At 73.5% G+C, this 57,404-nt stretch carries 48 protein-coding genes and 1 tRNA gene (1 of these 49 cut by a window edge); 28 read left to right on the top strand and 21 right to left on the bottom strand.

Going from position 1 to position 57,404, the window contains the following annotated elements; genetic code table 11:
* Positions 1-363: 363 nt before the first annotated feature.
* A complete protein-coding gene (locus tag EDD28_RS05185) occupies positions 364-1,518 on the bottom strand; it encodes a Gfo/Idh/MocA family protein (RefSeq protein WP_123738635.1) in 1,155 nt (384 codons plus the stop codon).
* Positions 1,519-1,856: 338 nt separating this feature from the next.
* On the opposite strand from EDD28_RS05185, the gene EDD28_RS05180 reads away from it, so the two are divergent.
* Positions 1,857-2,507, top strand: a complete 651-nt coding sequence (locus tag EDD28_RS05180; protein WP_123738634.1) for a transaldolase family protein — start codon at positions 1,857-1,859, stop codon at positions 2,505-2,507.
* Between the two features lie 116 nt (positions 2,508-2,623).
* Here the strand turns inward: EDD28_RS05180 and EDD28_RS05175 are convergent, their stop codons facing one another.
* Positions 2,624-5,086 (bottom strand): hypothetical protein, encoded by a 2,463-nt coding sequence (locus EDD28_RS05175; RefSeq protein ID WP_148059551.1) that lies wholly within the window; start codon positions 5,084-5,086, stop codon positions 2,624-2,626.
* A gap of 78 nt (positions 5,087-5,164) precedes the next feature.
* On the opposite strand from EDD28_RS05175, the gene pheA reads away from it, so the two are divergent.
* Together pheA and EDD28_RS05165 are read left to right on the top strand one after the other, a co-directional pair.
* Positions 5,165-6,124, top strand: a complete 960-nt coding sequence (gene pheA / locus EDD28_RS05170) for a prephenate dehydratase (protein WP_123738632.1) — start codon at positions 5,165-5,167, stop codon at positions 6,122-6,124.
* Positions 6,125-6,336: 212 nt separating this feature from the next.
* A complete protein-coding gene (locus EDD28_RS05165; RefSeq protein ID WP_123738631.1) occupies positions 6,337-7,182 on the top strand; it encodes a hypothetical protein in 846 nt (281 codons plus the stop codon).
* A gap of 63 nt (positions 7,183-7,245) precedes the next feature.
* Here EDD28_RS05165 and EDD28_RS05160 read toward each other — a convergent pair whose 3' ends face one another.
* Positions 7,246-8,451 (bottom strand): diacylglycerol/lipid kinase family protein, encoded by a 1,206-nt coding sequence (locus tag EDD28_RS05160; protein ID WP_123739946.1) that lies wholly within the window; start codon positions 8,449-8,451, stop codon positions 7,246-7,248.
* A 224-nt stretch (positions 8,452-8,675) separates the two neighbouring features.
* Between EDD28_RS05160 and serS the strand changes: the two genes are divergently transcribed.
* Complete coding sequence (gene serS, locus EDD28_RS05150) at positions 8,676-9,944, top strand: serine--tRNA ligase (RefSeq protein ID WP_123738629.1); 1,269 nt, start codon at positions 8,676-8,678, stop codon at positions 9,942-9,944.
* Positions 9,941-10,945, top strand: coding sequence for an HAD family hydrolase (locus EDD28_RS05145; RefSeq protein ID WP_342769921.1), 1,005 nt, complete (start codon positions 9,941-9,943; stop codon positions 10,943-10,945). Before serS ends, EDD28_RS05145 begins: the two co-directional genes overlap by 4 nt.
* A 21-nt stretch (positions 10,946-10,966) precedes the next feature.
* Here EDD28_RS05145 and EDD28_RS05140 read toward each other — a convergent pair whose 3' ends face one another.
* Both EDD28_RS05140 and EDD28_RS05135 read right to left on the bottom strand, forming a co-directional pair.
* Positions 10,967-12,187, bottom strand: coding sequence for a substrate-binding domain-containing protein (locus tag EDD28_RS05140; protein ID WP_245967928.1), 1,221 nt, complete (start codon positions 12,185-12,187; stop codon positions 10,967-10,969).
* The gene (locus EDD28_RS05135) at positions 12,184-14,376 is read right to left on the bottom strand and encodes a heparinase II/III family protein (protein WP_123738628.1); all 2,193 of its coding nucleotides are present in this window, start codon (positions 14,374-14,376) and stop codon (positions 12,184-12,186) included. Before EDD28_RS05135 ends, EDD28_RS05140 begins: the two co-directional genes overlap by 4 nt.
* 251 nt (positions 14,377-14,627) lie before the next feature.
* Between EDD28_RS05135 and EDD28_RS05130 the strand changes: the two genes are divergently transcribed.
* The 9 genes from EDD28_RS05130 to kduD all read left to right on the top strand — a co-directional run bounded on the left by EDD28_RS05130 (position 14,628) and on the right by kduD (position 24,710).
* Entirely contained in the window at positions 14,628-16,694 is a 2,067-nt protein-coding gene (locus tag EDD28_RS05130; RefSeq protein WP_245967927.1) for a DUF2264 domain-containing protein, read from the top strand.
* Positions 16,695-16,773: 79 nt separating this feature from the next.
* The gene (locus EDD28_RS05125) at positions 16,774-18,138 is read left to right on the top strand and encodes an ABC transporter substrate-binding protein (RefSeq protein WP_123738627.1); all 1,365 of its coding nucleotides are present in this window, start codon (positions 16,774-16,776) and stop codon (positions 18,136-18,138) included.
* A 60-nt stretch (positions 18,139-18,198) separates the two neighbouring features.
* Complete coding sequence (locus tag EDD28_RS05120) at positions 18,199-19,176, top strand: carbohydrate ABC transporter permease (protein ID WP_245967926.1); 978 nt, start codon at positions 18,199-18,201, stop codon at positions 19,174-19,176.
* Positions 19,176-20,063, top strand: a complete 888-nt coding sequence (locus tag EDD28_RS05115) for a carbohydrate ABC transporter permease (RefSeq protein ID WP_123738626.1) — start codon at positions 19,176-19,178, stop codon at positions 20,061-20,063. The genes EDD28_RS05120 and EDD28_RS05115 overlap by 1 nt, the downstream gene beginning before the upstream one ends.
* A gap of 3 nt (positions 20,064-20,066) precedes the next feature.
* Positions 20,067-20,837 (top strand): ferredoxin-NADPH reductase, encoded by a 771-nt coding sequence (locus tag EDD28_RS05110; protein ID WP_123738625.1) that lies wholly within the window; start codon positions 20,067-20,069, stop codon positions 20,835-20,837.
* Positions 20,838-20,897: 60 nt separating this feature from the next.
* Entirely contained in the window at positions 20,898-22,148 is a 1,251-nt protein-coding gene (locus tag EDD28_RS05105) for a glycoside hydrolase family 88 protein (RefSeq protein WP_123738624.1), read from the top strand.
* A gap of 10 nt (positions 22,149-22,158) precedes the next feature.
* Positions 22,159-23,058: a fumarylacetoacetate hydrolase family protein gene (locus tag EDD28_RS05100; protein WP_245967925.1), complete on the top strand. Its 900-nt coding sequence runs from the start codon at positions 22,159-22,161 to the stop codon at positions 23,056-23,058.
* Positions 23,059-23,072: 14 nt separating this feature from the next.
* Complete coding sequence (kduI, locus tag EDD28_RS05095; protein ID WP_123738623.1) at positions 23,073-23,894, top strand: 5-dehydro-4-deoxy-D-glucuronate isomerase; 822 nt, start codon at positions 23,073-23,075, stop codon at positions 23,892-23,894.
* Positions 23,895-23,927: 33 nt separating this feature from the next.
* Positions 23,928-24,710 carry a 2-dehydro-3-deoxy-D-gluconate 5-dehydrogenase KduD gene (kduD, locus tag EDD28_RS05090; protein WP_281272543.1) on the top strand — a complete coding sequence of 261 codons (783 nt, stop codon included), beginning with the start codon at positions 23,928-23,930 and terminating at the stop codon, positions 24,708-24,710.
* A 235-nt stretch (positions 24,711-24,945) separates the two neighbouring features.
* Here the strand turns inward: kduD and EDD28_RS05085 are convergent, their stop codons facing one another.
* Positions 24,946-27,501, bottom strand: coding sequence for a glycoside hydrolase family 2 protein (locus EDD28_RS05085; protein WP_123738622.1), 2,556 nt, complete (start codon positions 27,499-27,501; stop codon positions 24,946-24,948).
* A 95-nt stretch (positions 27,502-27,596) separates the two neighbouring features.
* Between EDD28_RS05085 and EDD28_RS05080 the strand changes: the two genes are divergently transcribed.
* On the top strand, positions 27,597-28,898 hold the full coding sequence (locus EDD28_RS05080; RefSeq protein WP_123738621.1) for an AGE family epimerase/isomerase: 1,302 nt from the start codon (positions 27,597-27,599) through the stop codon (positions 28,896-28,898).
* 25 nt (positions 28,899-28,923) lie between these two features.
* On the opposite strand, the gene EDD28_RS05075 is transcribed toward EDD28_RS05080, so the two are convergent.
* Both EDD28_RS05075 and EDD28_RS05070 read right to left on the bottom strand, forming a co-directional pair.
* Complete coding sequence (locus EDD28_RS05075) at positions 28,924-29,682, bottom strand: LLM class flavin-dependent oxidoreductase (protein ID WP_123738620.1); 759 nt, start codon at positions 29,680-29,682, stop codon at positions 28,924-28,926.
* Entirely contained in the window at positions 29,676-30,692 is a 1,017-nt protein-coding gene (locus EDD28_RS05070) for an NAD(P)H-quinone oxidoreductase (protein ID WP_123738619.1), read from the bottom strand. The genes EDD28_RS05075 and EDD28_RS05070 overlap by 7 nt, the downstream gene beginning before the upstream one ends.
* Before the next feature lie 33 nt (positions 30,693-30,725).
* On the opposite strand from EDD28_RS05070, the gene EDD28_RS05065 reads away from it, so the two are divergent.
* Both EDD28_RS05065 and EDD28_RS05060 read left to right on the top strand, forming a co-directional pair.
* Positions 30,726-31,166: a nitroreductase family deazaflavin-dependent oxidoreductase gene (locus tag EDD28_RS05065; RefSeq protein WP_123738618.1), complete on the top strand. Its 441-nt coding sequence runs from the start codon at positions 30,726-30,728 to the stop codon at positions 31,164-31,166.
* 101 nt (positions 31,167-31,267) lie between these two features.
* Positions 31,268-31,352 (top strand) — tRNA-Ser (locus EDD28_RS05060).
* Between the two features lie 49 nt (positions 31,353-31,401).
* Here EDD28_RS05060 and EDD28_RS05055 read toward each other — a convergent pair.
* Together EDD28_RS05055 and EDD28_RS05050 are read right to left on the bottom strand one after the other, a co-directional pair.
* Complete coding sequence (locus EDD28_RS05055; protein WP_123738617.1) at positions 31,402-31,791, bottom strand: DUF1304 domain-containing protein; 390 nt, start codon at positions 31,789-31,791, stop codon at positions 31,402-31,404.
* Positions 31,792-31,882: 91 nt separating this feature from the next.
* Positions 31,883-32,320 carry a carboxymuconolactone decarboxylase family protein gene (locus EDD28_RS05050; protein WP_123738616.1) on the bottom strand — a complete coding sequence of 146 codons (438 nt, stop codon included), beginning with the start codon at positions 32,318-32,320 and terminating at the stop codon, positions 31,883-31,885.
* A 224-nt stretch (positions 32,321-32,544) separates the two neighbouring features.
* On the opposite strand from EDD28_RS05050, the gene EDD28_RS05045 reads away from it, so the two are divergent.
* On the top strand, positions 32,545-32,754 hold the full coding sequence (locus EDD28_RS05045) for a CsbD family protein (protein WP_123738615.1): 210 nt from the start codon (positions 32,545-32,547) through the stop codon (positions 32,752-32,754).
* Positions 32,755-32,833: 79 nt separating this feature from the next.
* On the opposite strand, the gene EDD28_RS05040 is transcribed toward EDD28_RS05045, so the two are convergent.
* From EDD28_RS05040 to EDD28_RS05010, 7 genes are read right to left on the bottom strand one after another with little or no spacing between them, the layout of a single operon-like run.
* Positions 32,834-33,847 (bottom strand): glutathione S-transferase family protein, encoded by a 1,014-nt coding sequence (locus EDD28_RS05040; RefSeq protein ID WP_123738614.1) that lies wholly within the window; start codon positions 33,845-33,847, stop codon positions 32,834-32,836.
* Positions 33,848-33,878: 31 nt separating this feature from the next.
* Positions 33,879-34,733, bottom strand: a complete 855-nt coding sequence (locus EDD28_RS05035) for a polyphosphate polymerase domain-containing protein (RefSeq protein WP_245967924.1) — start codon at positions 34,731-34,733, stop codon at positions 33,879-33,881.
* Positions 34,718-35,419: a DUF4956 domain-containing protein gene (locus EDD28_RS05030; RefSeq protein ID WP_123738613.1), complete on the bottom strand. Its 702-nt coding sequence runs from the start codon at positions 35,417-35,419 to the stop codon at positions 34,718-34,720. The genes EDD28_RS05035 and EDD28_RS05030 overlap by 16 nt, the downstream gene beginning before the upstream one ends.
* A gap of 46 nt (positions 35,420-35,465) precedes the next feature.
* Positions 35,466-37,076: an acyltransferase gene (locus EDD28_RS05025; protein WP_123738612.1), complete on the bottom strand. Its 1,611-nt coding sequence runs from the start codon at positions 37,074-37,076 to the stop codon at positions 35,466-35,468.
* 47 nt (positions 37,077-37,123) lie between these two features.
* Positions 37,124-37,396, bottom strand: coding sequence for a hypothetical protein (locus tag EDD28_RS05020; RefSeq protein ID WP_123738611.1), 273 nt, complete (start codon positions 37,394-37,396; stop codon positions 37,124-37,126).
* Complete coding sequence (gene feoB / locus EDD28_RS05015) at positions 37,393-39,306, bottom strand: ferrous iron transporter B (RefSeq protein ID WP_123738610.1); 1,914 nt, start codon at positions 39,304-39,306, stop codon at positions 37,393-37,395. Before feoB ends, EDD28_RS05020 begins: the two co-directional genes overlap by 4 nt.
* Entirely contained in the window at positions 39,303-39,563 is a 261-nt protein-coding gene (locus EDD28_RS05010; RefSeq protein ID WP_245967923.1) for a FeoA family protein, read from the bottom strand. Before EDD28_RS05010 ends, feoB begins: the two co-directional genes overlap by 4 nt.
* Positions 39,564-39,989: 426 nt before the next feature.
* On the opposite strand from EDD28_RS05010, the gene EDD28_RS05005 reads away from it, so the two are divergent.
* The 3 genes from EDD28_RS05005 to EDD28_RS04995 all read left to right on the top strand — a co-directional run bounded on the left by EDD28_RS05005 (position 39,990) and on the right by EDD28_RS04995 (position 42,551).
* Positions 39,990-41,009 (top strand): AfsA-related hotdog domain-containing protein, encoded by a 1,020-nt coding sequence (locus tag EDD28_RS05005; protein WP_123738608.1) that lies wholly within the window; start codon positions 39,990-39,992, stop codon positions 41,007-41,009.
* A gap of 94 nt (positions 41,010-41,103) precedes the next feature.
* Positions 41,104-41,724, top strand: a complete 621-nt coding sequence (locus EDD28_RS05000) for a TetR/AcrR family transcriptional regulator (RefSeq protein ID WP_123738607.1) — start codon at positions 41,104-41,106, stop codon at positions 41,722-41,724.
* Positions 41,721-42,551, top strand: a complete 831-nt coding sequence (locus EDD28_RS04995) for an SDR family NAD(P)-dependent oxidoreductase (RefSeq protein WP_170169359.1) — start codon at positions 41,721-41,723, stop codon at positions 42,549-42,551. Before EDD28_RS05000 ends, EDD28_RS04995 begins: the two co-directional genes overlap by 4 nt.
* Before the next feature lie 45 nt (positions 42,552-42,596).
* Here the strand turns inward: EDD28_RS04995 and EDD28_RS04990 are convergent, their stop codons facing one another.
* Positions 42,597-43,769 (bottom strand): NAD(P)-dependent oxidoreductase, encoded by a 1,173-nt coding sequence (locus tag EDD28_RS04990; RefSeq protein WP_211339114.1) that lies wholly within the window; start codon positions 43,767-43,769, stop codon positions 42,597-42,599.
* Entirely contained in the window at positions 43,766-44,449 is a 684-nt protein-coding gene (locus EDD28_RS04985; protein ID WP_123738605.1) for a VOC family protein, read from the bottom strand. Before EDD28_RS04985 ends, EDD28_RS04990 begins: the two co-directional genes overlap by 4 nt.
* A 373-nt stretch (positions 44,450-44,822) precedes the next feature.
* Between EDD28_RS04985 and EDD28_RS04980 the strand changes: the two genes are divergently transcribed.
* The 5 genes from EDD28_RS04980 to EDD28_RS04960 all read left to right on the top strand — a co-directional run bounded on the left by EDD28_RS04980 (position 44,823) and on the right by EDD28_RS04960 (position 51,643).
* Positions 44,823-46,490, top strand: coding sequence for an ABC transporter substrate-binding protein (locus tag EDD28_RS04980; RefSeq protein ID WP_245967922.1), 1,668 nt, complete (start codon positions 44,823-44,825; stop codon positions 46,488-46,490).
* A gap of 70 nt (positions 46,491-46,560) precedes the next feature.
* Positions 46,561-47,613 (top strand): ABC transporter permease, encoded by a 1,053-nt coding sequence (locus EDD28_RS04975; RefSeq protein WP_123738603.1) that lies wholly within the window; start codon positions 46,561-46,563, stop codon positions 47,611-47,613.
* Between the two features lie 11 nt (positions 47,614-47,624).
* Positions 47,625-48,545, top strand: a complete 921-nt coding sequence (locus EDD28_RS04970) for a carbohydrate ABC transporter permease (protein ID WP_123738602.1) — start codon at positions 47,625-47,627, stop codon at positions 48,543-48,545.
* A 48-nt stretch (positions 48,546-48,593) separates the two neighbouring features.
* A complete protein-coding gene (locus EDD28_RS04965) occupies positions 48,594-50,921 on the top strand; it encodes a beta-xylosidase/alpha-l-arabinosidase (protein WP_123738601.1) in 2,328 nt (775 codons plus the stop codon).
* Between the two features lie 32 nt (positions 50,922-50,953).
* Positions 50,954-51,643 (top strand): DUF624 domain-containing protein, encoded by a 690-nt coding sequence (locus EDD28_RS04960; protein ID WP_123738600.1) that lies wholly within the window; start codon positions 50,954-50,956, stop codon positions 51,641-51,643.
* 37 nt (positions 51,644-51,680) lie between these two features.
* Here the strand turns inward: EDD28_RS04960 and EDD28_RS04955 are convergent, their stop codons facing one another.
* Together EDD28_RS04955 and EDD28_RS04950 are read right to left on the bottom strand one after the other, a co-directional pair.
* Complete coding sequence (locus tag EDD28_RS04955) at positions 51,681-54,062, bottom strand: glycosyl hydrolase family 95 catalytic domain-containing protein (protein WP_123738599.1); 2,382 nt, start codon at positions 54,060-54,062, stop codon at positions 51,681-51,683.
* A 68-nt stretch (positions 54,063-54,130) separates the two neighbouring features.
* Complete coding sequence (locus EDD28_RS04950) at positions 54,131-55,138, bottom strand: LacI family DNA-binding transcriptional regulator (protein ID WP_123738598.1); 1,008 nt, start codon at positions 55,136-55,138, stop codon at positions 54,131-54,133.
* A gap of 176 nt (positions 55,139-55,314) precedes the next feature.
* Between EDD28_RS04950 and EDD28_RS04945 the strand changes: the two genes are divergently transcribed.
* Together EDD28_RS04945 and EDD28_RS04940 are read left to right on the top strand one after the other, a co-directional pair.
* A complete protein-coding gene (locus tag EDD28_RS04945; RefSeq protein WP_123738597.1) occupies positions 55,315-56,559 on the top strand; it encodes an endo-1,4-beta-xylanase in 1,245 nt (414 codons plus the stop codon).
* Between the two features lie 124 nt (positions 56,560-56,683).
* Positions 56,684-57,404: the 5' portion of a Gfo/Idh/MocA family protein gene (locus tag EDD28_RS04940; protein WP_245968034.1), read on the top strand. 416 nt of this gene lie beyond the right edge of the window; only the first 721 of its 1,137 coding nucleotides appear in the window; the start codon lies at positions 56,684-56,686; its stop codon lies off the right edge, out of view.

Raw genomic sequence — 57,404 nt, 5'->3', positions numbered from 1 at the left:
GGGTGCTCGGTACGGCCCTTGCTGAGCGCCTCGCCGGGCTCGAGAAGGGTGCGAGCCGGGAAGTCGGCACTCTCCGCCTCAGCGCAGGTCGTGCCGCAGCCCGGGATCTCGACGACTGTCGTCTCCACCTCGAGCACCTTCCTGGTCGGACCATCCGCGGGCCGTACCTGGATCATATGAGCGATTGAACCCTAACATCGGGCTGGTTTGACCGTCAATACGGTAGCGAATCGCTCAGATGAGCGAACGCTCGGATTCAGAACCACCTCGCCGGACGCGCGGTGGTCACGGCCGACCCACCCCGGACACGACGATGCCGTGGCACGGGGGCGTCCCCCGTGCCACGGCATCGATCGCGGCGGTCTAGAGCTGGACCCAGGTGTTCCCGGCCTCCTGGCTGTCGACGCACGCGTTGAAGAACCGGACCCCGGCCAGGCCCATCGAGAGCGTCGGGTACCCGTAGTCGTGCTCGGGGGTGACGACGCCGGCCTGGCGGTCGCGCACCGCGTCCGTGAACGCGCTGTAGATGTTCGCGAACGCCTCCGTCAGGCCCTCCGGGTGCCCCTTCGGGGTCCGCAGGTACTTGAGCGACTCGGGGCGGGAGTAGGAGCTGCCCCGGGAGAGGATCTGCGCCGGCTGGTCGCGCAGGCGCAGCACGAGGTAGTTGTTGTTCTCCTGCCAGAACTCGATCGAGCCCTTCTCGCCGAGCAGGATCACCTTGAAGGCGTTGTCGTAGCCGACGGCGACCTGGCTGCCCCAGAAGAAGCCCGAGGCGCCGTTCTCGAACTTGGTGATGACCTGGAAGTTGTTGTCCAGCATCGTCCCCGCGCCGATGGCCTCGAGGTTGGCCAGGACGGCGGTGACGCGCAGGCCCGTGACGTAGTGGACCCAGTTCTCCATGTGCGAGCCGATGTCGCCGATCGCGGCGCCGCGGCCCGAGAGCTCGGGGATCGAGCGCCACGTCTTGTCCTGCTCGGTCTCCTGCTCCAGCGCGTCGACCAGCCAGTCCTGCGGGTACTCGACGACGACGGTCCGGAGCTGGCCGATGACCCCGTCCTCGTAGAGCGCCCGCGCCTCGCGGGACATGGCGTGCCCCGTGAAGGTGTGCATGAGGCAGAAGAGCGTGCCCGACTCGGCGGCGACCAGCTCGAGGTCCTCGCCCTCCTCGGGGGTGAGGCACAGCGGCTTCTCGCACGCGACGTGGATGCCCTGCTGCATGAACGCCTTCGACGCGGGGTAGTGGAAGGCGTTGGGCGTGCTGATGTCGACGAAGTCGATGCCGTCGGGACGGGCCGCCTCCGCGACGGCCATCTCCTCCGCCGAGGCGTAGACGCGGTCCTCGGCCACGCCGAGCTCCGCGCCGATCCGCCTCGACTTCTCCAGGTCGTGGGAGAACACCCCAGCCACCAGCTCGGTGTCCCCGTTCAGGCGCAGCGCGTTGCGGTGGAGCGCACCGACGCTCGTGGCGTCGCCACCCCCGACCATGCCGAAGCGCAGGCGCCGTGAGTCGTTCGTCATGAGATTCCCTTTCGCGTCAACCGGTGACGTCACTGTGTGTCTTCAACGAGTGCCGGCGAGGCGCGAAGCAGGGCGGAGGACGCCCCGGAGGGAGAAGGGCCGGGAGCCTCGAGGGGCGCTCCGGCGATCCGTCGCCGTGCCGGTGATCCATCCGGCACTGCCACGTGGGCCGAGGGCGAGGAGCTGGAGAGCGCGGAGGCTCCGGACTCTCGATCTGCAGCGCGAGTCGGCCTGCAGCTCGCCGCGAGACTATCACGCTGTCCCGTCCCGGCCGGGGGCCGAGACGGCCGTGCTGCTAGCCTCGGGCCGCCGACCAGCAGCCGGACCGAGGAGGATCCATGCTCTACATCGACTCGGCCGACCGCGCCGCCGTCGAGCGGCTCCTGCACACCGGCCTGTTCGCCGGGATCACCACGAACCCGACGATCCTCAGGCGATCCGGGCTCGGTCCCGCCGACGCCCGGGACGTGCACGCCTGGGCCGTCGCCGCCGGTGCCGGCGTCGTCTACCTCCAGGCCACGGGCGCGACGGCGCGGGAGCTGGCCGACGACGGTGCGCGGCTGCGCGACCTCGGGGCCGACGTCGTGGTCAAGCTGCCGGCGACGACCCCGGGCCTGACCGCGGCGCGCCGCCTCACCGGGCGGGGCGTCCCGGTGCTCGTGACCGCGGTCTACCACGCGTCCCAGGCCGTGCTCGCCGACGCCGCCGGTGCCTCGGGGATCGCGCCGTACGTCGGGCGGATGGACGACCTCGGCCTCGACGGCGTCGCCCAGACGCGGATGCTGCACGAGGCGCTCGCGGCATCGGGGCGGGGGTGTCGCGTCCTGGCCGCCAGCGTCCGGACGCTGGACCAGGTGGCCGAGCTGTCCGCCGCCGGGGTCGGCGACCTCACGCTCTCGGTGGCGCTGTGCGACGCCCTGCTCGACCAGGAGCACAGCGTCGCGGCCGCCGCCCGGTTCGAGCGCGACGCCGCTGGCGTCACGGACTGACCCGTCCGCTCCGTGCGGATCCTTCCCCGCGCACGCGCTGACTCGCGGCGTGTCTCGGGGACACGCCGCGGATCGCGCGCTCCGGGGTGCGCCGATCCGCAGGGAGCGGACGGCCCTCAGCCGGTCGGGGTCGCGGGCGCCGCCGGTGGCGCCACGACCATGACCTCGGTCCGGGTGAGCATCCAGCTCGCGCACGCGGCCAGCAGCAGCGGCACGGCGAGCGCCACCCCGTAGGCCGGGATCGCGATGCCGGAGTCGTTGACGGCGAACCCGATCCCCATCGCGACGGCGAGCGCCACCAGCCCCGGGCGCAGCATCGGCGTCACGTCGCCCATCTGCGAGATCGGCGCGCCACCGGACAGCCACCCGAACCGGCCGCCGCCGGGCTCGGTGAGCGCCTTCGACACGGGCCGGGCCAGCACGAACACGACGAGCAGCACGCCGGCGAGCGCGAGGATCGTCAGCGGGCGGTTGTTCGCGAGGATGCGCAGGTTCGCCTCGAGCTTGCGCAGCACGACGTCCCACGCGCCGCCGTCCAGCAGCGTCTCGACGAAGCGGCCGAGGTGCGAGCGGCTGGCCGGTGGCCGCAGGTAGTCGAGGAACGCGAACCCGCCGACCGCGACGGCGCCGGCCAGGAGCACCGTCGCGACCCGCCGCCAGGTGAGCCGCACCCCCAGCGCCATGAGCGTGAGCAGCGCGAACGCCGGGACGATCGCCGGCGGGCCGCCGAAGTCGGCGCCGATCGACGGCGCGCCGTCGAGCACCGTCGCCACCAGGCCGACCGCCGCGACCACGAGCGCCGCGAGCCGGCGCCGACCCGCCCGGACCAGCGGGTTCGTCACGGCCACCACGAGCAGGATGCACGCCGTGGTGAACAGCGCGAACGCCGTGTTGTTGAACCCGTAGAACCGGCCGGCCACGAGCACGGGCACGCCCATGACGGCCGAGAGCTGCAGCGTCGCGCCGGTCACCACGTCGAGGCCGATGACGAGGGCCGTCAGGCCCGAGACGATCCCGAGCGGCGCGAGGATGCCGTCCCGCCACGGGCCGGCGAGCGCGAGCGCCGTGATGAGCGCGACGAACACCGCCGAGTACAGCGCGAGCCCCAGCGCGGGCGGGGAGAACCGCCACCACGGCAGGAGGTTGGTCAGCAGCGTCGCGACCGGCACCGACGCCAGCGCGACCGACACGGTCCGCACGCCGCGCAGGATGCGCGGGCGGATGATGCTGAGCGGCTCGTCGCCGCCGTCGACGTGCAGCCACCGGCCCAGCAGCGCGCCGAGCCGCGTCGTCGCCGGGCGCGTGAGGCCCAGCGCCACGAGCGCGTAGAGCACCACGTTCGCGATGACGAGCAGGAGGTAGAAGGGCGCGAGGATCGGCCGCTGCGCCTGCGCGTGGGTGTTGTCGTCGACGAGGCCGGCGATGCGCGCGTCCCCCGCCTCGGGGGTCGCATCGCCGACGACGACGCGGGGCGGTGCCCCGACCAGCACCGCGCCGGACGCCGCCCGGACCTCGAGCCCGAGCGTGTCGAGGAACCAGGGCAGCAGGTCGGTCGAGAGGACGTAGCCGTGCTGCCGGGTCGACGACGTCGTGAGCGTCCCGGGCAGCGTGCTCGTGCCGGCGCTGCGCGCGAGGAGCACCTGGAGCGCCGGCGTGCGGCCGGAGTCGCCGAGCGAGGCGACGACGACGAGGGGGTCGGCCGTCAGCGTCCGGCCGGCGCCGGCCGGGTCGGCGTCGAGCGCCGCCGCCACGCCGGCGAGCGCGGCCGCGGCGGCGGACTCGATCGCGGCGACCTGCGCCGCGCGGTGCTCGTCCGGGTCCGGCGCGACGACGGACGGGTCGACGCTGCCGTCCTCCAGGCGCGGCGCCACCCAGTCCTGGACCGAGCCGAGGTCGACGACGACGACGTCCTGCGACGCGACGAGCTCGGCCACCAGGTCCTCGAGGTCCGCCGGATCCGCCGGTCGGGGGATCGCGCGTCCGGCGACGGCGCCGTCAGCGGTCGCGAGCGCGATCGCCGCCCCCGGGCCGACGGCGCTGGCGCGCAGCCCGTCCGCGGCGATCTCGTCGCCGAGCAGCCCGATCCGGGCGGCGTAGCTGGAGTCGCCGGCCGCCGTCGCGTAGTCGGCCCAGCCCGGGACGGGAGACCCGACGCCGTCCGCGGTCGCCGGGTCCGGCTCGACGAGCTGGCGGCAGCGCTGGCCGCCGATCTCGGTGACGCGCTCGTCGGCCGGCAGGTCGACGGAGCGGCTGCCCGACGACACCGCGAGCCATCCCTCGGCCGGGCACGTGGTCGTCCGCTGGTTGCGCACGACGAGGCTGCCGATCGCGCCGTCCTGCGCCGCGGCCCACAGGACGGGCGTCAGCTCAGGGTCGAGGTCCTCCCACTGCAGGCCGCTCGTCCCGAGCAGCACGAGCGGCCTGGCGCCCGTCGGCGACCCGTCGCCGGCGGAGTCCGAGGACTCGTCCGCGCGCGCGGGCGCGCCGAGGACGGCGATGGCTCCGACGACGGTGCCGAGCAGGAGCGCGGCGGCGAGGACGAGAGCCAGCACGCGGATGGACCGGCGGTGGGGCTGCACCCAGCCAGCGTAGGTGAGCCGCTAGGGTCACCCGGGGACGATGCCGCACAGCCGGCGTCGCGATTGCGAGGAGAAACCATGGAGACGTCGAGCCGCCGGTACGCGTTCCTCGGGCCGGTCGGGACGTTCACGGAGGCCGCGCTGCTCCAGGTGGCCCCGGACGCCGAGCACCTGCCGATGCCGGACGTCGTCTCCGCGCTCGACGCCGTGCGCCAGGGCACAGCCGACCGCGCCGTCGTGCCGATCGAGAACTCCGTCGAGGGCGGCGTGAGCGCGACGCTGGACACGCTCAGCTCCGGGGCGCCGCTGGTCGTCGTCGGCGAGGCCCTCGTCCCGATCTCGTTCGTGCTCGCCGCCCCGGCCGGGACGCGGCTGGAGGACGTGCGCGCCATCGCCACCCACCCGCACGCCTGGGCGCAGTGCCGCGGGTCCGTGGCCCGGCTGGTCCCTGGCGCGGTCCACGTCCCCGCGACGTCGACGGCCGCCGCCGGCGCGCTGCTCGCCGAGCGGGCGGCGGCGGGCGAGCCCCGCGGCTCGGTCGGGTACGACGCCGCGCTCATGGCGCCGCACTCGGCCGCCGCGTACGGGCTCCAGGTGCTCGCGGCCGGCGTCGAGGACAACCCGGGGGCGGTGACGCGGTTCGTCGTCGTCGGCCGGCCGGGCCGCGTGCCCGCGCGGACGGGCGCCGACAAGACGACGCTGTTCGTCCACCTGCCGCACGACGACGCCGGCGCCCTGCTCACCATGCTGGAGCAGTTCGCGACGCGCGGGGTCAACCTCTCCCGGATCGAGTCGCGTCCGCTCGGCGACGCGCTCGGGCGGTACGCCTTCTCGATCGATGCCGAGGGGCACCTCGAGGACGAGCGCATCTGGGCCACGCTCCAGGGGCTGCACCGCGTGTGCCCCCGGGTGGTGTTCCTCGGTTCCTACCCCCGAGCCGACCGTCGACCGGTCTCACCCGCGCCGGGGTTCGCGGACGAGGACTACGCCGCCGCGCGTGCGTGGGTCGAGTCGCTGCGCGGCGACGGGCCGGCCTGATCCGGCACGGCTGATCGCGCCGTCGCCCCGGCGCGGCTGACCGGCCCCCCGGCCGGGTCGGCGTTCGCCGCGCGCCCTCGGGCGATCGGACCTACCCTGGAGAGCGCGGCACCACGGCAGCCGCAGCTCATGGCAGGGGGCCATCACGAGCGACGTCGGTCGCTCGCGCCCGGAACCCGGCCGAGATCATCATCGAAACCGGGGGTTTCCACGTGAACGACAACTGTCTGGCGGAGACGGGGCTTGGTGGCGGCAGCGCCGTCGTCCTCGTCGCCGCGCTGATCCTTGTGACCGGCCTCGTCGCCCTGCTCGCCTCGCGGCGCGCGCGGGCACTCGGCCGCAGCGGGGCGCTGGGCGTGGTCGCCCTCGTGACCGCCGGCATCCTCGTCGCGGGGACGATGGTCGCGCCGTCCGCGTCGGCCAACGAGAACTGCCCGCCGGCTGGCAGCCAGCCGACGGCCACGGCCTCCGCGTCGCCGAGCGCGACGCCGAGCGCCTCCGAGACGCCGAGCGCGACGCCGTCGGAGACGCCGAGCGTCGAGCCGAGCCCGTCGGAGACGCCGAGCGTCGAGCCGAGCCCGTCCGAGACGCCGAGCGTCGAGCCCAGCCCCACCCCGACCGTCGAGCAGTGCGGTGAGAACGAGGAGTGGGCCGACGGATCGTGCGTGTGCGTGGACGGCTACGTCCGGATCGAGGGCGTCTGCGTCCCGGTCGAGCTGGCCGAGTGCACGGGCATGAACGAGGTGTGGGACGGGCAGGCGCAGTCGTGCGTGTGCCTCGATGGTTACGGCCGCGACCCGATCAGCAACGTCTGCATCGCTATCGACGCGCTCCCGGCCGACTGTGGCGAGGGCGACTCTGGCGGCGGCGGTGGCGACGGCGGCGTGCGTGCGGGTTCTCCCGCCACGCGGAGCGGCGATTGCCAGGTGGTCGCTCCGCCGGAGGAGTGCGACGGTAGCGAGAGCGACATCGGTGGGGTCCGTGCGGGTGCCCCGGCCGTCCGGAGTGGCGACTGTGGTGACGGCGGTGGCCACGGTAGCGACGTCGGCGGTGTCTAGGCCCATCCAGCCCGTCCGGGCCATCTGAGCGCGCGTCCGGGTCGACGCGGAGCGGGCTGGACGTCAGCGACGGACGCGGACGACCAGCCCGCTCTCCTCGATCCGCACGTGCAGCTCGACGGCCTCGCCGACCACGTCGCCGTCCACCTGGACGGGCTCGGGCTGGTCGAGCGCGACCGTCGCGGTCCGCCCGCGGAGGAAGTCGATGCTGGCCGCGTCGTAGGGCATCTCCCGGCGCCAGCCGAGGCCCTGGAGCATGACGCGCCAGAACAGCGAGACCCATCCGAACAGCCAGCCGCGCGTGTCGACGGCGGCGATGTCGAGGTAGCCGTCGTCGATCTCGGCGTCCGGCAGCAGGACGATCCCGGCCGGCAGCCGACCGCAGTTCGCGAACAGCAGCGTCCGCACGCGATAGGTGCGCCACGACCCGTGGCCGACCTTCATCGCCAGCCGCGTCCGCCGGGCGCCGAGGTGCCGCACGGCCCGCAGGAAGTAGGCGACCCAACCGATCCGGCGCTTGAGCCCCTCGTCGGTGTCGGCCATGGTCGCCGCGTCGAACCCGGTGCCGGCCATGACGAGGAAGAGGTGCTCGCTCGGCTGGGCCGGGGTCGGCTCGGGATCCGGCCCGGTCTCGGCGTCGGAGCCGTCGGAGGCGTCGGCCTCGTCGCCCGGGTCGGGATCGCGACGCTCGGCCGGCGGCGGGACGAGCCGCAGCCAGGCGGCGTCCATCGCCATGTCCCGGCCGGACAGCGCGGTCTGGACGAGCGACGTCACGGTGTCCAGCGGCAGGTCGAGGTTGCGCGCCAGGAGGTTGCCGGTCCCGGACGGGATGAGCCCCATCGGGATGCCGGTCCGGACGAGGGACCGTGCGACCTCGCGCACCGTCCCGTCGCCCCCGGCGGCGACGACGACGCTGGCCCCCCGGCTGATCGCCTCGGCGGCCTGGGCGCGGCCGGGCTCCTCGGCCGTCGTGAGGAACAGGAGCGGGTCGGGCAGGCCCAGCTCCCGCGAGGTCGTCCTCGCCATCTCCTCCAGGCGCGCGACGTCCGCGACCTTGGTCGGGTTGATGACGAACGCGGCCGGGCCGAGCGCGGCGGGGGAGCCGTCGTCGTCGACCGAGCGGGGCAGGACGGGCAGCGCGCGCGGCGCCTGCGTGCGCGGTGCGGCGAGGGCGGAGCGCTGGGCGCGGTAGGTCTCGACGGCCAGCACGAGGGCGATCGCCGCCAGGGCGGTGGCGATGATCCCGAGTGCGAGGGCCGCGTGGAGCATGTGCTCACGGTAGGCCACGGCGGTCGATGCCACCGGATGGGCGCGTCGTCCCCGGACCGGGTTCGGGACACGGTCGATCAGCCGCCAGCGTCCGGAGGGCCCCGCGCGCTCGACGGCGACGCCGTCGAGCTGTTCGCCGCGTCGTGGTCGGGGCTGCTCGCCGCGCGGTTGCCCTCGTCGTCGGCTGAGCCGCGCGGGCTCCCCGGCCCGACTACCCTCGAGGGGTGATCGACATCAAGGCCCTGCGAGAGAACCCCGACCTCGGGCGGGAGAGCCAGCGCCGCCGCGGCGCCGACCCCGCGCTGGTCGACGCGGTCCTGGCGGCGGACGAGCGCCAGCGCGCCCTGCTGACCGGGTTCGAGAACCTGCGCGCCGAGCAGAAGGCGGTCTCGAAGTCGATCGGGAAGGCCTCGCCGGAGGAGCGCCAGGCCGTCCTCGGTCAGGCGCGGGAGCTCGCCGAGCGGGTCAAGGCCGCCGAGCAGGACGCCGACGCCGCGACGGCCGAGCGCGACGCGCTGCTCGCCCGGTTCCCGAACATCGTGCTGCCCGCGGTGCCGTCCGGCGGGGAGGACGACTTCGTCGTGCTGCGCCACGAGGGCACGCCGCGCGACTTCGCCGCCGAGGGCTTCGCGCCGAGGGACCACCTCGAGCTCGGCGAGTCGCTCCGCGCGATCGACATGGCCCGCGGGGCCAAGGTCTCCGGCTCGCGGTTCGACTACCTCACGGGCGTCGGCGCGCGGCTGGAGCTGGCGCTGCTAAACGCCGCGATGGACCGCGCCGTCGCGAACGGGTTCGTCCCGATGATCACCCCGACGCTGGTCAAGCCCGAGGTGATGGCCGGCACCGGCTTCCTCGGCGAGCACTCCGACGAGATCTACTACCTGCCGGCCGACGACCTCTACCTCGTCGGGACGAGCGAGGTGGCCCTCGCCGGCTACCACGCGGACGAGATCCTCGACCTGACGGACGGCCCGCTGCGCTACGCCGGCTGGTCGAGCTGCTACCGCCGCGAGGCCGGCGCCGCGGGCCGGGACAGCCGCGGCATCGTGCGCGTCCACCAGTTCAACAAGGTCGAGATGTTCTGCTACGTCCCAGTCGAGGAGGCCGAGGCGGAGCACGAGCGGCTGCTGGGCTGGGAGGAGGAGATGCTCCGGCTCGCCGGCCTCCCCTACCGCGTCATCGACACCGCCGCCGGCGACCTCGGCACGTCCGCCGCGCGCAAGTTCGACTGCGAGGCGTGGGTGCCCAGCCAGGGCGTCTACCGCGAGATGACCTCGACCTCGAACTGCACGACCTTCCAGGCGCGCCGGCTCGGTATCCGCGAGCGGACGGCCGACGGGCGCACCCGGCCCGTCGCCACGCTCAACGGGACGCTGGCGACGACGCGGTGGATCGTCGCCATCCTCGAGAACCACCAGCAGGCCGACGGGTCAGTGGTCGTGCCCGAGGGCCTGCGGCCCTACCTCGGCGGGCTCGACGAGCTGCGCCCATGACGGACGCTGTCGGACGCTCCGGGTCGGCCGGGTCGGCCGGGTCGGCCGGGTCCGCCGGGTCGGCCGGGTCGGCCGGGTCGGCCGGGTCCGCCGGGCGTGCGCGGCACGTCCGGCCGTGGGAGGAGACGCCGCGCTTCCACGCCGAGCTGGCCGGCCCGGTCCTCGACCTCGCCCGCGAGATCGACGGCCCCGAGGCTCCCGCGGCGCGCGGCCCGCTCGTCGGGCTCGACATCGACGGGACGCTGCTCGGCCACGACGGGTCGCTGCGCCGCGAGGTCGTCGAGGCCGTGGCCGCGGCGCGGTCCGCCGGCGCCGAGGTCGTGCTCGCGACCGGACGCTCGATCCCAGCGGTGCTGCCGGTCGCGGAGTGGCTCGACCTGGCGTCGGGCTACGCCGTGTGCTCCAACGGCGCCGTGACGATCCGGCTCGATCCCTCGCTGCCGCGCGGCTTCGAGATCGTCGACGCGGTGACGTTCGACCCGTCCGAGGCCGTGCGCGCGCTGGTCGCGCAGGCGCCGGACGTCCTGGTCGCGGTCGAGGAGCTCGGCGAGGGGTTCAAGGTGACGGCGCCGTTCCCGGCCGGTGAGCTCGTCGCGCCGACCGCGGTCGTCGACCTCGAGGAGCTGCTGGCCCGGCCCGTCTCGCGCGTGACGCTGCGCGCCCCCGGTCGCGACTCCGCCCACTTCATCGAGCTCGTCGAGCGTGTCGGCCTGCAGGGGGTGAGCTACGCGATCGGCTGGACCGCGTGGCTCGACCTCACCCCGCCCGGCGTCTCCAAGGCCTCCGCGCTGGAGCGCGTGCGCGAGCTGCTCGACGTGCCGGCCGGTGCGACCGTGACCGTCGGCGACGGCCAGAACGACCGCGAGATGCTGGAGTGGGCCGGCCTCGGCGTCGCCATGGGCAGCGCCGACGCCGGCACGATCGCGGTGGCCGACGCCGTGACGGGCCACGTCGACGACGACGGCGTGGTCGCCGTCCTCCACGCCCTCGTGCGCCCGTAGGTCACCGGCGGCGCCGGGGGGTCACGCCGTGTCGGGCGCCTCGCCCGCCCCTCGCGGGGTCGCCGCCTCCGGCGGGGTCGGCGGGGTGCTCGTGCCGCGGACCCGGAGCGACGGGGTGATGACGACGCGGTGCGTCGGCCGCCCCGGGTCGGCCAGGCGGGCGACGACCAGCTCGACGGCGGCGCGACCGACCGACTTGCGCGGCGGCCGGACAGCCGTCATCGGGGGCGAGAACAGCGAGACGACCTCGTCGTCGTAGGCGACGATCGACAGGTCCCGCGGCACCTCGAGCCCCTGCTCCTCGGCGTGCTGGGCGACGCTCATCGCCTCCGGGTCGGCGTGCACGAGCAGCGCGGTCGTGCCGGTCGCGCGGCACGCCTCGGGGATCGGGTCGAGCGCGGAGTCCCAGGTCGGGTCCTTCTTGTCCGGGACGACGACCTCGAGCACGCCCGGCTGGTCGGGACCGGGCAGCCCGAGGTGGGCCAGCTCCGCCACCCAGCCCGCGCGGATCGCGGCCGAGTGCGGCGAGTGCAGCGTGTGGACGAGGCCGATCCGGCGGTGTCCCAGCTCGGCCAGGTGCCGGACCGCCATCCGCGCGCCGAGCACGTGGTCGGTCTCGACCGACTCCAGCGGCGTGCGGTGCACCTCCTCGGCGCCCTCGCGCTCGACCAGCACGACGGGGATGTCGAGCGAGTCGAGCCACGCCAGCGTCTCGGCCGCGGTCGGGACGTCGAGCCGCGGGGCCACGATGATGCCGGCGACGCCGCGCTCGACGAGGCGCAGGAGCTGCTGGCGGTCGTCGTCGGACTCGTAGGAGGAGCCGCGCAGCACGAGCCGCAGCCCCGCCGCGCGGGCCGTCTGCTCCGCCGTGCGCACGACGTCGGGCCAGTAGTAGTCGAGCGAGGGCACGAGCATGCCGATCCGCCCGCGGTAGCCGCCGCCCTTCCCCGGCCGGCCGGCCGGGTCGCCCGCGTCGTCGCCGGAGGCCGCGTCGCCCGCCGCGCCCGCCGCGCCGGGCTCGCCGGGGCGCTGAGCGCCCGCGTCCTCGAGCAGCGTCGCCCCGCCGTGCACGCGCCGGAGCAGGCCCTCGTCGGCGAGCTGGGCGATGTCGCGTCGCACCGTGATGGCGGAGACGCCGGTCTGGGCCACGACGTCGCGCAGCCGGATCGTCCCGTGCTGGCGCAGCAGGTCGAGCAGGAGCTCCCGGCGTGACGTCGGGAGCAGGGAGTCGGGCTCGCTCACGGGTGCTCCTGCGGTGTCGTGGCCGATGTGGCGGGTGTGATGGAGGACGGAGGCGAATCGGGTGTCGTCGGCATCATGCCCGATGGCGGGCGCGGTGTCGCGATGTCGTCCGGCCGCGTCGCGACGGTCTCGATCCAGCCGCGCGGGGCAGCGGTCGCGAGCGTGAGCCGGGTGAGGCGCTCGCCCCAGACGTCGCGGTGCATCGGGTCGGTGAGCTCGCGCGAGGCGACGGAGACCGTCACCGGCGCGTCCGAGCGCCAGGTCAGGCGGACGGGGACGCCCCCGCCGACCGGTGTCACGTCGACCCAGCCGTCGCCGCGGGTCACCTCGCCGGCCAGGACGTGGTGGACGTCGCTGGTGCCGGCAGGGCCGCGCAGGTCCCACGCGTCGAGCACGCGCACCGACCCGTCGGGCTCGATCGTCGCGGTGCGCCGCCAGGTGCCGTCGGCGCCCGGGTAGGCACCGGTCAGCTCCAGCGACAGACCACGGGCCGATGCCGGTGCTCCCGCGTCGAGGAGGTCGCCGCCGACGAGCGCGACGTCCCGGGCCGCGTGCCGCGCGCCGACACCCTGGGTCAGCCCGGCGAGCGTCGGGACGGAGTGCCACGGGCTGGTCAGGCACCACTCGTCGTAGCGGTCGGGCCCGAACGTCCCGGCGGTGTAGGTCGGTCGGCCGACGTCGACGACGACCGGGACGCCGGCCGCGTCGACGATCACCTCGCCGACGTCCAGGTGGTTGTGGTGCTCGCCGTTGTGGCCGCCCTTGACGGTGAGACCGAGACCGCCGGACCGCTCGCCGTCGCCCGCCGGCGGGAGCGAGAGGACCTCGACCGACGGCCACCAGGACGCCGTCCGGTGCGGTGCGGCGGACGGGCCGCCGGGCTCGGCTGCCGAGTGGGGCGCCGCGGTGGACCACTCCTCGTCGGCGAGCGCGCGCAGGCAGCGGCCGAGCCCCGAGCTGATGACGAGCAGCTCACCGCCGGCGGCGTCGCGCCGCTCGAGCGCGAACGACGCGGACGGCGGGTCGCCCAGCCAGCGCGCCGCGCGGAACAGGGCGTGCCACGGCATCACGTGGTCGGGTCGGGCCTGTCCGTCGGCGACGTTGAGGAACCAGTCGCCGCCGAGGTGGCAGCGGCGGGGGAAGGTCGCGGTGGCGCGCAGCACCGGGAGCGCGGCGGCGTCGAGGGCACCCCCCGTCGCGCCGCGCAGCAGGTCGAGGGCCTCGATGGCGCGGCAGGCGCCGTTCCACCAGTACCCGTAGCCCTCGTCGATGGCGCCGTCCGCCGGGAGCACCGCGAGGTAGCGGTCCAGCCCCTCGACGCACAGCTCGACCACGCGGAGGCGGCGGGGGTCGTCGGCGTCGAGCAGGTGGAGCGCGGCGACCAGCACGTTGCCGTGGATCCACGGGTTCCAGTTGTGGACGTCGCCGTCGAGGCCGATCCAGTGCCAGTCGCGCCGGTCGAGGAACGGCGTCAGGACGCGTGCGTCGACCTCGCGGCGGATGCGCTCGCGCAGACCGGGCCAGCGCGCGTCGAGCCGGTCGCCGAGGAGGGCGTCGATCCAGGCGAGCTGGGCGGCCACCTCGCCGGCGCCGAGGTCGAGGTAGGGGGCGTCGGGGTCGGGCAGGACCCAGCCGCGGCGGGCGCGGGCGTCGTCGTGCGCCGGCCAGCACCACGTCGACTGCTCGGCGAGCAGCAGGACGCCGTCGGCCACCGCGTCGAGGAACGGGTCGCCGTCGATGCCGTCGGGGTCGTCGCTGCCGTCGGCCCCGGCGACGAGCGCGGCGAGCGCCGCGCGCGTGAGCCGGTCCTGACGCTCGAAGACGACCCGCTCGTAGGCGTCACGGTTGCCGTCGCGGTGCATGCGGGCGAGCAGCGTCGCCGGGAGCGTCGCCCAGGGGAGCGCCAGCTCCTCGTGCGCCAGCCCCAGCCAGGAGCCCGGCCGGCCCGCCGGTGCTGCGTCCGGGCCGGCGGGGGGAGTGCCCACCGGCCGGGGTCGGGGCAGGTCGACGGGGTCGAGCAGGACGGTGGGGAGCACCGCGCGCCAGTCCGGGAACGCCGCCGCGAACGGCCGGGCCGCCGCCGTCGCGTCGCCGTCCCGGCCCGCGTCGCTGCCCGGCTTCCTGGCCCGCTCGGCCCCGGGGGCCGTGTCCGCCCCGGGGGCCGTGTCCGGCAGGGTGGCATCCGCCATGGCCAGCTCCTCTCGTCGCTTCGTCGTCGATGCTCGGCTGCGTCACACCCTACGCCATGAATGATCGTTTCTGATCGAAAACCGGACCAGTGTCACCAAATCGTGATCTAGACCGGTCGGTTTCCGGTTGACGTGATCGAACTTGAACGTCCACACTAGGGACCGATCGAACATTCGTGACCGTCACGATCACGCGAGCATCGCGGGACGTGACCGCGGAGAAGTCCGATCACGCAGGCAAAGGAGCAGGTGTGAACACGACGCAGGAGCAGACGCTCGGCCGTCCCGAGGCCGACGCCGCGCCCTACTGGTCGCGCGAGCAGTGGCAGGAGCTCGCGGCGTCCATGCTGCGCACGGCCCAGCGGTACGCGTCGCCCCGGCACGGCCGGATCACCTACCCGGGCGCCGAGGGCGGCTACGGCCACGCGGTCGACGGGCTCGAGGGGTTCGCCCGCACGTTCCTCGTCGCCGGCTTCCTCGTCGCAGGCAACCGCGGCGAGGACCCCGAGGGCTTCCTCGACTGGTTCGCCGAGGGCGTCGCCGCCGGCACCGACCCGGACGCCGATCCGCAGGAGCGGTGGGTCCGCCTGGACGAGCACGACCAGGCCAAGGTCGAGGCGGCGTCCCTCGCCCTCGTCCTCGACCTCACCCGGCCCTGGCTCTGGGACCGCCTCGACGCGGTCGTCCAGCGCCGCGTCGTCGAGTACCTCTCGCCCGTCGTCGGCGACGAGACCTACCCGAGGAACAACTGGCTCTGGTTCCGCGTCGTCGTCCAGACCTTCCTCCGCTCGGTCGGCGGCCCGTGGTCGGCGGACGACATCAGGTCCGACCTGGCCCGTCACGACTCCTACGTCCAGGCCGACGGCTGGCTGACGGACGGCACGGAGCGCGCCTACGACCACTACGTCGGCTGGGCCCTCCACCTGTACCCGACGCTCTGGGCCCGGATGAGCGGCGCCGAGGACCTGGCGGCCGACCGCGTCGAGCGCGACCGTGCGGCCCTCGACCGGTTCCTCGCGGACGCCCTCGCGCTCGTCGGTGGCGACGGCTCGCCGCTGATCCAGGGTCGCAGCCTCATCTACCGGTTCGCCGCGGCCGCCCCGTACTGGGTCGGCGCCATCGCCGAGGTCCCCTCCCACCCGCTCGGCCAGCTCCGCGCCGCGGCCAACGCCGTCGTCGCGCACTTCACCGACCGCGGCATCCCGGGCGAGGGGTTCCTCACGATGGGCTGGCACGACGAGTGGCGCGAGCTCGCGCAGAGCTACTCCGGCCCGTCCTCGCCGTACTGGGCAACCAAGGGCCTGGTCGGCCTGCTCCTCCCCGCCGACCACCCGGTCTGGTCGGCGCCGCGCGTCGCTCTCCCGGTCGAGCAGGGGGTGGCGCGGTACGTCGCGGCCCCCGCCTGGGCGATCAGCGGCACGGCCGACGACGGCATCGTCCGCATCGCCAACCACGGCAGCGACCACGCGTCGCTCAGTGCCGACACCGGCGACTCCCCGCTCTACGCGCGCCTCGGCTACTCCACGGCCACCTTCCCGCTGCTCGACGCGGAGTCCTGGGTCGCGCCGCTCGACCAGGCGGTCGTGCTCGTCGACGCCGCCGGCCGGCGCACGCACCGCGCCGGGATGGCGGTGCTGGCCCCGCCCGCCGCCGTGACGGACCCCGAGGGGTCGGACGTCGTCACCGCCGCGTCGCGCGCCGACGCCCACTGGATCACGCCGGCCGAGCAGCAGGTCCGCCACGGCAGCGGCGTGGCCGGTGAGGTCGCCCCCGCCGGCGAGCTCACCACGGTCTCCGTCCTGCGCGGGGCCTGGGAGGTGCGGCTCGTCCACGTCGCCGCCCCCGCGCCCGAAGCGCTGGCGCTCGAGCTGGGTGGGTGGCCGCTGGCCGGGAACGCCGGGGAGGCGGCCGAGGAGGCCGTCGTCGCGGTGACGTCCGGGCCTGCTGGGCCCGCCGACGAGGACGGGCCGGGCGCGAGCGCGCCCGCCGTCGCCCTCGCGAGCGGCGGACGGACGGCGGAGCTCCACGCGCTCGACGCCGGCTGGGACGGCGCGCGCGTCGAGCGACGCCGCGACGCGTCGCCGCTCGGCGCCGAGGCGGCCGTCGGCGTGCTGACCGCCGCGCCGGCCGAGGGCTGGCACGCGGCGGCGATCGCGCTGACCGGCACCGGCGCCGACGGTGCCGTCACCCCGGGCGAGCCGCCGCGGCTCACCCTCACCGACTCCCACGCGCGCATCGCGTGGGCCGACGGGGTCGTCACGACGGTGACGCTCCCCACCATCCCCGCAGCAGGGGGCCAACGGCGTTCCGACGCCTGATCCCGACGCCCGGGTTCGGGCTCGGAACCGCGTGGGGCCTCACCCCGCGCGGTGCAGCACTCGAAGGAGAGGACAAGCAATGAAGCGCAGCATCCTGGTGGGGGTCGCCACCCTCGCCGCAGCAACCCTCACGCTCAGCGCGTGCGGTGGGGGCAACGGGTCCGGTGACAGCACCGGTGGGACCGACGCCTCGACCGGGTCGACGTCCGAGGGCACCGACGGGGGTGACACGGGCTCCGACGAGCCGGTGACGCTGTCCCTCGCCGGCTGGAGCCTCGAGACCACGCCGGAGTTCAAGGTCCTCGCGGACGGGTTCTCCGCCGAGCACCCGAACGTCACGATCGAGCTCAAGGACTACGACGCCGCCAACTACGAGACGCAGATCACCGCGGACCTCGCGGGCGGCTCGGCGCCGGACCTCTACACGATCAAGCAGCTCATGTCGTTCCCGACGTTCCAGGAGGGCGGCCAGCTCATGGACGTCTCCGACGTCGCGGGTGGCCTGTCCTCGGACATCAACGGGCTGGCGAACTACGAGGTGGACGGCGTCACGTACGCGATCCCCTACCGCCAGGACGCGTGGTACCTGTACTACAACAAGGACCTGTTCGACGCGGCCGGGGTCGCCTACCCGGACGGCACCTGGACGTGGGAGGACTACGACGCCGCGGCCGAGAAGCTGACCTCGGGTCTCGCCTCCGCCGGCAAGACGGACGTCAAGGGCACCTACCAGCACTCCTGGCAGTCGCTCGTCCAGGGCTTCGCCAACGCGCAGGCCGGTGACGCTGACACGTTCTTCGCCGCCGACTGGGACTACATGGTCCCGTTCTACGAGGACGCGCTGGCCCGCCAGAGCGCCGGCTCGCAGGTCGACTTCGGCTCGATCACGACGAACTCGCTCACCTACCAGGGTCAGTTCGGCACGCAGAAGACCGCGACCATGCTCATGGGCTCGTGGTACGTCGCCACGTACCTCGCGCAGCAGGTCTCCGGTGACGCCGAGACGTTCAACTGGGGCTTCGCCCCGGCCCCGCAGCTCGACGCCGCCGCGACCTCCTCGCCCGTGACGTTCGGCTCGACGACCGCGATCGGCATCAACCCGAAGATCGACTCGGCCAAGGTCGACGCCGCCAAGGAGTTCCTCGCCTACATCGGGTCCGAGGCCGCCTCGGTCGAGCTGGCGAAGATCGGCATCATGCCGGCCTACACCACGCAGCCCGTCGCCGACGCCATGTTCGGTATCGAGGGCATGCCGACGGACGACCTGTCCAAGTCGGCCTTCTCCGACCAGACCGTCGGCCTCGAGGTGCCGATCGGCTCGAAGTCGAACGCGCTGAACAACGTCCTCAAGGACGCCCACACCGAGATCATGTCGGGCAGCGTCGCGCCGGCCGACGGCATCGCCGCGGCCGCCGACCGGGCCAAGTCCGAGGTCCTCGGCTGATCCTGCTGGTCCGGCCCGGCGCACCAGCGCCGGGCCGGACCCGCACCTGAAGGAGACCAGATGTCCCAGATGCCAACGGCGGCGGTGATCGACGGCCGTGACGCGGGTGTCCCCGGCGCGGCCGGAGCTCCCGGCGTGCCCGGCGCCCCGCGCCGCCGACCCGGCAGCAGGCTGAAGCTGCGCAACGCCCTCATCGGCTGGACGTTCATCCTGCCGAACTTCATCGGCTTCGCCGTGCTCACGCTCGTGCCCGTCATCGTCCTGATGTACCTCGGCTTCACGAAGTGGAACGCGTTCGGTGCCGCCACCTTCGTCGGGACGGACAACTTCCAGCGGCTCGTGTCGGACAAGACGTTCCACACGGCCCTGTTCAACACGGCCTACTACGCCGTCTTCCACATCCCGCTGACGCTCGCGGTGTCCCTCGGGCTCGCGATGCTGCTCAACCGCAAGATCCGCGGCATGGCCTTCTTCCGGACGGTCGCGTTCTTCCCGTACATCACCTCGATCGTCGCGATCGCCGTCGTGTGGAACATGCTGTTCTCGCCCGAGGCCGGCGTCATCAACCAGTTCCTCATGGCGATCGGGATCGACAACCCGCCGGGCTGGACCAACTCGACCGACTGGTCGATGCCCGCCGTCATCATCGTCGGCACGTGGCGGGACATGGGCTACTACATGCTCCTGTTCCTCGCCGGCCTGCAGGCCATCCCGGCCGAGCTCTACGAAGCCGCCCGGATGGACGGGGCGAACGCGGTCCAGCGGTTCTGGAACGTCACCATCCCGTGCCTGCGCGCGACCACGTTCTTCGTCACGGTGATGCTCACGATCAACAGCTTCAAGGTCTTCGACCTCATCCTCGTCATGACCAACGGCGGCCCCGGCACCTCGACGCTCGTGCTGTCCCAGTACATCTGGCGCAAGGGCTTCGAGGAGAACGACTTCGGCTACGCGTCGGCGGTCGCCGTCGTGCTCTTCGCCATCTGTCTCCTGGTCACCGTCGTGCAGTTCCTCGTGAACAAGAGGAGGGAACGCTGATGGCGACGCTCAGCCTCGACCCGCCCCAGCTCCGGCTGGACGAGACCCGGCCCGACCCGAACCGCGCGCGGCGCATCATCGGGCGCACGATCCTGTACGTGGTGCTCGGCATCGCGTCGGTGGCGATCATGCTGCCGTTCGTCTGGATGATCATCGCCTCGCTCAAGACCAACAACCAGGTCTTCGCGGTGCCGATCCAGTGGGTGCCGGACCCCGTCGTCTGGAGCAACTACCTCGACATCTGGACCAAGGCCAACATGTCGACCTGGCTGCGCAACACCCTCGTCCTCGCGGTGAGCGTGACGTTCCTCCAGGTCCTCACCGGCAGCTTCGCCGCATACGGCTTCGCGAAGACCCGCTTCCCCGGGCGCGACGTGCTGTTCCTCGCCTACATCGGGACGATCGCCGTCCCGTGGCAGGCGTACATGATCCCGCAGTTCATCATCATGTCGAAGCTCGGCCTCAACAACACGCTCTGGGCGATCCTCGCCCTCCAGGCGTTCGGCGCGTTCGGCGTGTTCCTCATGAAGCAGTACTACGAGTCGATCCCGGACGAGCTGTCCGAGGCCGCCCGCATCGACGGTCTGAGCGAGTACGGCATCTGGCGACGGATCGTGCTCCCGCTGTCCGGCCCGGCGATCGCGACGCTCGTCCTGCTCACGTTCGTCAACACGTGGAACGACTACCTCGGCCCGCTCATCTACCTGCGCGACCCCGACATCTGGACCATCCAGATCGGTCTGAAGTCGCTCGTCTCGCAGTACAACGCCGAGTACGCGCTCATCATGACCGGCTCGGTGCTCTCGGTGCTGCCGATCGCGATCATCTTCCTGGCGGGGCAGCGGTTCTTCGTCCAGGGCATCGCGACCTCGGGGATGAAGGGCTAGCCGATGGCGACGACGCAGCAGGCCCGCGGTGCTCGCGGCGGCCTCCTCTCCCGGATCCCGCGGCCATCGGCCGACGTCTGGGAGACGGTGTTCGGGGTGGTGTACGTCGTCATGGCGACGAACCTCCTCCTCGCGCTCGCGGGCCTGCCGCTTGTCGTCCTGCTCATGACGACCGACCCCCGCGCCTCGTGGCCGGCCCTCGCGATCGCGGCGGTCGCCGCGTTCCCGGGGCTCGGCGCGGCCGCGGCCGTCTTTTCCGGCTACACGGTGCGCCGCTCGACCGACGTCGTGCGCACGTTCCTGACCTCCTGGGTGCGTCACCTGCGGCGGATGCTCGTGCTCGGGCTGACGTGCGTCGGCGTCGCGACCATCGTCGCCCTCGACGTCGTGTGGCTGCTCGGCGGCCTCGACGCGGCGGAGGGCGGCGCGGGCGCCGGGCCGGCCGGCCCGCTCGGCGCGGTGCTCGTGCCGTTCCTCGGGATCGTCGGGGCGCTCGCGCTGTCCACGACGATCCTCGCCGTCGTCGCCAGCGTCGAGCGCCCGGACGCCCGCCTGCGCGACGTGCTCAAGGCGTCCCTCTACCTGGGGCTGCGCCGGTGGTACCTCACCGTCGGCTCCTTCGTGGTGCTCGGGATGCTCGCCGGGCTGTTCACGCTGCACCCAGCCCTCGCCCTCGGCCTCGCCGCCGCGCCGCTGCTCTACGTGGTGTGGAGCAACGCCCGGTTCAGCCTCCGACCGGTCCTGCCGGTCGGGGCCGAGGCCGCCCCCGAATGACCGATCCGACTCGCGGCCCCCGCCGCACACGCGGCACCGCCGCAGACTAAGGACAGTGCAATGACTGAGAGCGTGACGCCCACGGTGGGCGGATCGACGGCCGCGCCGGCGACGACCTCGCTGGCGGCCGCGACCGATGCGGCCCTCGCCGTCGTCGACGAGAACGTCGGGACGTTCGGCGACCGCTATCCCGGCGACACGACGATCGGCGGACGCTACGAGCTGCGCCCGGCCGCGCGCATCAGCGGCCGGGACCTCCCGCCCGGGAGCAACTACGAGTGGACGACGAGCTTCTGGCCCGGCGAGCTCTGGCTGGCGTGGGAGCTGACCGGCCGGGACGTCTACCGCGACCTGGGTCTCGCGCACGTGGCGAACTTCGTCTGGCGGGTCGAGGAGGAGGTCGACCTGCACACGCACGACCTCGGCTTCCTCTACACGCTCGCCTGCGTGACGCCGGACCGCCTCGTCGGCTCGCCGGAGGGGCGGCGCGCGGCGCTCGCGGCCGCCGACCACCTGATGAAGCGGTTCCTTGAGCCGGCCGGGATCATCCAGGCGTGGGGCGACCTCGAGACGAGCCCCGAGCAGCGCGGTCGGACCATCATCGACAGCCTGATGAACATGCCGCTCCTGCACTGGGCGAGCGAGCAGACCGGCGACCCGCGGTACGAGGACGCGGCCCGTCGGCACGTCGCGCAGCTCCGGGACCGGATCGTCCGCGACGACGACACGACGTTCCACACGTTCCACTGGGACGTGGCGACGGGCGAGCCGCGGTTCGGCAGCACGCAGCAGGGCTACGCGGACGACTCGTGCTGGGCGCGCGGACAGGCGTGGGGCATCTACGGGTTCGCGCTCAACCACCGCTGGACCGGCGAGGCGACGTTCCTCGACACGGCCGTGCGGTGCGCCGAGTACTTCCTCGCTCACCTGCCGCGCGACCGCGTCGCGTACTGGGACCTCGTGTTCAGCGACGGCGACGACCAGCCGCGCGACTCCTCGGCCGCCTCGATCGCGGCGTGCGGGCTGCTCGAGCTCGCGGCGGAGCTCGAGCGCTCCCCGCGGGGCGGCGAGCTGAGCGCGGCCGATGCCGAGCGGGTCGAGCGCTACCGCCGCGAGGCGCGCGAGATGGTCGACTCGCTCGCCACCTCCTACGCGGGCGGCGCGGCCAACGGCTCGAACGCGCTGCTCCTGCACGGCGTCTACGACTGGCGCACCGACAAGGGCGTCGACGAGGGCAACCTGTGGGGCGACTACTTCTACCTGGAGGCGCTCATGCGGCTCCAGCGTCCCGACTGGGTCCCGTACTGGTGAGGCGGGCGTCGTGAGGCTGGTGACGTTCACCCCGCGCGCCGGCGACGGTCGCGAGATCGGTGACGGGCGAGGGACCACGCGGGTCGGCGCGCTGGTCGAGGACGGCGTGCTCGACCTGTCCGACGCGCTCGGCGTCGCCGACCTGACCGAGCTGCTGCGGCGGGACCTGCTCGGGGCGGCGCGCGACGTCGTCGCCCGCGGCGGCGGATCGGTGCGCTCGCGCGAGGCCGTGCGGCTGGAGCCGCCGGTGCGCCCGCGGGCCGTCCTGTGCATCGGGTACAACTACCGCGGTCACACCGGCGACGTCCCCGACCCGGAGTTCCCCGACGTGTTCGTCAAGACGCCGAACACCGTGATCGGCCCCGAGGACCGGCTCCTGCTGCCCCCGGAGAGCGAGTGCGTCGACTACGAGGCCGAGGTCGCCGTCGTCATCGGGCGGTCCTGCCGCGCGGTGACCCCCGCGACCGCGCTCGACCACGTGGCCGGGTACACGATCTTCGACGACGTCTCGGCGCGGGACTGGCAGGGCCGCACCAGTCAGTGGACGCTCGGGAAGTCCTTCGACACCTTCGGCCCGCTCGGCCCCGCGCTCGTGACGCCGGACGAGCTGGGCGACCCGCAGGTGCTGGACGTCGAGCTGCGCCACAACGGGCGGCTCACCGTGTCCTCCAGCACGGCGCGGATGATCTTCACCATGGCCGACCTCGTGTCCTACGTGAGCCAGGCCATCACGCTCGAACCCGGTGACGTCATCGCCACCGGCACCCCGCAGAAGCTCCCGGAGGCGCTCGCCGCCCCGGCCCCGCTGGCGGACGGCGACGTCGTCGAGATCTCGATCACGGGTCTCGGCACGCTCCGTACCGCCGTCACCGCAGCGCCGGACCCGCGTGGGTCCGGCGCGCCCCGATGAGAGGAAGTACCCCCATGTCCGTCACCCGTCTGTGGAGCTCGCACCCCGATGATGTCGCCCGTCTCGATGGTGGGCAGCTGCGTGAGCGGTTCGTGCTGTCGGGGTTGTTCACCCCGGGGGAGGTGTCGTGGGGGTATGCGCACGATGATCGGCTGCTGATCGGTGGGGTGGTCGTGGAGGCTGGCGTGCTGGTGAGGTTGGAGGCGCCGGAGATCATCGGGGCGGAGTTCCTGCTGGAGCGGCGTGAGCTGGGTCTGGTCGGGGTCGCGGGCCGGGTCGAGGTGAGCGCGGATGGTGAGGTGTTCGGTCTGGGTGAGCAGGACGTGCTCTACCTGCCGTTGGGGACTCGGGACGTCACGTTGGCGGGTGAGGGCGCGGTGTACCTGGTCTCGGCGCCGGCGCATCATCGTGGGAGTGCGGAGCTGGCCTCGCGTGAGGGTGTGGAGGCGGTCGTGCTGGGGTCGGCGGAGCGGTCCAACCACCGCACGATCCGCAAGTACATCCATGCTGACGGGATCGCGTCGAACCAGCTGGTGCTGGGGATCACGACGCTGGAGCCGGGGTCGGTGTGGAACACGATGCCGCCGCACGTGCACCCGCGGCGCACGGAGGCGTACCTGTACACGGGGTTGGGTGAGGACGTGCTGGTGCATCTGATGGGTCGCCCGGACGCGACGCGTCATCTGGTGCTGCACGAGCGGGATGTGGTGGTGTCTCCGCCGTGGTCGATCCACACGGCTTCGGCGACGGGGGCGTACTCGTTCGTGTGGGCGATGGCCGGGGAGAACGTGGACTACGGCGACGTCGAGGGTGTGGACCCGCTCGGGCTGCGCTGAGCGGCGCGGGCCGATCGGGACTGACGAGGGTTGATGAGGGAGAAGCTGATGATTCTGGACGCGTTCAGGCTGGACGGGAAGGTCGCGGTCGTGACCGGGGGCGGGCGTGGGCTTGGCCTGGGGTTCTCGCTCGCGCTCGCGCAGGCGGGGGCTGATGTGGTGATCGTGGACCGCACCGGGTCGCCGGAGGCGGTCGAGGCCATCGAGGCGCTGGGTCGGCGGGCGTGGGCGATCCAGGCCGACCTGCTCGCCGCGACGCCGGAGCAGGTGCGTGAGCTGGTGGAGGAGATCGCGCGCACGGCGGGGCGGATCGATGTCCTGGTGAACAACGCGGGGATCATTCGCCGTGAGCCGGCGATCGACTTCACGAGCGAGAACTGGGCGGAGGTCATCGATCTCAACCTGTCGAAGGTGTTCTACCTGTCTCAGGCCGTGGCGCGGGTCATGGCCGCGCGGGGCGAGGGCGGGAAGATCATCAACATCGCCTCGATGCTGTCCTTCCAGGGCGGGAAGATCGTCCCGTCCTACACCGCGTCGAAGTCCGGGATCGCGGGCCTGACCCGGGCCCTGGCCTCGGAGTGGTCCGGGTTGGGGATCAACGTCAACGCGATCGCCCCGGGCTACTTCGCGACCGACAACACCGCCCAGCTCCGCGCCGACGACACCCGCTCGGCCGAGATCCTCGCCCGCATCCCCGCCGGACGATGGGGCACACCCGCCGATCTCCAGGGCGCCGCGGTGTTCCTCGCCTCACCCGCCTCGGACTACGTCCACGGCTCCATCCTCCCCGTCGACGGCGGCTGGCTCACCCGATGACCCCCGCACCCGACCGCCCCTAGTCCCCGGGCACCGGCCCTCTATAGCCCCCCGGCACCGGCCCTCTAGCCGCCGCCCCGGCCCCTAGCCCCCGAAGCCGCGCGCCCCCTCCGATACCGGGGTGGATCGGATCGCGAATGACGATCCGATCCACCCCGATATCGGAGGACGGGGGTGGGTGACGGGGTTGGGCGGCTGATGGGACTGGACGGGTGACGGGTACCCGCGGGTCTCGTCAGGGGAGCGGCGTGCCGATCGGGTCGCCGTGGAGCTGGTTGGCGCTGCGCAGCACGCGCGGGTCGGTCGCGGCGGCCGGGTCGATCGGCCCGTCGCCGCGCAGCGTGAACGTCACCGACTCCCCGGGCAGCAGCGACACGAGCGACCGGTCGACGCTCGCCGAGCGGTCCGCCCGGTCGGCGAGCACCACGACGTCGCGGACGTAGCCGCTCGCCGTCACCGTGACGACGGCCCCGTCCGGGGTCGAGGTCGCCGAGGCGGCCGGGGCCGCGGGGTCGAGCCGCTGGTCGACGACGTCGGCCAGGTCGTGCACCACGCGCGCCAGGCCGTCGGGCGCGGTGGCCCCGTCCGCGGCGTCGAACGTGACGACGACGATCTCCTCGCTCGCGTCGGCCGGCGTCATGACCGCCTCGGCGAGCGCCCGTCGGGCGTGGCCGCGGGCCGACACGTCGAGCGGGAACGACTCCTCGGCCAGCACGGCACCGTCGAACCTCGTCCGCCGCGCGGTCACCACCAGGCGGAGGGGCGTCTCGGTGTCGTTGAGCACGACGAGCTCGTGGGCGCCGTCCGTCCCGTCGACGTCCACCGGCTGGATGGTGGCGTATCGCGGTGCGAACACGTCCCGCAGCGCGTACCAGAGCGGCTTGCGGCGCTCGGCGTAGTCGACCGCCGCCCACGACACGACCGGCCAGTCGTCGTTGAGCTGCCACACGACGGCGCCCGTGCAGCGCGGGGTGAGCGAGCGGAACCACGCGATCCCGAACGTGATCGCGTGCGCCTGGTTGAGCTGGGTGACGAGGTGCCAGTCGTCGATCGTCCGGGGCGCCGGCAGGTGGGACAGGTAGCCGCGCTCGAGCTTGAGGTTCCCCTCGTTCGCCTTCTGGTGGACGAGCATCTCGTGCCCGTAGGGATCGGCGGGGGAGTCGTGCACGACGTCGAACAGCGTCGTCCACGCCGGCGGTCCCTGGAAGCCGAACTCGGCGACGAACCGCGGGCGCCACTCCCGGTAGGACGTGTAGTCCTTCGCGTTCCACACGTCCCAGATGTGGACCGTGCCGTTCGCGGGGTCGTTCGGCGTCATGAGCCGGCTCGGTGAGAACGGGCTGCCGGGGATGTACGGCCGCGTCGGGTCGAGCTCGGCGAGGATCGCGGGGAACGTCTCGAAGTAGTACCCGGCGCCCCAGGTCCGGCCAGCGAGCTGCGCGCGCCAGCCCCACTCGACGTAGCCCCAGACGTTCTCGTTGTTGCCGCACCACAGCACGAGGCTCGGGTGCTTCGACAGTCGCGTCACGGCCTCGCGCGCCTCGGCCTCGATCTCGCGCGCCAGCCAGTCCTCCTCGGCGTAGGCGGCGCAGGCGAGCAGGAAGTCCTGCCAGACGAGGACGCCCTCGCGCGAGCAGAGGTCGTAGAACTCGTCGCTCTCGTACAGGCCGCCGCCCCAGACACGCAGCAGGTTGATGTTCGCCTCGGTCGCGTCGGCGATCCGCCGCTCGAGCCGGGCGCGGTCGACGCGGGTGACGAAGGCGTCGTCCGGGATCCAGTTCGCCCCGCGGACCTCGACGTCGCGGCCGTTGACGCGCAGGACGAACGGGGTGCCGGCGTCGTCCGGGGTGGTGTCGATCTCGACCGTGCGGAAGCCGATCGCGTGGCGCCAGGCATCGAGCGGGGCCGCGTCGTCGTCGCCGTCGTCGGCGAGCGTGACGACGACGTCGTAGAGGTCCGGCTCGCCGTGCCCGCGTGGCCACCAGAGCCGCACGTCGGGCACGACGACGTCGACGACGCCGGACGTCGTCACCGCCCCGCGTCCGGTCCAGGTCGCACCGTCCCGGGAGACCGCGACGGTCACCGGACGCGGACGCGGGACGCCCTGCTGGGTGAGCGTGACGTGGGCGTGCAGCACGCCCGTGCCGCCGACGAGCTCGACGAGCGGGCGGACCGAGTCGATGCGCGCCGAGCTCCACGACTCGATGCCGATCGAGCGCCAGATGCCGGACGAGGCGACGTCGATGCCCCAGTCCCAGCCGAAGCTCGAGGCCATCTTGCGCAGCGCGTTGTAGGGGTGGTGATTCACGTGGAACAGCTCGCCGCCGTTCTCCTCCTGGCGGCGCTCGGCGGCCGGGACGGGTGCGGCGAACGTCACGGCGAGCGTGTTCTCGCCCTCGCGCAGCAGGTGACCGACGCTCCACCGGTGGCTGCGGTGCTGGTTCTCCGTCGTCGCGACGACCGTGCCGTTGAGCTCCACCGTCGCGAGCGTGTCGAGGCCGAGCGCGACGAGATCGTGCCGCTCGTGGCCGTCGCCGCCCGGTCCGCCGGGCGGCGACCACTCGAAGGTCCGCTCGTAGCGCCAGTCGGTCGAGCCGATCCACTGCTGGGCGGCCTCGTTGTCGCCGTCGAACGGCTCGGCGATGAGGCCGGCGGCGAGCAGGTCGAGGTGGACGCAGCCCGGGACGAGTGCCGGGACGGTCACGTCGACCAGGTCGGCGGGGACCGGCGAGGGCTGACCGGTCGGCACGGCGGTGACGGTCCAGGCGCCGTCGAGGGACAGGGTTGGCATGGGGACTCCGGCGTCGTCGATGGCGGGAAGAACGCGGACTGCAGCGCTGGAACGAGCGTAGTCAGCGAACTGGACACGGGTGGCAGGATCGAGCCATGACGCGCACTTCCGCACCCGCAACGCCCGCCGACGTCCGCGCCGCGATCGACGCGCCGCTGACCTGGCTGGGCACCGACTCCCACGCCCGCTGGCTCGAGGAGCACACCGACTCGCTCCTCGCGTTCGCCTCCGGCAGCGCGATCGACGCCGGGTTCGGCTACCTCGACGGCGAGGGCGAGATCAGCGACACCGACCCCGCCGGGGAGTCCGAGCTGTGGATCACCTGCCGGATGATCCACTCGTTCAGCCTCGGCGTGCTGCTCGGGCGTCCCGGGTACAAGGTGCTCGTCGACCACGGTCTCGGTGCGCTGCAGCAGGTGTTCGCCGACGACGAGAACGGCGGCTGGTTCTCCAAGGTGACGCCGGACGGGCCGTCGGCGCCGGTCAAGGAGGCGTACGCGCACGCGTTCGTGCTGCTCGCGACGTCCTCGGCCCTGCTCGCCGGGGGGCACGGCGCCGCGGAGCTGCTCGCCGAGGCCAAGGCCGTGCACACGGAGCGGTTCTGGAACGAGGACGAGGGCATGGCCGTCGAGTCCTGGGACGCCGGCTGGACCGAGTGCGAGGAGTACCGCGGCGTCAACGCGAACATGCACACGGTCGAGGCGTACCTGGCCGTGGCCGATGCGACGGGGGAGACCGTGTGGCGTGAGCGGGCGGTGCGCATCCTGCGCCGGGTGCTCGGCTACGCGCAGGAGTACGCGTGGCGGATCCCGGAGCACTTCTCGACGTCGTGGGAGCCGCTGCCCGACTACAACACCGACGAGCGCGCGCACCCGTTCCGGCCGTACGGGGCGACCGTCGGGCACTGGTTCGAGTGGGCGCGGCTCGCGCTGCACGCCCGCGCCGCCGAGCTCGAGGCCGGTGCGGCCGACGACGACGTCGCGTGGCTGCTGACGGCCGCGTCGGCCCTGTTCGAGACCGGGGTCCGCGAGGGCTGGGCGGTCGACGGGGCCGACGGCTTCGTCTACACCGTCGACTTCGAGGGCGAGCCCGTGGTCCGCGAGCGGATGCACTGGGTGGTGACCGAGGCGATCGGGGCCGCGGCCGCGCTGTGGCGCGCGACCGGCGACCAGGAGTACGCCTCCTGGTACGAGGCGTGGTGGGACTACGCGCAGCTCTACCTCATCGACGACTCCGGGTCGTGGGTGCACGAGCTCGACGTCGAGAACTACCCCGCGGCGACGGTGTGGGTCGGCAAGCCGGACATCTACCACGCGATCCAGGCGTCGCTCATCCCGCGGCTGCCGCTGTGGCCGGCGCTCGCAAGCGGCATCAAGGCGGGGCTGCTCGACTCCTAGGGGCGACCGGCTGCCCGGCGCCGGCTCAGGGACGGACGAGGAACGTGAGGCGGTCGACCCCCGCCGGGACCGGCAGCGACCCGGCGTGGTCGCGAAGGTCCTCGAGCCGGACGCCCCCCGCGTCCAGGAAGACGCTGACCTCGAACGGGCGCTCGGCGACGAGGCCGCGAACCAGGCCGACGGTGTCGGAGAGGTCAGGCGTCAGGCCCGTCACAACGTTGACGCCGTCCACCAGCGGGTCCAGCGCGGCGAGGCGCAGCGTCGTCGCCGATCCCGCGCCGACGACGATCGGCGGGCGCGGACCCGACACGACCCCGGGGACGCCGCGGCCGGCCCAGGTCTCGTCGAGGCGCCGGACGTAGTCGGCGAGCATCGCGCGCCGCACCGCGGCGGGCTCGGGCACGCGGCCGAGCGCCTCGTCCTCGCGCGCGAACGGCGAGCCGACCCCGGCACCCGAGCCGACGCCGCACACGACGCGGGCCGGTGCCAGCGAGGCGAGCGTGTCGATCGCGAGGGCGAGCTGCTCGGGCAGGCGGTTGTGCAGGTTGGCGACGAGCGTGCCGAGCCGCACCCGCGTCGTGCGCGCGGCGACCGCGCCCAGCACCGCGAACGGGTCGCGCGACGCCCCCGACCCCGGTGCGCCGATCGACGCGAGCGACGAGACGTGGTCGAAGGTCCACACGCCGTCGAGGCCGGCGTCCTCGGCCCGGATCGCGGCGTCGAGCAGCGCGGTCGCGTCGCCGCCGAAGGGGGAGAGCACGACGTCGAGCCGGGGCGTCACCACGTGAGCACGACCTTGCCGAGGGCCGCGCCGTCGCGCAGCATCGCGTGGGCGCGCTCGGCGTCGGCGGCCGGGACGGCGGCGTGGACCACGGGCCGCAGCCGGCCGTCGGCGAGCGCCGGGAGGAGGTGGGCGGCGACGTCGGCCGTGATCGCGGCCTTCTCCGCGAGCGGGCGGCCGCGCAGGGTGGTCCCGTGGATGCTCGCGCGGCGCTGCATGAGGGCGAGGACGTCGAGGTCGCCGCGTCGTCCGCGCTGCGTCCCGATGACGACGAGTCGTCCGCCGGTCGCGAGGCGCCGGACGTTCTCGGTCAGGGTCGCACCGCCGAGCACGTCGAGGACGACGTCGACGCCGCGCCCGTCGGTGGCCGCGAGGACCGCGGCGGTGACGTCCTGCGGCGTCGCGTCGCGGTGGTCGAGCACGACGTCGGCGCCCAGCGCGCGGACGGCGGCGCAACGGTCGGGCCCGCCGGCCGTGGCGACGACGCGCGCGCCGAGGAGCCGGCCGACCTGGACGGCTGCGGTGCCGATCCCGCCGGAGCCGCCGATGACGTGGAGCGTGTCGCCGGCGCGGAGGTTCCCGACGGGGGAGTCGCCGACGCCGACGAGGTTGGACCACACGGTCGCGAGCGCCTCGGGCAGGGCGGCCGCCTCGACGTCGGTGAGGGTGTCCGGGATCGGGAGGAGCTGGCCGACCGGGACGACGGCGGCGTCGGCGTAGCCACCGCCGGCGAGGAGGGCCATGACGCGGGTGCCGGGTGGGATCGCTGCGTCCGCCTGGTCGCCGAGGGCCTCGATGACGCCGGCGACCTCGAGCCCGGGGTGCTCGGGTGCGCCCGGCGGGGGCGGGTAGTGGCCCGCGACCTGGAGCAGGTCGGCCCGGTTGACCCCGCTGGCGGTCACGCGGACGAGGGCCTCGCCGGGACCGGGCCGGGGCGTCGGGGCGTCGATGAGCCGGAGCCGCAGGGGCTCGGCGTCGGCGTCGTCCGCCGGGACGATCGTGAGGAGACGCATGGTGTCAGCGTAGGTCGGGCGTAGGCTGCCGACATGCCGCTGGAAGGTGAGTACGCGCCGAGCACGTCCCCGTGGGCCCGCGAGCAGGCGGAGCTGATCGAGTCGTCGGGGGGTGCGGAGGGCACGACGCTGCACGGTCGCCCGGTCATCGTGCTCACGACGGTCGGCGCGCGCTCCGGCAAGCTGCGCAAGACGGCGCTCATGCGGGTGGAGCACGACGGGTCGTACGCGGTGATCGCGTCGAAGGGCGGGGCGCCGGACAACCCGCAGTGGTACTACAACCTGCTGGCGCACCCGGAGGTCGAGCTCCAGGACGGCGACACCAGGCGCGAGTACCTCGCGCACCAGGCGATCGGCGCGGAGCGCGAGGAGTGGTGGGCCCGGGCCTGCGAGACCTGGCCGTCGTACGCCGACTACCAGACCAAGACGGAGCGGGAGATCCCGGTCTTCGTCCTGACCCCGATCGGCGGGTAGGTTCGGCGGGCAGGTCGCCCCACCTGGCAGAATGGCCGGGCCCCGCACGCGTGGCCGGCTGCGGCAGATCGCCGTGGCCGGTGGTCGCGGCAGCGGGGCAGGGAGCGATGACAGAGCGGCCGAATGTGACGGTCTTGAAAACCGTTGAGGTGCAAGCCTCCGGGGGTTCGAATCCCCCTCGCTCCGCCGCAAGGGACCTGACCCGGCGCTCGCCCCCGCGTTCGGGAAGGCGCGGCTAGAGGAGAAGCGCGAGCAGGGTGGTCGCCACCGCGAGAAGCGGGAGCAGCCCCTGGGAGACGGCGGCTCGGCGCTTGTCCGGGGACGAGAGCAGCAGCACGAGAGCCGCGGCGAGCATCGACCCGGTGCCGGCGAGGATGAGGGCGGCGCCGACGGCGACGTTGCCCGCGGCCACCAGGGCGACCCCGACCAAGGCCGCGACGGCGAGGAACAGGTTGTAGAACCCCTGGTTGAAGGCGAACGCCCGGGTGGCCTCCGCCTCCTGGGCATCCCGGATGCCGAAGGTCCGGTTGGCTCGCTCGCCGCCCCAGGCGAGGGACTCCAGCCAGAAGATGTAGACGTGCAGGGCGGCGGCGAGCCCCGCCGTGATCATGCCGGCGACCAGCACGTGGGCCTCCAGGGGTAGTGAGTCGGTCCTCGTAGTCTTTGCCCGCACCGGCCGGAGCACAAGAGCGGTCGATGCCGCCGTTGCGTCGTCGCTATGGGACGACCGCGTACCCGCTGCTGACCGCGACGCGGTTCCACGCGTTCATGACGACGGCCAGCCAGGTGATCGCCGAGACCTCCTGGGGGCTCAGGGTCTCGGCGCCCAGGTCCTCGCGGGTGGGCGTGGACGGGCGGGTCACCTCTTCCGCGAGAGCGAGGGCGACGCGCTCGGTGTCGGAGAAGTAGCCCGACTCCCTCCAGGCGGGGAGCACGGCGAGACGGTCGGTCGTCTCCCCGGCCCGCAGGGCGTCGCGCGTGTGCAGCCGGCAGCAGAACGCGCAGCCGTTGAGCTGGGACACGCGCAGTCGAACGAGCTCGACGAGCCTGGGATCGAGGCCGGCCGCAGCGGCCGCCTCACCCGCGGCCCTGCTGAGCGAGGCAAGCTCTCGATAGACGGCGGGATGCTGCTCGCCGATGTTCACCCGTGACACCACTGATCTCCGCTCGGTCGGCCGGGCGTCCTCGATGCGGTGACGCCACCTCGTCGAGGCTAACCCCGCTCGCCGCAGGCTGCGCCTCCGCAGGCCCGGACCGCGGCGCGGCCCGCCGGTTCGCCGAGCGCCGGCCTGACTGCTGTTTTGGCCCGTCCTTGACGGCTCCTTTAGGTGGGCGTATCGTCGACGGTCCTGTGTCATCCACTGAGGGGAGATGTCCTATGGGACTCGGAGACAAGATCGAGAACGCTGGTCAGGACGCGTCGGGCCGCCTGAAGGAGGCCGCGGGGGCCGTCACCGGCAACGAGGACCTGAAGGCCGAGGGCAAGCTCGACCAGGTCGCTGCGTCGGCGAAGGACGCCGTCGAGGACGTCAAGGACAAGATCGGCGAGGGGATCGAGGCCCTCAAGGACAAGCTGTCCAAGGACTGACCCGAACGCGAGACGGGCGGGGCCGGACTTTCACGTCCGGCCCCGCCCGTCTCGTCGTCCGACGAGCCGGCTCAGCGGCTCAGCGCACGACCTCCTCCCCGGCGCGCACCGGCCCGGGAGCTGTCCCGTCGCCGAACGGTCGCCCGCCGAGTGCCTCCCGGCCGTGCGGTGAGAGCCACCCCTCGAGCCCCCCGGCCATGCCACCGGGACCCAGCGGCACGATCCCCGTCGGGTTGATGTCGCGGTGGACCTCGTAGTAGTGCCGCTTGATCTGCTCGAAGTCGACGGTGTCCCCGAATCCGGGCGTCTGGAACAGGTCACGCGCGTACGCCCACAGCACCGGCATCTCGGTCAGCTTCGACCGGTTGCACTTGAAGTGCCCGTGATACACGGCGTCGAACCGGACCAGCGTCGTGAACAGCCGCACGTCCGCCTCGGTGATCTTCCCGCCCATGAGGTAGCGCCGCGACGCGAGCCGCTCCTCCAGCCAGTCCAGCGCGACCCACAGCCGCCCGTAGGCCTCGTCGTACGCCTCCTGCGACCCGGCGAACCCGCACCGGTAGACGCCGTTGTTCACCTCGGTGTAGATCCGCCGCATCACCCCCTCCATCTCCTCGCGGTGCTCGGCCGGCCACAGGTCGGGAGCCCCCTCGCGGTGGAACGCCGCCCACTCCGAGGACAGGTCCCGGGTGATCTGGTCGAAGTCGTTCGTCACGACCGCGCCGGAGGAGATCTCGACCAGGGCCGGCACCGTGATCCCCAGCGGGTACTCGGGGTCGCGCGCGAGGTAGGCGTCGCGCAGGAAGTGGATCCCCAGCACCGGGTCGACGCCGCCCGGGTCGAGGTCGAACGTCCACGACCGCTCGTCGTGGGTCGGGCCCGGCATCCCCACGCTCAGCGCGTCCTCGAGCCCCAGCAGCCGGCGCACGATGAGCGTCCGGTTCGCCCACGGGCACGCGCGCGCCGCGACGAGCCGGTACCGCCCCGCCTCCACCGGATACCCCGAGGTGCCGTCCCGCGTGATCCGCGTGGTGATGTAGCGCGCGTCGCGCTCGTACGCCTCGCCCGGCTTCGTGTACGTGTTCTCGCTCATCCCTCCATCATGCGCCCGCGGGCCGCTGCGGTCAGCAGGGCACCGTGTGCGGCGCGAGCCGCGTGAGCGTGCGGTGCCAGCGGTTGGCCGGCAGCCCGGCCGGCTCGCCACCCGGAGGGACGACGTCGCCGGTCGCCTCCGCCGCGGCGGTGAGCGCCAGCCCGCAGGCGAACTTCGACAGCCGCACCGGCCGGTGCCCCATCCGCCACAGCAGCCGGTCGAGCGGCGACGGCGCCCCGAGCGACTTGGTCTCGACGATCGCCACGCCGCTCAGGCCGAGGCGTCGCCCCGTCCGCAGGTCGGTCCACGCGAGGCCCGTGTCGACGGTGGCCCGCGCCCCGCTGCCCGGCAGGTAGCAGGTCGTGCGGTCGTAGTGCACGTCGAGCACGGGCGCCAGCGCGCCGCGGAACGGGATCCCCGTGCGCTCGCGGATCGTCGACGGCACGAACTCCCGCACGTCGAACCGCGAGGCCTCCTCCAGCGGGAGGCGGTCCTTGACGGTCTGCCCGCGGCGCGAGCGCGTCTTGACCTCGAGGACCTCCAGGCCGGAGTCGCAGTAGGTGCGCGTGCGCACCTTGTACCGGCTCGGCCGGCCGTGCGCCGCGAGCAGGTACGACTCGCGCGTCGCCGTGTCCTCGTACCGCGACGCGTACGCGTGGCTCACCACGCCGTCGATCTCCAGCACCCGCATCGCGGGGTCGGCGGCCGGGAGGGCCGCGAGCGTCGAGACCGGCACGAGGTACTTGCGGTCGACCCGCGTCTGCAGCCCGGCCAGCCCGAGCAGCTCGGGCAGTCCGATGGTCGGCAGCCCGCTCGTCATCGCCGACGTCGCCGCGAGCGTCGCGGCGGTCGCGGGACCGGCGGTCGCCGTCATCGCGTCCCCCACGCGCTCACGCTCTCGCGGGCGACGGACCCCTGCGTCGACTCGGCCGGCTCGGCCGCCGCCGCGCGCGTCGCGGCCGTCGTCGCCCCCGGCACCGCCAGCCGTCCCGTCGCGGGAGCCGTCCCCGTCGCCCCGTCCCCGATCGCGACGTAGCGCACGTCGACGATCGTCGTGTCGTTGACCAGGTCGAGCCGCTGGACGTGGACGCTGCGGACGCGGGCGTCCAGCAGGTCCTCGAGGTGGCGACGCAGCTCGGTCTCGTCGAGGAAGGCGCGGTCGAGGACGACGACCCGGTTGCGCGAGCTCGGCATCAGCCGCGGGCTGTCGACGATCGCCATGACCACGACGACGAGGACCATCCCGGCGACGGCGACCCACAGCGGCGAGGGAGCGAGGCCGCCGAGCAGACCGATCGCGAGCGCGGCGAAGTAGTACGCGACCTCGCGCTGCCCCAGCTCGTCGCTGCGCAGGCGGATGATCGACAGGACGCCGAGGAGCCCCAGCCCGAGCCCGGCGCCGACGCTGCTGCTGGCGAGCGCCGCCGAGACGGTGAAGACGCCGACGTTGATCCCGAGGAACGAGACCATGAGGTCGCGGCGGTGGTGACGCGGCAGGTAGAGCCCGAAGACGAGCACCCCGATCGCGACGAGGTCGGCGGCCAGGAGGGTGGCGAGGGAGGTGAGGTTCATGGGGACCAGTCAGCCGTCCCCACCTGTGCGGCCGCTGTGCTGAAGGTCAGTCCGGCCGGTGGATCCCGCGCGGGGTGTACCCGAGCGCGTCGGCGCACCCCGCCAGGTCGGCGGCGTACCAGGCGAGCGCCAGCCACATCTCGCTGCCCTGCAGGCTCGGTCGCGTCGGGTCGGCGCCCGAGATCACCGTCATCTCGGTGCCCCGCGGGGCGAACGGCGCACCGAGGCCGCCGGCGTCGCCCGTCCACGCCGCCACGGCGAGCCCCAGGACCAGCTCGGCGACGTCGGCGACCTCCGCCTCGCGGTACCCGCGCGCGCTCGGCCGCGCCCACCACAGGAGGTGGACGACGTCGAGCGCGTCGCACGCCGTCGCGGCGTCGAGGGCGCCGGCGCGGACGTGCCGCAGGACCGTGTCGACGACCGCGTCCCCGCCCCCGAGCTGGATCCCCCACGACGCGACGGTGCCGCGGACGAGCCGATACGTGCCGTTGACGCTCTCGCGCGGGTCCCGTGGCGAGCCCCAGAGGCCGGTCCCGGGGTCGCGGTGCGTGAGCAGCCAGCCGAGCAGGGTCTCGCGGGCCGCCTCGCCCTCCGGGTCGTCCGACGCGAGCGCCCAGGTGAGCGCCGTGCCCAGCTTGTCGACGACGGCGCCCGCGTGCCAGGCGTGCTCGACCCAGTCGAGCGAGTCCAGCCGCGCGACGACCTCCGTCGGGGTCAGGCTCGACCACCGCGCGTACGCCTCGCGCGGGAGGCGATCGCCGAGCAGGTCGAGCGCGTGGCCGACGCAGAGGACGTGGTAGTCGTCGGGCTCGCGCCCGTCGCGGTGGGCGCGGCGCAGGCGCTCGCGGTGCTCCTGCGCCGTGAGCCGTCCCGGGACGAGGCCGACCAGGTCGCCCAGCTCGATCGCGTCGCAGTGCGCGCGGACCGTCGGGGCGACGCCGGCGGCGTCGACGAACGCCTCGGCCGTCGCGTCCCAGGCGCGGTCGAGGAGGACGGGGACGTCGCGCGCCGCCGTCGCGCCCAGCACCTCGGCCAGGGCTCGGGCTCGGGCGCGGGTCGCCGGCTCGGGGGCGCGGCCGGTGCGTCGGTCGCGCACGACGCGGGCCGGGTTGCCGACGGCCACCGCGTACGGCGGCACGTCCCGCGTCACGACGGCACCCGCCCCGACGACGCTGTGCGCCCCGATCCGGACGCCGTCGAGCACGACGACCTGGGCGCCGATCCACACGTCGTCCTCGACCGTGATCCCGCGGGTCCGCAGGCCCTGGAGGCGGACGGGGACGTCCGGGTCGGCGAACTCGTGGTCGAAGCCGAGGATCGAGGTGGAGGCGCCGATCCGGACGCCGTCACCGATCCGGACGCGGCCGCGGACGGCGGCGAAGACGTTGACCGAGCAGTCCGCGCCGATCGTCACGTCGCCCGTCACGTGGGTCTGGGCCGCGAGGTAGCTGCGGTCGCCGAGGCGGAGGCGGTCGGCGTCGACGACGGCCTCGTCGGCGACGTAGGCCGTGTCGGCGAGGTCGTGCCCGAGGGCTCGCAGCCCGGTCAGCCGGGCTTGGTTCGCGGGTCCGGCGGCGCTCCCCGGCCCGGTGGCGTCGTCGGCGACGGCGGTCCACGGCGCGAAGGCGGCGGTGCGCGAACCGGTCGGGATCGGCATGCCTCGAGCCTAGCCAGCCTCGGGCGCGCGGGTGGATCGACGGGTGGTCAGCCGCCGAACGGACAGCCCCGGCAGGCGGGGGAGCGCACCGTCACCGTCCCGACGGCCGCCGTCGTTCCCGCCGACGACCCCGATGACCCACCCGACGGTCTCGACGCGGCGCACCCGGAGCACGCGCCGCCCGCGCTCACGACGCCGACCCGGCGCCAGTGGTCGAGCGCGGCGTCGACCAGGCCGCGCGGCACGCCGAGCGCGAGGGCGGTCCTGGTGGGGGTCGCGCCGCGCCGGGCCTGGTCGAGGACGTCGTCGAGGAGCGTCACAGGAGCCGGCCCACCTGGAAGACGAGGACGGCGAGCAGCCACGCCGTCGCGATCTGGGCGCCAGCGGCGCCGAGCGTCCACCGCCAGCCGAAGAGCCGGCGCTGCTCCGCGAGCGTCGCGAGGCACGGCGTGTACGTGACCATGAAGACGAGGAACGCGAGGGCGGCGGCGCCCGCGTGGCCGCCCGAGGTGCGGTCGAGGGTGGTGCGCAGCTGCGCCCCGAGGTCGCCGGCCTGCGTGGGGTCGTCGGGCTCGGTGAGCGAGTAGGTCTGGGCGAACGAGCCGACCACGACCTCCTTGGCGACGAACCCGGTGGCGAGCGCGGCCGAGAAGTGCCAGTCGCCGAACCCCGCCGGCTCGAGGGCCGGCGCGATGGCGTGGGCCGCCGCCCCGTAGGCGCTGTCCTCGATCGGGACGTCGGCGAGGGTGTGACCCGGCGTCACCGGGATCGCGAGGAGGACCCAGACGACCGCGAGGGTCGTGACGATGACGATGCCGGCCTTGCGGACGAACGAGAGCGAGCGCGTCCCGATCGCGCGCAGGAGCATGAGCGGGCGCGGGCGCTGGTAGGCCGGCAGGGCGAGGACGAGCCCCTCGCGGGGGAGGTCGCGGAACAGCGTCCGGCGCAGGACGAGGCCGGCGCCGACGACGAGCACGATGCTCCCCGCGTACATGCCGAGCACGGCCGTCGCGGTGTGCTCGGGGAACACGGACGAGGCGATGAGCAGCAGGACCGTGAGGCGGGCGGGGCACGACGTCAGCGGGATGAGCAGGCCGACCAGGAGCCGGCTGCGCGCGTGCGGGAGCGTCTTGGTCGCGGTGAGCGCCGGCACGTTGCAGCCGAAGCCGATGACGAGCGGGAGCATCGCGCGGCCGTCGAGGCCGATCGCCTGCATCGCCCGGTCGGCGACGAACGCGGCGCGCGCGAGGTAGCCGGAGTCCTCCAGCAGCGCGATGGCGCCGAACACCAGGGCGAGGAGCGGGACGAACGACGCGACGACCCCGAAGCCGACCAGCACCCCGTCCACGAGGAAGGAGCCGACCCACGCGGGACCGGGCAGCCAGCCGAGGATCCACGTGCCCAGCGCGGCGAAGACCGACTCCGTGGCATCCATGACGGGCCCGGCGATCGTCGTGGCGAGCTGGAAGACCAGCCACATGACGGCGCCGAACACCGGCAGGCCGATCCACGGGTTGAGCAGGACGCGGTCGACCCGGTCGGAGATCGTGGTCGCGGTCGCGTCCTCGGGCAGGTCGAGCTCCGCGAGGACGCCGGTGACCCAGGCGAAGACGTCGTCGGCGTCGGGGGAGGCCGGGCGGGCCGGCGGGAGCGCCGCGGTGCCGCCCGCGACGGTCGCCGGAGCGGTGAGGCGGGTCTCGAGGTCGCGCGTGCCGGCGCGCCGGCGGGGGTCGACGGCGACGACCGGGAGACCGAGCGCGCGTTCGAGCCGGGCGGGGTCGGGGGTGATGCCGCGGTCGCGGGCGACGTCGACCATCGTGAGCGCGACCACCACCGGCCCGTCCGGGCGCTGGGCGAGGAGCTGCCCGAGCAGGTAGAGGGCGCGCGGGAGGGCCGCGGCCTCGAGCGTCACGACGACGACGTCGCGGTCGTTCGCCAGGGCGGCGTCGGCTGCGACCTGCTCGTCGGCCGACCGGGCGAGCAGCGAGTAGGTGCCGGGCAGGTCGACGATGCGGAGCTGGCCGGCGGGCGTGTGCCAGGTGCCCTCGTGCAGCTCGACCGTCGTGCCCGGCGCGTTCATCACCCGCTGGTGGGCACCGACGAGGGTGTTGAAGAGCGTCGACTTGCCGACGTTGGGGTTGCCGAGCAGGACGACGCGGGGTGCCGTCGGCGCGGCCGGGTCCGTCGGGTCGGGCGCGGTGAGCGGCCCGGGGCCCTCGTGGCAGCTCATGCCGGGACTCCCGGGCGGACCTCGACCTGGATGCGGCGGCAGGTCGTCCGGTCCAGCGCGAACCGATCGGCGCCGAGCGCGATGACCCGTCCGCCGAAGGCCGCGACGTGGGTGACCTCGATGGCGGCTCCGGCGCGCAGGCCCAGCTCTCGGTACCGCAGGGCGAGATCGCTGCCGGCTCCGCGCGCCGCGGCGGCCGCGAGGTCGATGCCCGTGACGACCGCGCGGGTCCGTGGCGGCAGCTCGGTCAGGTTCACGTCGTCAACGTAGGCGTTAGGTGAGCCTGCCCTCATGGGCCGGAGGTCCCGCGTCCGCGCGGCGCGACGCCGAGGCCGCGGCGGTCGGCCGTCGTGGTCGAGGGCGCGTGTGAGGCGGAAGGAATGGCTCCGACATCATTGACATCTTTCTGTGTGAGATCACCTATATCGGGCCTTGCTGGTCCGTGGAAAAGGCGGTTCGCATCCCCTTCCGCCAGCATCCGCGCGAGCGTTCCGGTGCCCCTCGAGCCGCCGGTTGCGGCCGCGGACGCGTCGCCGTCGTCCACCGTGGGTCGGCGGATCGGTCGGCCGATCGACGGCCGCGCCGTGGGTGCTGAGACGTTACTCGCGCGGCGATAGGCTGAGCGCGCGCCCGTCATTTCTCGCCGTCATCAATGGGCGTCCGATCGATGGATGGTGTGACTCATGGCGGATGAGGGTTCGCTGAGTGCTGAACGTGAGGCGCGCTCCGACGGTGACGTCACCGCGCCGACCGAGGCGACCGGTGCGGCGCCTCCGACGGACTGGTCCCCGGTCCTCAAGCGCCAAGTCCACAAGAACGCGGGCGAGGAGGTGCTGCTGTCGTCGTACGCGCCGGACGACGAGCTGACCATGACCGCGCGGACGAGATGGCCCGGTCGGCACGACTACTACCGGCTCGACCGGGGCGCCGACGTCTTCCTGCTCGTCGAGACCTTTCGCCAGATGACGATCCTGATCGGGCACGAGCTGTTCCAGGTCCCGCCCGAGTCGGTCTTCGTGATGGACCGGTGCTCGCTGCGGCTGGCGTCGCGGGACGCGGTGTGCGGGAACGACGTGACGGTGCGCGTGCGCGCCGCCGAGGTGGAGGTGAAGGGCGCGCGCGTCTACCGGCTCGGCGTCGAGGCGCTCTTCTTCGACGGTGCCGGGCGGGAGCTCGCGTCCGGCGACGGAAGCCTGCGCATCCTGCCGCGGCGCCTGTACGAGCGGCTGCGGGCCGGGTCGGCCGGGGTCACCAACCTCTCGGTCGTCCGGGACGTCCCGACCTCCGGCACGCCGCTGGAGCTCCGGCTCCTCGACCGGCAGGCCGGCGCGCGGACCTGGGAGCTCCGGTTCGACCCGCTGGACCCCTTCTTCTTCGACCACGCCGTTGACCACGTCCCGGGAATGCTGCTGATCTCCGCCATGCGCGACGCGGCCGCGCGCAGCCTCGACGGCGGGACCTGCGTGGGGCTCTCCGTCGAGTTCGTGCGGTACCTGGAGCTCGACGAGCCCGTCCACGTCCGCGTCCGGCCGGACGGCCACCAGGACGCCGACGGGGCGATTCGGGTCGGCGTCGCCGTGGTCGGCGCGAACCACAGCGAGGCCGCCACCGGGACGATGGAGATGGCGGTCGCTCACCCCGGTCCGCAGGCCCGAGCCGAGGACGGTGCCGAGGTGAGGCCGCTGGTCCGGGGGTCCCGCTGAGGAGACGGGCGGGGCCGTTCATGCATGCGGGCCGGTCAAGGAATAGGGTGGAGCCGACGCCATCGTTCAGTAGTCGTTCCCCGGGGGGTTCGTGATGCCAGGTTCCGGAAGGCGAAAGCCGCTCAAGCAGCAGCGCGCCATCGAGACACGCAACGCCATCATTCTGGGCGCGGCCGCGGTCTTCTCGCGGGTTCCGTATGCCGAGGCGCGTCTCAAGGATCTGGCCTCGGAGTCGGGAATCAGCGAGGGCGCGCTCTACTTCCATTTCGCCAGCAAGCGGGATATCGCCTTCGAGGTCGTGGCCGTTCAGCAGGAGCGCATGCACGGTGCGTTGACGGAGGTCCTGTCCCGCGGTGGCAACGCCCTGGACAAGATGCTCAGCGCCTATGCGGCGCTGGCCGACCTCGTCGCCTCCGACGTCGTCGTCCAGGGCGGGATCTACCTCCAGAACCAGCCCGGCACCGAGCTCGCCGACGCGACCAACGAGCCCTACCTCGAGTGGGTCCGTCTCGCGCGCATCCTCGTCCTCGAGGGGGTCGAGGACGGCTCGGTCCGTCCCGATGTCGACGCGGACGGCGCCGCCGAGTTCCTCAACGCGCTGTTCATCGGGGCGCAGGTGCTGTCCAACCACGCGGACAGCTGGGCCTCGATGCCCGTGCGGATGCGGTCGTTCGAGCCGCTCGTCCGGATCGCGCTCGCGCCGGCGTCGTCGTGACGACCGACGACGGCGCCACGGCCGGCCGGAGCTCCGGCCGGCATCCCGTCGCCGTCGTCACCGGGGCCACCGGTGGCATCGGCTCCGCCGTCTGCCGGGCCCTCGCGCGGGACGGCTACGTCGTCGTCGCGCAGTACCGCGGCAACGTCGCGAAGGCCGAGCTGCTGGAGCTGTCGATCGCCGAGGCCGGCGGGCGGTGCCACCCCGTCGCCTGCGACCTCGCCGACGACGCGGGCGTCGCGACCCTCCTGGCGTTCGTCGACGAGCTGGTCGACGCGCATCCCGACCACGTCGTCGCGGCGCTGGTCAACAATGCCGCGAAGCTGCTGGGCCCCTCCTTCGCCGAGGCGACACCGGCGCAGTTCGACGACTACTTCGCGCTCAACGTCAAGGCCGCGTTCTTCCTGTCGCAGGGGCTCTGCCGCCGCATGCACGACGGTGGCGGCGTCGTGAACGTCTCCTCCGCGAGCGCGCACTTCTCCAGCCCCGGGGACATCGTCTACGCCATGAGCAAGGCCGCCATCGAGTCGCTCACGCGCAACATGGCCGAGGCCGTCGCCCCGCGGGGGATCCGCGTCAACACCGTCGTCCCGGGGTTCACGGACAACGGGCACGAGGCGTTCGGCGACCCGGCGGTGCGGCAGTACATGTCGAGCTTCGCCGTCCTCGGCGACGTCTCGCAGCCGGCCGACGTGGCCGAGGCGGTCGCCTTCCTGCTGTCCGACCGGGCGTCGCGGACGACGGGGGCGACGCTCGACGTGAGCGGCGGGAGCACCCTGAGCGCCCGCGGCAGCCGCGCGCACACCGTGCGCGACCTCCTGGGCTGACGCGGCGCCCGCGTCGACGCGGGCGCGCGCGACGCGTCGGCTCCCTCAGCTCAGCAGCCGCACCAGCCCCTCGGCCAGCACCCGGTCGATCGACTCGGGCACGGCCTGCGCCCCGGGCGTCGTCGTCCCGCCCGTCGCGATCGACGCGAGGCTGCGGGCCTGGAGCGCGAGCCCGAGGTCCATCGCCTGGATCGGGTTCCCCAGCGCCGCCGTCAGGTTGATCATGTGCGAGTCGTGCAGGACGACGACCTCGCGCCCGTCGGCGAACCGGTGGAGCACGCGCGCCGTCGGGTCGCCCCCGGGCGGGGAGAGCCGGACGGTCTCGACGGCCGCGTCCCGCAGCGCGGCGACGTCGATCTCCCGGCCCTCGTGCCCGACGCCGACGACGACGAGACCGTCGCGCAGCCGCTCGAACAGCTCGGGTCCGACGACGTCGCGGGCCCCCGTCGCGAGGAACACGGCGTCGCACGTCGACACGATCTCCGCGACGTCGGCGACCCGGTGCCCGCGCATGAGCGCGTCGAGCCGGCGGAACGGGTCGAGGTCGGCCACGGTCGTGCTCGCGCCGAGCAGCCGCAGCGCGTCCGCGGTGCCCCGACCGCACGGGCCGTACCCGACGACGCCGGCGCGCAGCCCCGGGATCATGAGGTTCGTCGCGTTCATGAACCCCTGGACGATGCTCTGGCCCACCCCGAACTCGTTCTCGACCAGCAGCTTGAGCCGCGAGTCGTTGATGACGACGACGGGGAAGTCGGGCGGGGTGGCCAGCGCCCGGATCCGCAGCCCGCCCGTCGTCGTCTCCTCCGTCGCCCCCCGGAAGCCGGGTCCGCGCGGCGCGCCGGCGGCGAGCCGGGCGACGAGACCGCCCCCGTTGTCGAGGAACAGGTCGCACCGCTGCGCGACGATCGCGTCGAGGTGCCGCTCGCGCTCGGCGTCGGTGTCCTCCCGGCCGCCGAGCATCGTGGCGCCGAGGGCGCGCAGCGCGTCGGCCGTCGCCGGGACCGTCGTGCCGAGGTTGCCCGTGATGACGACGCGCGCCCCGGAGGCGAGGAGCCACTGGCACAGCACGGCCGTCTTGGGCTCGACGTGGAGCGTGATCCCGATGGTGAGCCCGGCGAAGGCCGAGCCGACCTCCTCGAACGTGTCCGCGAGGAGCGGCATGTGGCGCGCGGCCCAGTCGAGCGGGCCGTCGCCGGTCGGCGGCAGCGTGCGCGTCACGACCGCGCCTGCCACGTCGTGACGCAGGCCTCGTTGCCCTCGGCATCGGCGAGCACCCAGAAGCTGGGGGCCGCGGCGTCGGAGACGAGGGTGCCGCCGGCCGCGAGCGCGGCCTCGATGCGGAGCTGCGCCTCGTCGGGCGCGACGGTGACGTCGACGTGGAGGCGGTTGCGCTGCGGGCGGGGTGCGTCCATCTGCTGGAACCAGAAGCTCGGGCCCAGGCCGTCCCGGTCCACGAGCTCGACGTCGAGATCGTCGGGACGGCCGGTGTCCGCGCCGGTGACGTGGGCGTCGTAGTCGAGGACGGCGGCCCAGAACGGCCACACCGCCGCGAGGTCGAGGGCGTCGATCGCGATCTCCAGGGTGCTTCCGCCCGGCACCGTCGACCCCAGCCCGAGGTCGTCGGCGATCGCGCTGATCCGGGTGGCCAGCTCCACGTCGCGGGCGGTGAGGCCGCGGACGTCGTGCGTCGTCGTCGAGACGGACGCGCGACCCCAGCTCAGCGTGAGGTCGGGGTGGTGCCCCAGCTCGTCCGCGGTCGCAGCGACCCGCGCGACGAACGTCGCGAGCCGCGGGTAGTCCTCGCTCGTGAACGTCGCGCGCAGGGCGCGCAGCCGGACGCGCCAGTGGCGCGGGTCGGTCGAGCCGGTGACGACGGCGGGCGAGAGCTTCTCGGTCATGGTCCATTGTGCGCCGCCGCTCGGTCCCCGCTCGCTCGCCCGCCCGCGCCGTCGTGGCGCAACCATCCCGAAAGTTATCGGGCCGGTTGGGCCCCGGCGATCGACGCTCGGAGGGCCGTGGACACCACCTCCGGCGCCCAAACCGTGATACGACCGTGATCTACGACACTTGACGGGACGGCCGAGGCCTCAGATACTCACTCTTGTATCGGTACAAGAACCGATAGATTTCGAAGCATTCGATGGTCGCTCGGGGGAGCTTGGGCGTCGGGTCGGGCGCATCGGAAGCCAGGAGCCTCCAGCGACGGAGGCGGTCTCGATGAGGAGAGCCATGAGTGGTGTGGGCAGGATTCGCCCTGGAAGCAGAGGACTGGTGCTCGGCGCGGGCGCGGTCGCGGCCGCGTCGCTGGTGCTGAGCGCATGCAGCGGCGGGGGCGGCACCCCGTCGGGAGACGGCGGCCAGCAGAGCGAGGGCGGCGGGGCGCAGCTCCAGTGCGCCCAGGAGAGCGCCGCGGACGAGCAGTTCAAGGCGGCCGAGCCGACCGAGCTCGGCATCCTGTGGACCGACTGGCCGGAGACGCCGGTGACGGACTCGTGGCAGCTCTTCGACACGATCGAGGAGCTGACCAACGTGCGGCTGGTGCCGACGCACATCCCCTTCAGCGACAAGGAGGAGAAGCAGGGTCTGCTCATCTCGGCCGGGGACGCCCCGCCGCTCATCCCGCTCGTCTACACCGGTGACGAGAAGCAGTACGCGGCCTCGGGTGCGGTCCTCCCGCTCAGCGACTACAGCGACTACATGCCGAACTTCAACAAGTACGTCGACCAGTGGGACCTGCGCGCCATGGTCGACGACCTGCGCCAGGAGGACGGCAAGTACTACATGACCCCGGGCCTGCAGGAGGTGTCCGTCCCCGTCTTCACGGTCATCATCCGCAAGGACGTCTTCGACGAGGTCGGGGCCGGCGTCCCCAACACCTGGGACGAGATGTACGAGGCGCTCAAGAAGATCAAGGCCAAGTACCCCGACAGCTACCCGCTGGGCGACGGCTTCGAGGGCCAGTCCATGCTGAACTACGCGGCGCACGGCTTCGGCGCGGTTGCCGGGTGGGGCTTCGGCGACGGCGCCTTCTGGGACGAGGACAAGGGCGAGTTCGTCTACACCCCGACGACGGACGGCTACAAGCAGCTCGTCGAGTACTTCGCCAAGCTCGCCGACGAGGGCCTCCTGGACACGGAGTCCTTCACGCAGAAGAACGACGGCGCCGGCACCGTCCGGGAGAAGGTCGCCAACAACCAGATCTTCGCGGCCTCCGGGGCGTCCGGAACGGTCAACGAGTTCGTCATCGCCACGCAGGAGGTGCTCGGCCCGGACGCCGAGTTCGAGTTCGTCCAGATCGCGCCCCCGGGCGGACCGGTCGCGGGCGAGACGGTCGAGCCGCGCAACTTCTGGAACGGCTTCATGCTCACGTCCAAGGTCAAGGACGACCCGAACCTGTGCACCTACCTCCAGTTCGCCGACTGGCTCTACTACAGCGACGAGGCCCGCTGGCTCCTGCAGTGGGGGCCCGAGGGCGAGACCTACACCCGCGACGCCGACGGCACGGTCACGCTCAAGCCGGAGTACAAGCTCGAGGCCTACAACATCAACATGGACACCGGCACGATCGACATCCAGAAGGACCTGGGGTGGGCGAGCAACGTGCTGGCCGGCTCGTCCGAGTCGCGTGAGCTGAAGCAGTCCTACAACGCGCCGGCGTTCGTCGAGTACATGGACTCCGTGATCGACAACCGGACGCCGCGCGCCCCCTTCCCGCCGCGGCCGCTCAACGAGATGGAGCTCGAGCAGGCGTCGCTGCTCGGCACGTCGCTGAAGGACTCCGTCGACACCGCCGTGCTGCAGTTCATCGTCGGGCAGCGCGACCTGAGCGAGTGGGACCAGTTCCAATCCGAGCTCCAGGCCGCGGGCGTCCAGCAGTACATGGACATCATCAACACCGCCCAGAAGCGTCACGCCGAGGCCGTCGCCGACGCGAGCTGATCGCAGCCGTCCGCGGTGGGTGGGCGCGGGTCGCCGCGCCCACCCACCGCGCAACGAAGGGAGTGAGTCGATGAGCTCAGCCGTGACAGGGGTACCGGCGGAGATCGGCGCCGAGGCCCAGGCCGCCGAGATCCTCGAGGAGGCCCGCGGGCGCCCGAGGGCTCGCGGGTGGTGGCCGCCGGGCGGATCGCGCAGGGACCGGGGCCGCCCGCGCGCGCCGAAGACGCCGTGGCGCGTCGAGCTGAGGCGCAACTGGGTGCTGTACGCGATGGCCGTCGTGCCCGTGGTCTTCCTGCTGATCTTCCGGTACCTGCCGATGATCGGGAACGTCATCGCCTTCCGCCGGTTCCGACCGGGCGGGAGCATCTTCGGCGAGTACTGGGTCGGCACCTACTACATCGAGATGTTCCTCAACGACCCGCAGTTCTGGCGGGTCTTCGCGAACACGGCGATCCTCGGCGGGCTCACGCTGCTGATCTGCTTCCCGCTGCCGATCCTGCTCGCGCTGGCGCTCAACGAGGTGCGGGCCCGGGTGTTCAAGCGGACGATCCAGTCGATCTCCTACCTCCCGCACTTCCTGTCGATCGTCATCGTCGCCGGCATGGTGATGCAGCTCCTGGCGATCCGCGGGCCGATCAACCAGTGGATCGAGTCGATCGGCGGCTCGGCCATCCCGTTCCTCGACCGGGCCGAGTGGTTCCGGACCATCTACGTGACGTCGGAGGTCTGGCAGACGATCGGGTGGGGGACGATCCTGTACCTCGCGGCCCTCACCACCGTCGACGCCTCGCTCTACGAGGCGGCGAGGATCGACGGCGCGAACCGGCTGCGCCAGACGTGGCACATCACCCTGCCGGGCATCCGGCCGACGATGGTGACGCTGCTCATCCTCAACATCGGGACCTTCCTCAACGTCGGCTTCGAGAAGGTCTTCCTCCTCTACAACCCGTTGACCTACTCGACGGCGGACATCATCTCGACCTACCTGTTCCGTGTGGGTCTGGTGTCCAACAACTTCAGCTACGCGGCGGCGATCGGCCTGTTCCAGGCGCTCATCGGGCTCGCGATGGTCCTGACCGCGAACCTCGTGTCGCGACGACTGGTGGGAGCAAGCCTGTGGTGACGCAGAGTGCCATGACGACGACGAACCCGCGGCGCAGCTCGGGCTCGATAGGACCGCGGGACACCACCGGCTACCGCATCTTCACCTGGGCCAACAACGGCTTCCTCGTGGTGCTGTCGCTCGCGATGCTCTTCCCGTTCGCCATGCTCGTGGCGCAGTCGTTCTCGAGCCCGGCGGCCCTCAAGGCGGGCAGGGTCGGCATCTGGCCGGTCGGGTTCACGCTCGACACCTACAAGTTCCTCATGCAGAACCAGATGTTCTGGCTCAACTACCGCAACACCGTCGTCTACACGGTGGTGGCCACGGTCATCGCGATGGTGCTCACGACGCTCATGGCCTACGTGCTCGCGCGCCGCCACCTGCGCGCCCGCGGGTTCCTCGTCGGGATCGTCGTGTTCACGATGTTCTTCAACGGCGGCCTCATCCCGAACTACGTGCTCATCTCGGCGCTGGGGATGAAGAACACGATCTGGGCGATCGTCGTCCCGGGGGCGATCTCGGTGTTCAACCTGCTCGTGATGAAGTCGTTCTTCGAGAACCAGCCGCTCGAGCTGGAGGAGGCGGCCCAGATCGACGGCCTCGGGTGGTTCGGCATCTTCACCCGGATCGTCCTGCCCCTGTCGCAGGCGGTGCTCGCGACGATGATCCTGTTCTACTCGGTCGGGTTCTGGAACGACTGGTTCGCCGCCTTCCTCTACCTGGACCGGCAGGAGCTCTTCCCCGTGACGCTGTTCCTGCGCAACGTCATCGCCGGCGCCTCGTCGACGGCCTCCGAGGGGGCGGCCGCGGCCGGGATGAACAGCGCGACGCAGATCGCCGAGAGCGTCAAGGCCGTCGCGATGATCCTCACCCTGATCCCCATCCTGTGCGTCTACCCCTTCGTCCAGCGCTACTTCGTCTCCGGCGTCATGCTCGGGTCCGTCAAGGGCTGAGCCGGCGCTCCGGAGTCCCCCATCGAGAGTCAAGGAACAACCGAGCCGATGAATGTCGCCCTTACGTCGTCCGCCGACCCCGTCGAACCCTGGCGGGACGCGTCCCGGTCGCCCGGGGAGCGAGCCGACGCACTGATCGCGGAGATGAGCCTGCCCGAGAAGCTGGGCCAGCTCGTCGGCCTGTGGGTCGGTGCCGACGCCGACGCGGGCGAGGTCGCCCCGAACCAGGACGAGATGACCAAGGACCTCCCGACGTTCGCCGAGGCGATCGTCGACGGTCTGGGGCAGCTCACCCGCCCGTTCGGCACGGCGCCGATCGACCCGGTGATGGGCGCGCGCTCGCTCGCGCGCTCGCAGCGGGCGGTGATGGCCGCGAACCGGTTCGGCATCCCGGCGCAGGTGCACGAGGAGTGTCTGGCCGGGTTCGCGGCCTGGGGTGCGACGGCGTATCCGATCCCGCTGTCCTGGGGTGCGACGTTCGATCCGGAGCTGGTGGAGGAGATGGCCGGGCAGATCGGTCGGGCGATGCGCTCGGTCGGGGTGCACCAGGGGCTCGCGCCGGTCCTCGACGTCGTGCGCGACTACCGGTGGGGGCGCGTGGAGGAGTCGATCGGCGAGGACCCGTTCCTGGTGGGGTCGGTCGGGGCCGCGTACGTGCGGGGGCTCGAGCGGTCGGGCGTCGTGGCGACGCTGAAGCACTTCGCGGGGTACTCGGGGTCGCGGGCGGGGCGTAACCATGCGCCGGTCTCGGCGGGGCCGAGGGAGCTGGCGGAGGTGTTCTACCCGCCGTTCGAGATGGCGTTGCGCGAGGGTGGGGCGCGGTCGGTGATGAACTCCTACGCGGAGGTCGACGGGGTCCCCGCGGCCGCCGACGAGGCGCGGCTCACCGGGCTCCTGCGCGAGCAGTGGGGCTTCGAGGGCGTCGTGGTCGCCGACTACTTCGCCGTCGCCTTCCTCCGGGCCATGCACGCGGTCGCCACGTCGGACGCGCACGCGGCCCACCTCGCGCTGCGTGCCGGGATCGACGTCGAGCTGCCGTCCGTCGCCACGTACGGAACGCCCCTCCTGGAGGCGGTGAGCGACGGGACGATCCCGGAGGAGCTCGTCGACCGGGCCGTGCGGCGGGTCCTCGTGCAGAAGATCGAGCTCGGCCTGCTCGACCCCGACTACGAGCCCGAGGTCGCCGAGACGATCGACCTGGACCGCGCCGAGCAGCGGGACCTCGCGCTCCGGCTCGCCCGCGAGGCGGTCGTGCTCGTCGAGAACGACGGCGTGCTCCCGCTGGCGCCGGACGCCTCGCTCGCCGTCGTCGGTCCCGTGGCCGACGACCCGTTCGCGATGCTCGGCTGCTACTCCTTCCCGGCGCACGTCGGCGTCCACCACCCGGACCGCCCGATGGGGATCGAGGTGCCGAGCGTCCTGGCGGAGCTGCGGGCGACCCGTCCGGGGCCGGTGAGCCACGCCGTCGGGTGCGACGTCAAGGAGCCCGGGCGGTCCGGGTTCGACGAGGCGGTCGCGGCGGCGCGGGGCGCGGACGTCGTCGTCGTCGCGCTGGGCGACCGCGCCGGGCTGTTCGGCCGGGGCACGTCCGGCGAGGGCTGCGACGCCCCCGACCTGCACCTGCCGGGTGAGCAGGAGGAGCTGCTCGAGGCGATCCTCGCCACGGGCGCCCGGGTCGTCCTGCTCCTCCTCGCCGGACGTCCCTACGCCCTCGGCCGGTTCGCCGGCCGCGTCGCGGCCATCGTCCAGTGCTTCTTCCCCGGCCAGCTCGGCGCGCGGGCCGTCGCCGACGTGCTGACGGGACGGGTGAACCCGTCGGGCCACCTTCCGGTGCAGATCCCGCGCGAGGCCGGCGCGCAGCCCGGCACGTACCTCGCGCCGCCGCTCGGCCGGGCGTCCGCGGTCTCGAACCTCGACCCCGACGCGCTCTTCGCGTTCGGTCACGGCCTCTCCTACGCCGACCTCACCTGGGGCGACGTCACCTCCTCGGGCGAGCGGTGGCCGACCGACGGGACCACGACGCTCGCCGTGACCCTCGGCAACGACACCGACCGCGAGGTGAGCGACGTCGTCCAGGTCTACCTGCAGGGCCCGGCGGCGGCGGTGACCCGCCCGGTCGAGCGGCTCGTCGCCTTCCACCGGGTCACCCTCGCCCCCGGCGAGAGGCGCCGCGTCGACGTCGAGCTGCACGCCGACCTCACGTCCTTCGTCGGGCTGACGGACCGCGTGGTCGAGCCGGGACGGGTCCGCCTCGGCGTCGCCCGGTCGAGCCGGGACTGGCACGCGACGCTCGAGCTCGACCTCGTCGGTCCGTCCCGACGGGTCGGGCCCGACCGGGTGCTGAGCCCGACGGTGTCCTGCGTCGCGCTGGGTTGAGGGCACCCGTGGTGACCGGGGAGGATCGGGCCATGGACGTCGACGGCTCGGGCGCCGGCCGGATGGTGCGGGCGGCACGGACGATCAACCGGTGCGTCGTGCTCGGGCTCTGCCTGGCCCTGGCGTGCGCGCCCAGCGTCGTCGTCGGTCTCTTCGTCAGCGCGACGCCGCTCGGTCTCATGCTCTACGTCCTCGGCCTCGTCGCCGTCGCTCCCGCGCTCTCGGCCGGTCTCTACGCGGTCCGCGGGTGGCGTCGGGATCCCGGCGCGGGGTCGGCGCGCCTGTTCCTGCGCGGGTACCGGATGAACGTCGTCGACGTGCTGCGCTGGTGGGTGCCGACGCTCGTCGCCGCCGCGGTGCTCGCGGTGAACGTCGGCTACGCGGGCGACCACGTCGCCGGGCCGCTGCTGCGCGCGGCCGGGATCGCCGCCGGCGTCGTCCTCGCGCTGTGGGCGGGCAACGCGCTCGTCGTCTCCTCCTTCTTCTCCTTCCGGACGCGTGACGTCGCGCGGATCGCCGCGGCCGAGATGTTCCTGTCCTGGCGGGTCACGCTGGGGCTCGCCTGTCTGCTGCTCGTCGCCGCCGCGGCGGTGTACGTGGCGGGGGACGGGGCGATGCTGCTGCTCGCGTGGGTGTTCGTCGTCCTGCTCGAGCTGGTCGCCCGTCCGCTCGTCGCTCACGTCACGGCCCGGTTCACCCCCGCGGAGCCGGACGCCGGCTAGGGCCTCGCGGACCCCGGCCCGCGCGTGGCGAGCCGGCTCAGGACAGCGCGAGGCTCACCGTCGACCCGCCCGACAGCTCGACCTCCCGCGCGCCACCGGTGGGCGAGAGGAGACGGTAGGTGACGTCGCGATCGGCGCCGAGCGCGACGCGGACGGGCTCGCCGGCGGCCCAGCCCAGGTCGAGGCGTCCACCGCCGCGCAGCCGGAGCCCGCGTGCGCTGCCCGAGCGCCACGGGCAGGCGGGAAGGAGCCGGACGAGCCGGACGCCGTCGTCGTCGCGCTCGTGCGACTGCACCAGCGCCTCGGCGACCGCGGCCGTCACGCCCAGGTTCCCGTCGATCTGGAACGGCGGGTGGGCGCAGAACAGGTTGGGGTAGATCCCGCCGCTGAGCCCGACGTCGGTGACGGTCGGCGGCACCGTCCGGGTGAACCGCTCGAACAGCCGGGCGACGTGCTCCGGCTGCCCGAGCCGAGCGCGGAGGCACAGGCGCCACGCGAGCGACCACCCGGTGCTGTCCTCGCCCCTGGCGTCGAGCGTCGCGGACGCCGCGCGGGCCAGCTCGGGCGTCGCCCGGGTGATGCTGCGACCGGGGAACAGGCCGGCGAGGTGGGACTGGTGCCGGTGCAGCGGGTCGGACTCGGGCGGGTCGCCGTGCCACTCGGCGATGCGGCCGTCCGCCAGCACGCGGGTCGGGGGGAGCGCGGCGTGAGCGCGGGCGACCCGGTCGTGCAGCTCGGCACCGACCAGGTCGCGGGGCAGGGCGAGCACACCGTCGAGCAGGTCCCGGACCAGCTCGATGTCGCTGGTGGCGGACGTCGTGACGGCGCTCGGCCGCCCGTCCGGAGCCAGGTAGTCGTTCTCGGGGCTCGTCGAGGGCGTCGTGCCGAGGGTCCCGTCCGGCATGGGCTGCAGCCAGGCCAGGGTGAACTCGACCGCCCCCGCGACGGTGGGCCAGACGGCCTCGGCGTCGCTGCGCCGCCCGGTGAACTCCGCGGTCTCCAGGAGCTGCCGCGCCAGCCACACCCCGCCCATCGGCCAGAACGACCAGCTCAGCTCGTCGTCACCGCGGCCCGTCGGCAGGGCGAACCCCCACTGGTCGCTGTTGTGGTGCGCGACCCACCCCGGGGCGTCGTAGAGGCCGCGCGCGGCGTCCCGTCCCCGCGCGGCGAGCACGCGCACCCAGTCGGCGAGGGCGTCGGCGCACTCGGACAGCCCGGTGGTGTGCGCCGGCCAGTAGTTCATCTCGAGGTTGATGTTGAGGGTGTAGTCGCTGTTCCACGGCGGCGTCCGCGACTCGTTCCAGATGCCCTGGAGGGTCAGCGGCGGCGTCCCCGGGCGCGACCCAGCGATCAGGAGGTAGCGCCCGTAGGCGAACAGCCGGGCGACCAGCTCGTCGTGCTCGTCCTCGCCCAGCTCGACGTCGACGCGGTCGAACAGCGCGGCGTGGTCCGCCACGTGCTCCGCCAGCAGGTCGGGGACGGACCGCTCGGCGGCGACGGTCGCGGTGTCGCCGGCCCGCGCCAGGAGGATGCCGGTGTCGCCGTGGCAGGGCGCCCGGTCGTCGTCACCGCCGGCGTCGGTGGCCGTCGCGAGGACGAGGGTGAGCGTCGAGGCGTCCTCGACCCGGATCCCGCCGTCGACGGCGACGAGCCGCCCGTCCGTGCGCACGTGCGCCGTCGCGACGGCGCTGACGGCCGGGCCGTCGTAGCGCAGCGGCTGGACGGCACCGGCCTGCCACGGCAGCAGCTCGTGGGGCATCCGGGTGACGAGGTCGATCCTCGCCCCGGCCGGCCTGCCTGCCACGTCGTCCGGGTCCGCGACGATCCTCGCGGTGACGGTGGTCGAGGGGTGCGGGGAGGTCAGCCGCACGAGCAGGCTCTCGGCGGCGGACGACGTGCGGTGCAGCACCAGCGCCTGGGCCGGGTGGCTGACGAAGGTGAGCTGGGTGGTGCGGACCCCGTCGTGCTCCCAGGTGTGCTCGGCGACGGCGCGCGCGAGGTCGAGGGTGCGGGTCCCCAGCGGGGGAGCCTCCTGACCGGCCGGGAGGCGGTCGGCGCCCTCGCGGGTGATCTCGATGTCCACCAGCGGCTGGAACGACTGGCTGAAGCCGCCCTGGAGCCGGCGCAGCTCCTCCTCGGCCGCTCGGACGTCGCCCTCCGCGAGGGCGGCGCGCGCCCGGGCGAGCCGCGCCGGCCCGTCGTCGGCCACCTCGCCGCGCGCCGAGTCCGGCGAACCGCTCCAGCACGTGGCGTCGTTGACCTGGGTCCGGTCGACGTCCGGCCCGCCCCAGCACATCGCGCCGATCGTCCCGTTGCCCAGCGGGTAGGCCTCCGTCCACGCGTGCGCCGGCGTCGCGGCGGTCAGTCGGTGGCGAGCGGGTCCGTCGGCCGCCGTCCGCGGCGGGCTGGGAGGAGCCATGGGAGGAACTGTATCGATAAAGAGGAGGTCGCCGGGAGGGCCGACGTCTCGGTGCGCCCGGCCGGTCGTCAGGGCAGGGGTGCCACCGAGTCCCGCTCGATCAGGCGGACCTGCCCGACGAGGTGCCGGGGTGAGGCCGAGGGGTCGGCGATCCGCCGCTCGATGAGGTCGGCGATCGTGCGCGCCACCTCGGCCCGCCCCGCGTCGATCGTCGTGAGGGCCGGGACGGTCCACGCCGAGGCGACCAGGTTGTCGTACCCGACGACGCCGATCTCCTCCGGCACCGCGCGGCCCAGCCGGTGGAGCGCCGCGAGGACGCCGGTCGCGATGTCGTCGGTGATGGCGAAGTAGCCGTCCGGGTCGAGGCCGGCGGCGTGCGCCGCGATCACCGCGTCGTGGGCCTCCTCCGCGCTGTAGCGTCCGTCGCTCAGCACGAGCCGCTCGTCGACGGGCAGGCCGCGCTCCTCGTGCGCCGCGATCCAGCCGTCGGTCCGGAGGCGGGCCGTCGCGTCGTCGCGCTGGAGGTCACCCCCGACGACCGCGACGCGGCGAGCCCCCGAGTCGAGCAGGCGGGTGGTCGCGAGCCGGGCGCCCTCGATGTTCGCGAGCTGCAGGTGGTCGAACCTGGCCGGCATCTCCCGCTCGCCGAGGAGCACGACGGGCGGCGACTCGGCGAGCGTCGCGAGCTCCTCCCGCTCGAGGCCGGCCACGCTCAGCACGACGGCGTCGTAGCGCTGCAGGCGCGCGCGGGAGAGCGCCGCGAGCTCGTGCTCCCGCGACGCCTCCGACTGCTCGACGGCGAGGTGGCGTCCCCTGGCGGTGAGCTCCGAGGCGAGCGCGTCGGCGAGCTCGGCGAAGTAGGGGTGGGAGAACCGCGGCACGATCAGCCCGACCGTCCCGGTCTGGCCCGAGCGCAGGTGGCGCGCGCTCAGGTTGATCTCGTAGCCGAGCTCGGCGACCGCGGCCAGGACCCGGTCCCGGGTCGACGTCTTGACGTACGGGCGGTCGTTCAGCACGTTGGAGACGGTCATCACGGAGACGCCCGCGAGGCGCGCCACGTCGCTCATCGTGACCATCTCCGCCTCCTGCGCCCATCGGTCCCGGCCCTCGTCCGGACCCCGGAGCCAGCGTACGGGGGGCGCGGGCCTGTGCCGTCCCGGCGCCGTCGAGGTCGGTTTGCCGACAAAGTTTTATCGATATAAGGTGGGATCGCCCGACCGGCACAGCCGCCGTACGTTCAGAGAGGAACGCCGTGCCCGACGACTTCAGCTTCCGCCACGTCGATGCCCGTCTCGTGCTGCTCGACGCCGAGGGCCGGCCCTGCCCGGGCGCCGTGGTCCGCGTCGAGCAGGTCCGGCACGCCTTCGGCTTCGGCGCCACGGGATCGGGGATGGACCTGGTCGAGAGCGAGCTGCAGGAGCTCTACCTCGACCTCTTCGACACCGCGACGCTGTCGTTCTACTGGGGGCGGTACGAGCCGGAGCCGGGACGGACCGCCCTGGAGCCGACCCTCGCGACGGCGCGGTGGTTCGCCGAGCGCGGCGTCCGCCTCAAGGGGCACCCGCTCGTCTGGCACACGGTCAAGGCGCCGTGGGTCGACCGGCTGCCGCTGGCGGAGGCGGAGCGCCTGCTGAGGGAGCGGATCCGGCGCGAGGTGCGCGACTTCGCGGGCGTGGTGGACACGTGGGACGTCATCAACGAGGTCGTCATCATGCCCCGCTTCGTCAACGAGCCCGACGGCGTGCCCAACGCGATCACGCGGATGGCAGCGGAGAAGGGGCGCGTGGAGATGGTGCGCCTCGCCGTCGAAGAGGCGCGCAGCCAGGGCACCGAGCCGACGCTCGTGCTCAACGACTTCGACCTCGGACCCGAGTACGAGCGGCTCGTCGCCGACGTGCTGGACGCCGGCATCCGGATCGACGCGATCGGCCTGCAGTCCCACATGCACCAGGGGTTCCGCGGTCGCGACCAGCTCTGGGAGATCTGCGAGCGGTTCGCCGGCTTCGGCCTCCCGCTGCACTGGACCGAGACGACGCTCCTGTCCGGCGACCTCATGCCGGCGCACATCGAGGACCTCAACGACTACGTCGTCGACTCCTGGCCGACGACCCCCGAGGGCGAGGCCCGGCAGGCGGACGAGATCGTCCAGCACTACTCGACGCTCGCGGCGCACCCGGCGGTCGAGGCCGTCACGTACTGGGGCTTCTGCGACCGCGACCAGTGGCTGGGCGCCCCGTCGGGCCTGGTCCGCGCCGACGGGACCCCCAAGCCGTCCTACTGGGCGCTGCGCGACCTCGTGCGCGGCGACTGGTGGTACGAGCCGCACGAGGTGGTGGCCGACGCCGACGGGTGTGTCCGCGTGAGCGGCGGCTGGGCCGGCCGCTACGCGCTGACCCGAGTCGGCGACGCCCCCGGTGTCGACACCCGGGGTGGCGGCGCCCGCGTCGAGGTCGACCTCCCCGCCGGTCCGACGCGGGACCTGAGCGTCACCCTCTGACCGACCGCCGTCCCCGGCCGGTCGTGGTCCGTCACGAGCCACGTCCGTCACGATCGAAGAAGGAGGCGCCGTGGGCGCACAGTCAGGTCCCGTGCTGAGGGTCGCCCTCGTCGGAGCCGGGTTCATGGGGCGGGCGCACAGCCACGCGTGGCGCACCGCCGGGTCGTTCTTCGACCTGCCCCGCCGTCCCGAGCTCGCCGTGCTCGTCGGGCGCGACCGCGAGCGCGCCGACGCCCTCGGCGCCGGGTTCGGCTGGCGCGAGGTGTCGACGGACTGGCGTGACGTCGTCGCGCGTGATGACGTCGACGTGGTGGACATCTGCACGCCGGGCGACCTGCACGCCGAGATCGCCGTCGCCGCGCTCGAGGCCGGCAAGCACGTGCTGTGCGAGAAGCCCCTCGCGAACTCCGTCGAGGAGGCCGAGACGATGACCGCGGCGGCCGCGGCGGCCGCCCGCCGGTCCGGGACGGTCGCGATGTGCGGGTTCAGCTACCGCCGCACCCCGGCCCTCGCCCTCGCCCGCGAGCTCCTCGCCGCCGGGGCGCTCGGCGAGGTGCGACACGTCCGCGCGCAGTACCTCCAGGACTGGCTGGTCGACCCCGACGCCCCCATGACGTGGCGGCTCGACGCCGCGAAGGCCGGCAGCGGAACCCTGGGGGACATCGGCGCCCACTCGATCGACACGGCCCAGTGGCTGCTCGGCTCGCCGATCCGCGACGTCTCCGCCGTCCTGCGCACCTTCGTCCCGACGCGCCCGACGCTCACCGAGCAGGTCGGCCTCGGGGGCCGCGGCCGGGTCGAGGGGGAGCGGGAGGCCGTCACAGTCGACGACGCGGCGGCGTTCA

The organism is Salana multivorans (genome assembly GCF_003751805.1).
GTDB lineage: Bacteria > Actinomycetota > Actinomycetes > Actinomycetales > Beutenbergiaceae > Salana > Salana multivorans.
This window is presented reverse-complemented; position numbering and strand designations above follow the sequence as displayed.

Bases quoted from the DNA above. Each gene is read 5' to 3' on its own strand.
- EDD28_RS05065 (WP_123738618.1), top strand. From the start codon at position 30,726: ATGCCGCTGGAAGGTGAGTACGCGCCGAGCACGTCCCCGTGGGCCCGC.
- EDD28_RS05135 (WP_123738628.1), bottom strand. From the start codon at position 14,376: ATGGCGGATGCCACCCTGCCGGACACGGCCCCCGGGGCGGACACGGCC.
- EDD28_RS05105 (WP_123738624.1), top strand. From the start codon at position 20,898: ATGACTGAGAGCGTGACGCCCACGGTGGGCGGATCGACGGCCGCGCCG.
- EDD28_RS05005 (WP_123738608.1), top strand. From the start codon at position 39,990: ATGGCGGATGAGGGTTCGCTGAGTGCTGAACGTGAGGCGCGCTCCGAC.
- EDD28_RS05160 (WP_123739946.1), bottom strand. From the start codon at position 8,451: ATGCTCCACGCGGCCCTCGCACTCGGGATCATCGCCACCGCCCTGGCG.
- EDD28_RS05180 (WP_123738634.1), top strand. From the start codon at position 1,857: ATGCTCTACATCGACTCGGCCGACCGCGCCGCCGTCGAGCGGCTCCTG.
- feoB (WP_123738610.1), bottom strand. From the start codon at position 39,306: ATGAGCTGCCACGAGGGCCCCGGGCCGCTCACCGCGCCCGACCCGACG.
- pheA (WP_123738632.1), top strand. From the start codon at position 5,165: ATGGAGACGTCGAGCCGCCGGTACGCGTTCCTCGGGCCGGTCGGGACG.
- EDD28_RS05185 (WP_123738635.1), bottom strand. From the start codon at position 1,518: ATGACGAACGACTCACGGCGCCTGCGCTTCGGCATGGTCGGGGGTGGC.
- EDD28_RS05125 (WP_123738627.1), top strand. From the start codon at position 16,774: ATGAAGCGCAGCATCCTGGTGGGGGTCGCCACCCTCGCCGCAGCAACC.
- EDD28_RS05145 (WP_342769921.1), top strand. From the start codon at position 9,941: ATGACGGACGCTGTCGGACGCTCCGGGTCGGCCGGGTCGGCCGGGTCG.
- EDD28_RS04950 (WP_123738598.1), bottom strand. From the start codon at position 55,138: ATGGTCACGATGAGCGACGTGGCGCGCCTCGCGGGCGTCTCCGTGATG.
- EDD28_RS04985 (WP_123738605.1), bottom strand. From the start codon at position 44,449: ATGACCGAGAAGCTCTCGCCCGCCGTCGTCACCGGCTCGACCGACCCG.
- kduD (WP_281272543.1), top strand. From the start codon at position 23,928: ATGAGGGAGAAGCTGATGATTCTGGACGCGTTCAGGCTGGACGGGAAG.
- EDD28_RS05115 (WP_123738626.1), top strand. From the start codon at position 19,176: ATGGCGACGCTCAGCCTCGACCCGCCCCAGCTCCGGCTGGACGAGACC.
- EDD28_RS05110 (WP_123738625.1), top strand. From the start codon at position 20,067: ATGGCGACGACGCAGCAGGCCCGCGGTGCTCGCGGCGGCCTCCTCTCC.
- EDD28_RS05030 (WP_123738613.1), bottom strand. From the start codon at position 35,419: ATGAACCTCACCTCCCTCGCCACCCTCCTGGCCGCCGACCTCGTCGCG.
- EDD28_RS05120 (WP_245967926.1), top strand. From the start codon at position 18,199: ATGTCCCAGATGCCAACGGCGGCGGTGATCGACGGCCGTGACGCGGGT.
- EDD28_RS04975 (WP_123738603.1), top strand. From the start codon at position 46,561: ATGAGCTCAGCCGTGACAGGGGTACCGGCGGAGATCGGCGCCGAGGCC.
- kduI (WP_123738623.1), top strand. From the start codon at position 23,073: ATGTCCGTCACCCGTCTGTGGAGCTCGCACCCCGATGATGTCGCCCGT.
- EDD28_RS04965 (WP_123738601.1), top strand. From the start codon at position 48,594: ATGAATGTCGCCCTTACGTCGTCCGCCGACCCCGTCGAACCCTGGCGG.
- EDD28_RS05025 (WP_123738612.1), bottom strand. From the start codon at position 37,076: ATGCCGATCCCGACCGGTTCGCGCACCGCCGCCTTCGCGCCGTGGACC.
- EDD28_RS05040 (WP_123738614.1), bottom strand. From the start codon at position 33,847: ATGAGCGAGAACACGTACACGAAGCCGGGCGAGGCGTACGAGCGCGAC.
- EDD28_RS05080 (WP_123738621.1), top strand. From the start codon at position 27,597: ATGACGCGCACTTCCGCACCCGCAACGCCCGCCGACGTCCGCGCCGCG.
- EDD28_RS04960 (WP_123738600.1), top strand. From the start codon at position 50,954: ATGGACGTCGACGGCTCGGGCGCCGGCCGGATGGTGCGGGCGGCACGG.
- EDD28_RS04955 (WP_123738599.1), bottom strand. From the start codon at position 54,062: ATGGCTCCTCCCAGCCCGCCGCGGACGGCGGCCGACGGACCCGCTCGC.
- EDD28_RS05000 (WP_123738607.1), top strand. From the start codon at position 41,104: ATGCCAGGTTCCGGAAGGCGAAAGCCGCTCAAGCAGCAGCGCGCCATC.
- EDD28_RS05085 (WP_123738622.1), bottom strand. From the start codon at position 27,501: ATGCCAACCCTGTCCCTCGACGGCGCCTGGACCGTCACCGCCGTGCCG.
- EDD28_RS05070 (WP_123738619.1), bottom strand. From the start codon at position 30,692: ATGCGTCTCCTCACGATCGTCCCGGCGGACGACGCCGACGCCGAGCCC.
- EDD28_RS05045 (WP_123738615.1), top strand. From the start codon at position 32,545: ATGGGACTCGGAGACAAGATCGAGAACGCTGGTCAGGACGCGTCGGGC.
- EDD28_RS04970 (WP_123738602.1), top strand. From the start codon at position 47,625: ATGACGACGACGAACCCGCGGCGCAGCTCGGGCTCGATAGGACCGCGG.